General features: G+C 73.9%; 48 protein-coding genes. 23 read left to right on the top strand and 25 right to left on the bottom strand.

Translation table 11 applies throughout. From position 1 onward, the window contains the following. The 4 genes from HNR61_RS50685 to HNR61_RS45790 all read left to right on the top strand — a co-directional run. Positions 1 to 105 (top strand): elongation factor 1-alpha C-terminal domain-related protein (locus tag HNR61_RS50685; RefSeq protein ID WP_376770314.1); only part of this gene is annotated, 105 nt, incomplete at its 5' end. A gap of 3 nt (positions 106 to 108) precedes the next feature. Continuing rightward, positions 109 to 1,074 carry a dTDP-glucose 4,6-dehydratase gene (rfbB, locus tag HNR61_RS45800; protein ID WP_182849428.1) on the top strand — a complete coding sequence of 322 codons (966 nt, stop codon included), beginning with the start codon at positions 109 to 111 and terminating at the stop codon, positions 1,072 to 1,074. An 8-nt stretch (positions 1,075 to 1,082) separates the two neighbouring features. Next, entirely contained in the window at positions 1,083 to 1,991 is a 909-nt protein-coding gene (locus tag HNR61_RS45795) for a glycosyltransferase family 2 protein (RefSeq protein WP_182849427.1), read from the top strand. A gap of 90 nt (positions 1,992 to 2,081) precedes the next feature. Continuing rightward, complete coding sequence (locus HNR61_RS45790; protein WP_182849426.1) at positions 2,082 to 2,882, top strand: hypothetical protein; 801 nt, start codon at positions 2,082 to 2,084, stop codon at positions 2,880 to 2,882. Here HNR61_RS45790 and HNR61_RS50385 read toward each other — a convergent pair whose 3' ends face one another. From HNR61_RS50385 to HNR61_RS45745, 9 genes are all read right to left on the bottom strand, one after another. Further along, positions 2,883 to 3,866: a glycosyl hydrolase gene (locus HNR61_RS50385; RefSeq protein ID WP_182849425.1), complete on the bottom strand. Its 984-nt coding sequence runs from the start codon at positions 3,864 to 3,866 to the stop codon at positions 2,883 to 2,885. It lies immediately after the preceding gene. Further along, entirely contained in the window at positions 3,863 to 5,194 is a 1,332-nt protein-coding gene (locus tag HNR61_RS45780) for an RCC1-like domain-containing protein (protein ID WP_182849424.1), read from the bottom strand. The genes HNR61_RS50385 and HNR61_RS45780 overlap by 4 nt, the downstream gene beginning before the upstream one ends. Before the next feature lie 12 nt (positions 5,195 to 5,206). Continuing rightward, positions 5,207 to 6,538, bottom strand: a complete 1,332-nt coding sequence (locus HNR61_RS45775; protein ID WP_182849423.1) for a ParB N-terminal domain-containing protein — start codon at positions 6,536 to 6,538, stop codon at positions 5,207 to 5,209. Then, positions 6,522 to 8,096: a lipopolysaccharide biosynthesis protein gene (locus HNR61_RS45770; protein WP_312898422.1), complete on the bottom strand. Its 1,575-nt coding sequence runs from the start codon at positions 8,094 to 8,096 to the stop codon at positions 6,522 to 6,524. Before HNR61_RS45770 ends, HNR61_RS45775 begins: the two co-directional genes overlap by 17 nt. Then, positions 8,093 to 10,063 carry a Wzz/FepE/Etk N-terminal domain-containing protein gene (locus HNR61_RS45765; protein ID WP_182849422.1) on the bottom strand — a complete coding sequence of 657 codons (1,971 nt, stop codon included), beginning with the start codon at positions 10,061 to 10,063 and terminating at the stop codon, positions 8,093 to 8,095. Before HNR61_RS45765 ends, HNR61_RS45770 begins: the two co-directional genes overlap by 4 nt. A 72-nt stretch (positions 10,064 to 10,135) precedes the next feature. Continuing rightward, positions 10,136 to 11,680 (bottom strand): GumC domain-containing protein, encoded by a 1,545-nt coding sequence (locus tag HNR61_RS45760; protein ID WP_182849421.1) that lies wholly within the window; start codon positions 11,678 to 11,680, stop codon positions 10,136 to 10,138. A gap of 2 nt (positions 11,681 to 11,682) precedes the next feature. Then, positions 11,683 to 12,555, bottom strand: coding sequence for a sulfotransferase domain-containing protein (locus HNR61_RS45755; protein ID WP_182849420.1), 873 nt, complete (start codon positions 12,553 to 12,555; stop codon positions 11,683 to 11,685). After that, complete coding sequence (locus HNR61_RS45750) at positions 12,552 to 13,739, bottom strand: phosphotransferase (protein ID WP_182849419.1); 1,188 nt, start codon at positions 13,737 to 13,739, stop codon at positions 12,552 to 12,554. The genes HNR61_RS45755 and HNR61_RS45750 overlap by 4 nt, the downstream gene beginning before the upstream one ends. After that, complete coding sequence (locus tag HNR61_RS45745) at positions 13,736 to 15,133, bottom strand: O-antigen ligase family protein (RefSeq protein WP_312898421.1); 1,398 nt, start codon at positions 15,131 to 15,133, stop codon at positions 13,736 to 13,738. Before HNR61_RS45745 ends, HNR61_RS45750 begins: the two co-directional genes overlap by 4 nt. Before the next feature lie 262 nt (positions 15,134 to 15,395). On the opposite strand from HNR61_RS45745, the gene HNR61_RS45740 reads away from it, so the two are divergent. Beyond that, the gene (locus HNR61_RS45740) at positions 15,396 to 18,233 is read left to right on the top strand and encodes a PKD domain-containing protein (RefSeq protein ID WP_312898420.1); all 2,838 of its coding nucleotides are present in this window, start codon (positions 15,396 to 15,398) and stop codon (positions 18,231 to 18,233) included. Between the two features lie 66 nt (positions 18,234 to 18,299). Here HNR61_RS45740 and HNR61_RS45735 read toward each other — a convergent pair whose 3' ends face one another. From HNR61_RS45735 to HNR61_RS45690, 10 genes are all read right to left on the bottom strand, one after another. Next, positions 18,300 to 19,505 (bottom strand): glycoside hydrolase family 26 protein, encoded by a 1,206-nt coding sequence (locus tag HNR61_RS45735; RefSeq protein ID WP_182849418.1) that lies wholly within the window; start codon positions 19,503 to 19,505, stop codon positions 18,300 to 18,302. A 93-nt stretch (positions 19,506 to 19,598) separates the two neighbouring features. Further along, positions 19,599 to 20,867 (bottom strand): hypothetical protein, encoded by a 1,269-nt coding sequence (locus tag HNR61_RS45730; protein WP_182849417.1) that lies wholly within the window; start codon positions 20,865 to 20,867, stop codon positions 19,599 to 19,601. 92 nt (positions 20,868 to 20,959) lie between these two features. Next, on the bottom strand, positions 20,960 to 21,748 hold the full coding sequence (locus HNR61_RS45725; RefSeq protein ID WP_182849416.1) for a hypothetical protein: 789 nt from the start codon (positions 21,746 to 21,748) through the stop codon (positions 20,960 to 20,962). Between the two features lie 49 nt (positions 21,749 to 21,797). After that, positions 21,798 to 22,574, bottom strand: coding sequence for a WecB/TagA/CpsF family glycosyltransferase (locus tag HNR61_RS45720; protein WP_182849415.1), 777 nt, complete (start codon positions 22,572 to 22,574; stop codon positions 21,798 to 21,800). A gap of 61 nt (positions 22,575 to 22,635) precedes the next feature. After that, positions 22,636 to 23,541 carry a sulfite exporter TauE/SafE family protein gene (locus HNR61_RS45715; protein WP_182849414.1) on the bottom strand — a complete coding sequence of 302 codons (906 nt, stop codon included), beginning with the start codon at positions 23,539 to 23,541 and terminating at the stop codon, positions 22,636 to 22,638. Positions 23,542 to 23,635: 94 nt separating this feature from the next. Continuing rightward, positions 23,636 to 23,824 carry a hypothetical protein gene (locus HNR61_RS45710; RefSeq protein ID WP_182849413.1) on the bottom strand — a complete coding sequence of 63 codons (189 nt, stop codon included), beginning with the start codon at positions 23,822 to 23,824 and terminating at the stop codon, positions 23,636 to 23,638. Positions 23,825 to 23,880: 56 nt separating this feature from the next. Next, positions 23,881 to 25,350, bottom strand: coding sequence for an adenylyl-sulfate kinase (cysC, locus tag HNR61_RS45705; protein WP_182849412.1), 1,470 nt, complete (start codon positions 25,348 to 25,350; stop codon positions 23,881 to 23,883). A 118-nt stretch (positions 25,351 to 25,468) separates the two neighbouring features. Then, positions 25,469 to 26,212, bottom strand: coding sequence for a class I SAM-dependent methyltransferase (locus HNR61_RS45700; RefSeq protein WP_182849411.1), 744 nt, complete (start codon positions 26,210 to 26,212; stop codon positions 25,469 to 25,471). A gap of 67 nt (positions 26,213 to 26,279) precedes the next feature. Continuing rightward, positions 26,280 to 27,839 carry an MFS transporter gene (locus HNR61_RS45695; protein WP_182849410.1) on the bottom strand — a complete coding sequence of 520 codons (1,560 nt, stop codon included), beginning with the start codon at positions 27,837 to 27,839 and terminating at the stop codon, positions 26,280 to 26,282. Then, entirely contained in the window at positions 27,836 to 28,417 is a 582-nt protein-coding gene (locus HNR61_RS45690; RefSeq protein WP_182849409.1) for a TetR/AcrR family transcriptional regulator, read from the bottom strand. The genes HNR61_RS45695 and HNR61_RS45690 overlap by 4 nt, the downstream gene beginning before the upstream one ends. Positions 28,418 to 28,634: 217 nt before the next feature. Between HNR61_RS45690 and mfd the strand changes: the two genes are divergently transcribed. The 7 genes from mfd (at position 28,635) to HNR61_RS45655 (ending at position 37,784) form a co-directional block, all read left to right on the top strand. Then, positions 28,635 to 32,129, top strand: coding sequence for a transcription-repair coupling factor (gene mfd, locus HNR61_RS45685; RefSeq protein WP_182849408.1), 3,495 nt, complete (start codon positions 28,635 to 28,637; stop codon positions 32,127 to 32,129). Between the two features lie 36 nt (positions 32,130 to 32,165). Then, positions 32,166 to 32,828 carry a SurA N-terminal domain-containing protein gene (locus HNR61_RS45680; RefSeq protein WP_182849407.1) on the top strand — a complete coding sequence of 221 codons (663 nt, stop codon included), beginning with the start codon at positions 32,166 to 32,168 and terminating at the stop codon, positions 32,826 to 32,828. A gap of 2 nt (positions 32,829 to 32,830) precedes the next feature. Then, the gene (locus tag HNR61_RS45675) at positions 32,831 to 33,793 is read left to right on the top strand and encodes a nucleoside triphosphate pyrophosphohydrolase (protein ID WP_182849406.1); all 963 of its coding nucleotides are present in this window, start codon (positions 32,831 to 32,833) and stop codon (positions 33,791 to 33,793) included. A 58-nt stretch (positions 33,794 to 33,851) separates the two neighbouring features. Beyond that, positions 33,852 to 36,164 (top strand): transglycosylase domain-containing protein, encoded by a 2,313-nt coding sequence (locus HNR61_RS45670; RefSeq protein ID WP_312898419.1) that lies wholly within the window; start codon positions 33,852 to 33,854, stop codon positions 36,162 to 36,164. A gap of 102 nt (positions 36,165 to 36,266) precedes the next feature. After that, complete coding sequence (locus HNR61_RS45665) at positions 36,267 to 37,211, top strand: NADP-dependent oxidoreductase (protein ID WP_182849405.1); 945 nt, start codon at positions 36,267 to 36,269, stop codon at positions 37,209 to 37,211. A 7-nt stretch (positions 37,212 to 37,218) separates the two neighbouring features. Beyond that, positions 37,219 to 37,560, top strand: coding sequence for a DsbA family protein (locus HNR61_RS45660; RefSeq protein WP_182849404.1), 342 nt, complete (start codon positions 37,219 to 37,221; stop codon positions 37,558 to 37,560). Then, on the top strand, positions 37,557 to 37,784 hold the full coding sequence (locus HNR61_RS45655; RefSeq protein ID WP_182849403.1) for a hypothetical protein: 228 nt from the start codon (positions 37,557 to 37,559) through the stop codon (positions 37,782 to 37,784). The genes HNR61_RS45660 and HNR61_RS45655 overlap by 4 nt, the downstream gene beginning before the upstream one ends. 45 nt (positions 37,785 to 37,829) lie before the next feature. On the opposite strand, the gene HNR61_RS45650 is transcribed toward HNR61_RS45655, so the two are convergent. After that, the gene (locus HNR61_RS45650; protein WP_182849402.1) at positions 37,830 to 38,192 is read right to left on the bottom strand and encodes a hypothetical protein; all 363 of its coding nucleotides are present in this window, start codon (positions 38,190 to 38,192) and stop codon (positions 37,830 to 37,832) included. 112 nt (positions 38,193 to 38,304) lie between these two features. On the opposite strand from HNR61_RS45650, the gene HNR61_RS45645 reads away from it, so the two are divergent. From HNR61_RS45645 to HNR61_RS45635, 3 genes are read left to right on the top strand one after another with little or no spacing between them, the layout of a single operon-like run. Then, a complete protein-coding gene (locus tag HNR61_RS45645) occupies positions 38,305 to 38,667 on the top strand; it encodes a tetratricopeptide repeat protein (RefSeq protein ID WP_312898418.1) in 363 nt (120 codons plus the stop codon). 57 nt (positions 38,668 to 38,724) lie between these two features. Further along, positions 38,725 to 39,357 (top strand): DUF6461 domain-containing protein, encoded by a 633-nt coding sequence (locus HNR61_RS45640; RefSeq protein WP_281400770.1) that lies wholly within the window; start codon positions 38,725 to 38,727, stop codon positions 39,355 to 39,357. 11 nt (positions 39,358 to 39,368) lie between these two features. Continuing rightward, positions 39,369 to 39,869 (top strand): SRPBCC family protein, encoded by a 501-nt coding sequence (locus tag HNR61_RS45635; RefSeq protein WP_182849400.1) that lies wholly within the window; start codon positions 39,369 to 39,371, stop codon positions 39,867 to 39,869. A gap of 86 nt (positions 39,870 to 39,955) precedes the next feature. Here HNR61_RS45635 and HNR61_RS45630 read toward each other — a convergent pair whose 3' ends face one another. Continuing rightward, positions 39,956 to 41,008: a DUF2867 domain-containing protein gene (locus HNR61_RS45630; RefSeq protein ID WP_182849399.1), complete on the bottom strand. Its 1,053-nt coding sequence runs from the start codon at positions 41,006 to 41,008 to the stop codon at positions 39,956 to 39,958. Between the two features lie 140 nt (positions 41,009 to 41,148). Between HNR61_RS45630 and HNR61_RS45625 the strand changes: the two genes are divergently transcribed. Further along, complete coding sequence (locus HNR61_RS45625) at positions 41,149 to 41,730, top strand: TetR/AcrR family transcriptional regulator (RefSeq protein ID WP_312898417.1); 582 nt, start codon at positions 41,149 to 41,151, stop codon at positions 41,728 to 41,730. A 4-nt stretch (positions 41,731 to 41,734) separates the two neighbouring features. Here HNR61_RS45625 and HNR61_RS50380 read toward each other — a convergent pair whose 3' ends face one another. Next, positions 41,735 to 42,889 carry a thioredoxin family protein gene (locus tag HNR61_RS50380; RefSeq protein WP_182849397.1) on the bottom strand — a complete coding sequence of 385 codons (1,155 nt, stop codon included), beginning with the start codon at positions 42,887 to 42,889 and terminating at the stop codon, positions 41,735 to 41,737. A gap of 264 nt (positions 42,890 to 43,153) precedes the next feature. Between HNR61_RS50380 and sigJ the strand changes: the two genes are divergently transcribed. Next, positions 43,154 to 44,029: an RNA polymerase sigma factor SigJ gene (gene sigJ / locus HNR61_RS45615; protein WP_067822371.1), complete on the top strand. Its 876-nt coding sequence runs from the start codon at positions 43,154 to 43,156 to the stop codon at positions 44,027 to 44,029. On the opposite strand, the gene HNR61_RS45610 is transcribed toward sigJ, so the two are convergent. Next, positions 44,019 to 45,230: an MFS transporter gene (locus tag HNR61_RS45610; RefSeq protein ID WP_182849396.1), complete on the bottom strand. Its 1,212-nt coding sequence runs from the start codon at positions 45,228 to 45,230 to the stop codon at positions 44,019 to 44,021. The two genes, sigJ and HNR61_RS45610, sit on opposite strands and share 11 nt — an antisense overlap. Positions 45,231 to 45,294: 64 nt before the next feature. Between HNR61_RS45610 and HNR61_RS45605 the strand changes: the two genes are divergently transcribed. Beyond that, positions 45,295 to 46,257, top strand: a complete 963-nt coding sequence (locus HNR61_RS45605) for an ArsR/SmtB family transcription factor (protein ID WP_182849395.1) — start codon at positions 45,295 to 45,297, stop codon at positions 46,255 to 46,257. A 5-nt stretch (positions 46,258 to 46,262) separates the two neighbouring features. Further along, the gene (locus HNR61_RS45600) at positions 46,263 to 47,036 is read left to right on the top strand and encodes an alpha/beta fold hydrolase (protein WP_182849394.1); all 774 of its coding nucleotides are present in this window, start codon (positions 46,263 to 46,265) and stop codon (positions 47,034 to 47,036) included. On the opposite strand, the gene HNR61_RS45595 is transcribed toward HNR61_RS45600, so the two are convergent. After that, complete coding sequence (locus HNR61_RS45595; RefSeq protein ID WP_220510593.1) at positions 47,033 to 47,962, bottom strand: LysR family transcriptional regulator; 930 nt, start codon at positions 47,960 to 47,962, stop codon at positions 47,033 to 47,035. The genes HNR61_RS45600 and HNR61_RS45595 overlap by 4 nt on opposite strands. A 97-nt stretch (positions 47,963 to 48,059) precedes the next feature. Here HNR61_RS45595 and HNR61_RS45590 point away from each other — a divergent pair, with 97 nt between their 5' ends. Continuing rightward, entirely contained in the window at positions 48,060 to 48,992 is a 933-nt protein-coding gene (locus HNR61_RS45590; protein WP_182849392.1) for a quinone oxidoreductase family protein, read from the top strand. A gap of 31 nt (positions 48,993 to 49,023) precedes the next feature. Here HNR61_RS45590 and HNR61_RS45585 read toward each other — a convergent pair whose 3' ends face one another. Continuing rightward, entirely contained in the window at positions 49,024 to 49,341 is a 318-nt protein-coding gene (locus tag HNR61_RS45585) for a hypothetical protein (RefSeq protein WP_182849391.1), read from the bottom strand. A gap of 168 nt (positions 49,342 to 49,509) precedes the next feature. Between HNR61_RS45585 and HNR61_RS45580 the strand changes: the two genes are divergently transcribed. The 3 genes from HNR61_RS45580 to HNR61_RS45570 all read left to right on the top strand — a co-directional run bounded on the left by HNR61_RS45580 (position 49,510) and on the right by HNR61_RS45570 (position 53,185). Then, a complete protein-coding gene (locus HNR61_RS45580) occupies positions 49,510 to 51,579 on the top strand; it encodes a hypothetical protein (RefSeq protein WP_182849390.1) in 2,070 nt (689 codons plus the stop codon). Between the two features lie 74 nt (positions 51,580 to 51,653). Continuing rightward, positions 51,654 to 52,592, top strand: a complete 939-nt coding sequence (locus tag HNR61_RS45575; RefSeq protein WP_182849389.1) for an alpha/beta hydrolase — start codon at positions 51,654 to 51,656, stop codon at positions 52,590 to 52,592. Positions 52,593 to 52,642: 50 nt separating this feature from the next. After that, positions 52,643 to 53,185, top strand: coding sequence for a DinB family protein (locus HNR61_RS45570; protein ID WP_182849388.1), 543 nt, complete (start codon positions 52,643 to 52,645; stop codon positions 53,183 to 53,185). The last annotated feature ends 263 nt before the right edge of the window (positions 53,186 to 53,448 follow it).

Below are 53,448 nucleotides of genomic sequence, written 5' to 3'. Positions count from 1 at the left end.
TTCGTCGACGACTACGGCCGCAACCGGCTGACCGGCGGGTTCATCCTCATCGACGAGGCCACCCACAACACCGTCGCCGCCGGAATGATCACCGGGGCGAAGTAGCCGGTGCGCCGCGTTCTGGTCACCGGAGGAGCCGGGTTCGCCGGGTCGCAGTACGTCCGCATGCTGGCCCCGCACGCGCGGGTCACCGTGCTGGACAAGCTCACCTACGCGGGCAACCCCGCGAACCTGGCCCCGGTCCGGGACCGGATCGACTTCGTCCGCGGCGACATCGCCGACCCGGGCCTGCTGGCCCGGGTCGTGCCCGGCCACGACCTGGTGGTCAACTTCGCGGCCGAGTCGCACGTGGACCGTTCGATCGACGACGCCTCGGCGTTCGCGCGCACCAACGTCCTCGGGGTCCAGGCCCTCATGCGGGCGTGCCTGGACGCCGGGACGCCGAAGGTCGTGCAGGTCTCCACCGACGAGGTCTACGGCAGCATCCCCGAGGGCTCCTGGGCCGAGGACGCGCCCCTGGCCCCCTCCTCCCCCTACTCGGCGTCCAAGGCGGGCGGCGACCTGATCGCGCTCGCCTACGCCCGGACGCACGGCCTGCCGGTCTGCGTGACCCGCAGCGGCAACAACTACGGTCCCCGCCAGTACCCCGAGAAGCTGATCCCGAGGTTCGTCACGCGCCTGCTGGACGGCCTGCCGGTCCCGCTGTACGGCGACGGCCGCAACGTCCGCGAGTGGATCCACGTCGCCGACCACTGCCGCGCCGTCGACCTGGTCGCCGAACGCGGCGAGCCCGGCGAGGTCTACCACGTCCCCGGCGACGCCGAGCTGACCAACCTCGACCTCACCCGCCGCCTGCTGGAGCTGCTGGACGCCGACCCGTCGCTGGTCGAGCACGTCCCCGACCGCAAGGGCCACGACCTGCGCTACTCCCTGAACGGCGACAGGCTCCGCGCCCTGGGCTACGCGCCGCGGGTACCGTTCGACGAGGGCCTGGCCGAGACGGTGACCTGGTACCGCACCCACCGCTCCTGGTGGGAACCCCTCAGGCCCGCCGAACCCAACGCAGCGAGGTAGGTCCCCTGATGCCCCCGTCCGTCGGAGTCGTGCTCCCCACCCACAACCGGCCCGAGATGCTGCGGCGCGCCCTGGAGTCGGTGCTGGCGCAGGAGTACGACGGCGAGGTGCGCGCGGTGGTGGTGTTCGACCGGGCCGAGCCCGACCCGTCGCTGGCCGAGGTCGGCGGCGGCGACCGCGTCCAGGTGATCGCCAACACGCGCGCCCCCGGCCTGGCGGGCGCCCGCAACAGCGGCGTCCTGGCGCTGGACACCGAGCTGGTGGCGTTCTGCGACGATGACGACGAGTGGCTGCCCGGCAAGCTGGCCGCGCAGGTGAGCGCGCTGGAGGCCGCCCCGGACGCGGTGCTGTCCAGCACCGGCATCGTCATCGACTTCCGCGGGCAGGCGCTGCCCCGCCTCGCCGGGACCGACCGCGTCACCTACGACGCCCTGATCCGCGACCGGATCATGAGCGTGCACTCCTCGACCTACCTGTTCCGGCGCGCCGCGCTGCTCGACATCGGCATGGTGGACGAGACGATCCCCGGCAGCCAGGGCGAGGACTGGGACGTGGCGCTGCGCGCGGCCCGCCGCCACCCCGTCGTCAACGTCGACACCCCCTACGTCCGCGTCCTGTGGGGCCTGACCTCCTACTACGCGCAGGCGTGGGAGACCAAGGTCGCGGCGCTGGAATGGTTCCTGGAGCACTATCCGGAGATCGCGGACGAGCCGGGCGCGGCGGGCCGGGTGTACGGGCAGATCGCGTTCGGGTGCGCCACGGTCGGCCGCCGCCGGGACGCGCTGCGCTGGTCGGCCCGCGCCCTGAAGGCCAACCCGAAGGAGCGCCGCGTCCCGTTCGCCCTGGCGGTGGCCTCCGGAGCGGTGTCGGGCAGACGTGTCCTGCTGGCCCTCCACACCCGCGGGCGCGGAATCTGAGTCCGGCCTTCCGGAAGTCCCGTCATCGATAGGATGCGAAGCACCTCCCGGTACTGATGGTTCGGTGCCAGTTTCGAAGGAGTTCCCCTCTTGGACGCCTCTCTCCGTCGTACGGCTCTGCCGGGCGCCTTCCTGCTCGCCTCCCTGGTGGTCGGCGGGACCGCGGCCCCGGCGCACGCCCAGACCGACTGGAACATGGTCGCCGAGTCGATCGGCGAGGCCGGGTACTACGTGGACTCGGGCGCCAAGTACTTCAAGAGCGACCAGCAGCTGGACCTGCTGCGCGGCGCGCAGGACAGGTCCACGCCGGTGTTCATCGCGGTCATGCCCGCCTCCACCAAGCCCGGCGACGCCATCGCGAAGCTGAAGTCGCTGATGGACCGCAAGGGCACCTACGTCGTGCTGGCGGGGGACAAGCTCCAGGCGTCCTCCACGGCGTTGCCGCAGCAGACCGTGCTGCGCGCCTACCGGTCGGCGACCGGCACGAACAAGGGCAGGCCCGACGGCGCCCTGGTGGCGTTCGTCAGGCAGCTGGACGAGAAGAAGGTCGGCGCGCAGGTCAGCGGGCGGCCCAAGGCGCCCAAGCCGAGCGCGGGCGCGTCCTCGGCGGCCGGCCCGGAGGCGGGCGGCCCGCTGCCCGGCTCGGTGCCCGACGTCGCCAAGCCCGCCGCGAAGGACGACGGTCCCGGCGTGCTGCCGATCGCGCTGGCCGGGGTCGCGGGCGTCGCGGTGGTCGGGGGCGTGGCGTTCTTCGTGCTGCGCAAGCGGCGCAGGCCCGCCGCGGAGGGGCCGCAGGCCGCCGCGGGCGCCCCGATGGGACCCGCCGCCGGTGGGCCGCCTCCGGGCGCGCCGCGGCCGCCGCAGGGGCCGCCGCAGCCGCCGCAGGGCTGATCAGGGGGCGCGGTAGGGGGCGCCGGCGACCATCTCCCGCCACGCCTCCAGCGCGCTGGGCGAGCTCCGGTAGTCCAGGTCGCAGCGGATGTGCGACGCGTCGGGGGCGTGCCGGTCGTCCCAGTACAGCAGGGCCGTGTAGCCGCGGTAGTCGGGAAGGCGGAACAGCGCGGCGGCCTCCCGGATCCATGCGGCCTTCCGTCCCGAGACGGCCTTGTCCTCCGCCGACGCCCACTCCAGCACCATCAGCGGCTTGCCGGGGTGCCGGAGCCCGAACCGCCGGTGCGGCTCGATCAGCTCCCGCAGGCTCAGCCACGGGGTGTCCCGGCTCAGGCAGGTGTACCAGTTGTAGGCGTCCACCCCGATCGCGTCCACGTAGTCGTCGCCGGGGTAGTACGCCTCGGCCTCCCGCCCGCCGTTCCGGCCGAACGCCAGATGCGTCACCGTCCACACGTAGCGGACGTTGGTGACCCCCTCCTTGCGGTGGACGCGCACGACGCGCCGCCACGCGGCCACGTAGTCGGCGGCCGAGCCCATCGGCCGCGACGGGCGGGCCTCCGGCTCGTGGTTGAACACGAGGTGGACGGTCCCGCCGAACGCCTTCAGCTCGCGCGCCTGCGCCAGCACGTCGTCGTGCAGCGGCTCGCCCCGCCGGGCGTCGGCGATGTCCCGCCAGCGGATCACGGCGCCGTCCTTGCGGCGTGCCTTCACCGACACGAACAGCGCCCGCTTCCCGGACCGGGCCCATTCCATGTCCGGGCCGAGCAGCGGCTCGTCCCAGCGGCGGAACACCCGCACCCCCGGCAGCCGCCGCCCGGCGTCGGCCTCCCGCTCCTCGATCTGCCGCCGGTTCTGCGCGTTCGCGCCGAGCAGCACGCGGGGCTCGGGGGCCGTGCGCCTCTCCTCGCCGCAGCCGGTCAGGAACGCGCCCGAGAGCGCGCCCGCCGACAGGACGGCGACCAGCCGTGTCCCGGGGGGCCTCACCAGCGCATCAGCAACGCCAGATGGCGCCGGCCCGCCCCCACGTCCAGGACCCGGCCCGCCTTGCGTCCCTCGGCCAGCACGATCGGGCCGGGGCGGTTGCGGGGCACCCGGTTGCCGGAGCCGAGCTGCCCCTTGCCCCCCGAGCCCCAGGTGAGCGGCGTTCCGTCCGCCAGCACCGCGACACCGAACGCCTCCCCGGCGAACACGCGGGCGACGCCGCGCAGCCGCGTCCCGTGCGTGCCGGCCACCAGGACGGGCCGCGGGGAGCCGGTGTAGGAGCCGTCGCCGAGCTGCCCGGCGGCGTTGTCGCCCCACGCGACCACGGTGCCGTCGCTGCGCAGCGCGTAGTTGTGACGTTCGCCGGCGGAGATCGCGACGACGTCGCGCAGCACCGGCAGCCCGCGCATCCCCGCCACCCGGACGGGGCTCACGCGGTCGGTGGTGGAGGCGTCGCCGAGCTGCCCGAGCTGGTTGCGGCCCCAGGCCGCCACGGTCCCGTCCCGCAGCAGCGCCAGCCCGTGCTGCCCGCCGATCGCGATCTGCGTGACACCGGTCAGGGCGGGCGCGTCGTCGGGGCCCCGCACGGGGCGCGGCAGCGGGCGGCTTCTGGTCGTGCCGTCGCCGATCATGCCGAAGTTGTTCGCGCCCCACGCCACGACCGACCCGTTCCTGAGCAGCGCCATCTCGGTGCTGCCGTCGGCGGCGATGGCGGTGACGTCGGTCAGCGGGCCCCTGCCGTCGGGGCGCAGCACCTTGGTCGGGGTCAGCGGGGGCTTGCGGCGGCCGTAGCCGCGCTGCCCGGCGTCGCCCGCCCCCCAGGTGACCACCGTGCCGTCCCTGAGCAGCGCCATGGAGAAGTCGGTGTCGGCGGCGACCGCGACCGCTCCGCGCAGCGGCCCGACCCGGCCGCCGGGGGCCCGCACCGGCTGTGGAACGGTCCGCGCCCGGGTCGTGCCGTCGCCGAGCTGGCCCTTGTCGTTGGCGCCCCAGGCGACGACCAGGCCGCCCTGGAGGACGGCCAGGGAGTGCCGGGCCCCGGAGGCCACGGCGTACACCCCGGTCAGGCGGGGACGCCCGGCGGGGCCGGCGGCGGGGGCCAGCGCCACGTTCATCGGGTGCTGGCGGGCGTCGCGGCCGAGCTGGCCGCCCTCGTTGAGGCCGGTCGTCCAGACCTCGCCGTGGACGCGCCCGACCACCCCCGCCGGGGGAGCCGACGCGGGACGGCGGGGCGATGACGGCGGGGGTTCCTGGACCCCGGCGCAACCCGTGGCGACGATGGCGGCCGCGGTCAGAGCGGCCGACACCCGGGTGAGATGGGAGACGTTCATTCAGGTGGGCTGTCAGACGGTGGCGCGCACGCAGGCGAACAGATGACGCCGGTAGTTGCCGGTGTAGGGCGGGTGGGCGTCGTCGTCCGGCCCGAGGTCCACGATCTCGTCGAACGTGGTGCGCTCACGCAGGAACGCGGCGATGCGCGCCGGGTTCCAGCCGCGCAGCGACTCGGCGAACCACCGCTCGTTCTCCTGGCCGGTGTCGAAGAACAGCACCCTGCCGGTGACCTTGTCCAGCAGCTCGATCAGCGCGTTCTCGTCGACCTTGGCGCGCCCCAGCACGAAGTGGTGCAGCAGGCTGAAGCACGACACCACGTCCCAGACGCGGTCGGCGGCGCCGAGCAGGTCCACCGCGTCGCCGGTGGTGATCGCGCCGTCCGGCAGGCCGTAGACGGCCTTGCCCAGCGGCACGGCGAGCGGGTCGCGTTCCATGCCGTGGCCGTCCAGCCCCGCCCTGCGCATCTCGGAGACGAACCAGCCGTAGCAGGAGGCGACGTCCAGGTAGGAGGCGGTGCCGGTCGCGCCGATGCCGCGTTCGGACAGGAACGCCAGCATCTTGTCGCGGCGGTCGGTGCAGCGGCGGACGGTCGGCCACTTGTGCAGCTCGGGGGCGTCGATCGGCTGGTACAGCTCGCGGGTGCCGTCGATCCAGCTCATCTTCAGCAGGTGGTCCTGCAAGGGCGTCGTCACCGGCAGCCACTTGACCAGCACCGGGTGGGAGCGGTCGCCGCGCATGACCGCCAGCGCGAGCCGGTGGTGGCCGTCGAGGACCTGGTAGTAGTCCGAGCCGCGCACCGGGGCGACCAGCACCGGGTCGCCGGGGGCGCTCTGGGACGCCACCCGCGCGGGCCCGCGCTTCGGGGCGGTCCGCCCCCGGTACCGGTCGATGAAGATCCGCGCGGCGCGCAGCACGCCCTCCTCGTCGGTCGCGCCGAAGAAGTCGGCCCCGGCCTTGACGCAGCGCATCCCCATCCGGCCGTAGTCGCTGGCCAGCAGCGTCTCGTCGGACGGGTCGGGGTCGTCGTCGGCGAGCCGCAGCAGCGCGACGTGCGGGCCGTCCACCAGCGTCGTGGAGGGCCACAGCAGGTCGCCGGTGCGCTCGGCGAACTCGCGGGCGGTCCAGCCTCCCTGCGCCCCGACCAGCAGCCGGTCCAGGGCGACCGTGGTCTGCCAGGGGCGGCGCAGCACCACCGTCGACACGGCCGTGCGGACCTCCGGCGGCAGCGGCACCGAACGGCCCGCGTCCACCAGCCGTCCGTACAGCGGCCCGTCGGGGGCGACGCCCGCCCTGCGCAGGAGCGTCCGCGAACGGCGGCGCACCTGGTCAAGCTTCGTTGGCATGCACTCTCCTCGGGGAGTCGTCGCGCGGAGCCGGGGAGGACGGGCCGCGCCTGCCGGGGAGCAGGGCCGTGAACGCGGTGAGCACGAGTCGGCCCCGAACAGCCCACAGTAGAGCAAAGTACACCAGGATTCCGGGGATCAGACCGGCGAACGACGCGATCGGTCCCGGACCCGCCAACAGCCGTGCCACCAGCGGGAACACGCCGAAGCAGAGCATCGTGACGGCGACCGCGACCGGCAGGCCCGCCCCCCGCGGGCCGATCCGCAGCAGCCGCCGGACCTGCACCATGCCGAGCAGGTTGCGGACCAGGATCCCGGCCGCCCGCGCCGCCGCCGCGCCGAGCGGGCCGAACGGGCCGATCAGCAGCACGCTGAGCACGACGGTCGTGCCGAGCGCGGCGGCGCTGTTGGCGAGGCTCAGACCGCTGCGCCCGGCCATCAGCAGCAGCACGTCCAGCGGCCCGGCGATGGTCGCCAGCAGCATCGACAGCGCCAGCACGACGGTCGTCCACTGCCCGGCCCCCGAGTAGGAGGACCCGAACAGCGACAGGTAGACCGGCGCGGCCGTGGCCACCGCCAGGTGGACGGGCCAGGTCAGCAGCACCGTCCAGGTGGTGGCGATGGCGAACGTGCGCTGCGCCCCCTCCCGGTCCTCCAGCGCCAGCAGCCGGCTGAGCTGGGGCTGCATGACGTTCTGCACGGCCTGGGTGCCGAGCTGCCCGACGACGACGAACCGGGTCGCGACGGTGTAGAGCGCGGCGTCGCGGGGCGAGCTGAGCGCCGCCATCAGGACGATGTCCACGCGTTGCAGCGCCTGCTGGCAGATCCCGCCGATCGCGCGGGGCCCGGTGTACCGCCAGAACTCCCCGGCCAGCTCGCGCGACGCGACCGGTGCCGTCGCGGGCGGCGCGGAGGCCCAGGTCCGGGCGGCGACCTTGCGGTACCACAGCGCCGCCACCAGCGCACCGGGCAGATAGGGCAGCGCCCACGCCAGCGCCAGCGCGGCCGGGTCACCGGAGAACACCGGCGCGGCCAGCACCCCGACGACCTGCGCGAACTGCCGGAACAGCTTGTCGACCAGCACGGTCGGCCGCATCGTGCCGTGCCCGCGCGTGGCGGCCAGCAGCGCGTCCTGGAGCGCGGCCAGCGGCAGGAACGCCGCCATCGTCCGCAGCATCGCGGCCGTGCTGCCGGTGTCGCCGGCGCCGAGCAGCCCGGCCAGCCACGGCGCGGTGACCGCCAGCGCCCCGGCGGCGACGACCGCCACCCCCACGACCGGGACGAGCGCGACCGGCACCGTCCGGCGGGCCGCGGCGTGCTCGCCGAGCGCCAGCCGCCGCGGAACGGCCCGCAGCAGCCCGGTGTCGGTGCCGAGCCCGGCGGTGACGGCCAGGATGAGGAACAGCGCGTTGGCGGCGAAGAAGGCGCCCGCCGTCGCCTGGTCGTAGGAGCGCGCGACGACGAAGACCAGGGCCAGCCCCAGCACCCCGGCCGAGACGGCCCCCACCAGGTTGAGCGCGCCGCCCCGGGCCATCCGGCCCAGATTGGGCCCGCTCACCGGCCGCGTTCGCCGTTGGCGCGGGAGGGGCGCTCCTCGTCGTCCTCCGACCAGATCGTCAACGCGGGGAACGTCTCGGTCTCCCGGCCGGCCTCGGCGTCCCGGGCCTCGTCGTCGGCGAGGGCGGCCAGGCCCGCCGAGTCCGGCAGCGTGGCGGTCGGGTCGTCGTGGACCTGCTCGGCGCGGTCGGCGCCGGAGGAACGCGAGGTCGTGTCGAGGGCGCGGGCGACCGGCTTGTCCTCGCTGTCGGCCGCGCGCCGCGCGGCGGCGCGGGTGATGGCGCTGCGGTCCATGGCGCCCCGGCGGACGTGGTCCTGGGAGGACGACGCGGCGGGTGACTGCGGGGTGGGTGACTGCGGGGTGGGCGACTGGGCGGGCGTCCGGGTGGCGGGCAGCCGCGGGGGAGCCGGCCGCGAGGCGGCCGGGCGCGGAGCCGGGGCGTGCTTCTCGCCCCGCCTGCCCTTCTGCTGCCCGCGCCGCTTCGGGGCGGTCTCGGCGGCCACGCCCAGCACGAGCGTGCCGGTGCGTTCGGCCTCGGCGTACGCCTGCTCCAGCTCGTCGCGGGTGGTGACGCCGAGGGTGGCCACCAGCAGCACCGCGTCGACCAGCGACAGCAGCGCCTGCGCGTCGGCGTCGCTGATCCCGTCGGCGTTGATCACCACGAAGCCCGAGCGGTTGCGCAGCTCCTTGACGGCCTCACGCATGCGCGGGCCGCTGAACCGGTGCGCGGCCTCGGCCGGGTCGCCGCCGCGCGGCAGCAGCCGGAGCTGCGACTCCACGTGGACCAGCAGCTCGGCCGGGTCCACGCCCTGGAGCAGGACCTCCGCCAGGCCCCGGCCCTGCCGCAGCCCGAACAGCGAGGCCGAGTCGGGTCCGTCGCCGGCGGCGTCCACCAGGACCGTCGGGGAGCCCGCCAGGGCGAGCGCGACCGCCAGGTTGGCGCTGACACCGGTCGCCGGACGGCCCGGCGTGGCGGAGGTGACCAGCAGCGCCACCGGCGCGGGCGGCGCGGCGGCGACGATCGAGGCGCGCAGCCGCCGGTAGGCGTCGCCCGCGCCGCTCGGGGACGCCCCGTTGGCGCCGCCCGACAGCGCCAGCACGCCCTCGCCGCCGGCGTGCCGCGGCAGGGCGCTGAGCACCGGGACGCCGAGCTGCTCCAGGTCGGCGGTCTCGTGGACGCGGCGGTCGGCGCGGTGCCGCACCAGCACCAGCAGGGCGGCCCCCAGCAGGCCCAGCACCAGGCCCGCCGCGCCGAAGACCGCGGGCCGCTTGGCGCTCGGTCCCGCCGGCATCTGCGCCGGGCTGATCACCTGGCCCGGGTTGACCGGCGTGGAGCGCACGTCGTTGGACTGCTCCTCGATCACCCCGAGCTGGTTGGTGTACGCCTGGACGCGGGTGGTCCAGTAGGCGCGCTGCGTGCCGGAGGTGGTCTGCACCTTGCGCGAGGCGTTCTGCAGGGCCAGCTCGACCCGCTGGGTGTTGTCCTGGAGCTTCCTCAGCTTGCCGTCCAGCACCGCCTGGGTGCGCTGCCGCCGGTACTCCAGGTAGGAGTCGGCGAACGCCTGCGCGCCGTCGCGGGCGCGCTTGCCGCTGTTGGCGGCGAACCCGATCGTGAGGACCTGGGTGTTGGGCGGCACGGTCACCGACACCTGGGCACGCAGCTCTCCCGGCGACTCGCTCGCCTTCAGCCGGTCCCGGACCATCTTGGCGACGGCGTCGGTCTTGACGAGCTGGGCCTCGGTCTCCAGGTTGAGCAGGTCGTCACCGCGCCCCTGCGGGGAGTAGGGGTTGCCCTCCAGGGGAGCGACCAGGGTCGTCGCCGTGGCCGTGTAGAGCGTGGAGGTCAGCAGCCCCGCCGTCAAACCCACGATCGTCGTGCAGAGCGCGATCAGGACGATCGTCGTGCGCTGCCGACGCAACGCGGCGACGAGCTGCCCCTGAGCTGCTCCGGTGTGGTCCGCCGCCACTTGGTCTCCCCGTGTCCGATTACCCCTCGACCGGCACCACGCCGTTGTGTTTGCCCTGACATTACCCTCAGGTCACTCGTGCCGCTGGCGCTCGCCGCGTCCGCGCCGCAGGAGGGACCCGCGCCGGGATCCGGGCGGGACCTGCGGCTCGGGAGCGATCAGCACGACCCCGGCGGGCGCGGCCCCGACCTTGACCAGGGCTCCGACGCCGGCGCCCAGATCGCGGTCGAGGGCGTGCTCGGCGTCCACGGCCAGCACGGTCAGGTCGCAGGCCATCGCGACCGCCAGGGTCTGCGCGCCGGTCAGCGCGGTGCCGACGGCGATCACCACGTCGGCCTCGCGGCACGCGGCGTCCAGCTCGGCGGTGAGGACGCGCTCGGCGTCCAGGTTGGACACCGCCTTCACCAGGTACCGGCCGTCGGGGGACGGCAGGTCGCCCGCGGGGACGCCCAGCCGCAGCAGCGTGACCGTCGCGCCGGACTCGACGCAGGCGAGCGCCAGCCGGTGCGCGGGCTGGGCGGCCACCGGGCCGGGCACACCGGTGAGGGCCACCGTGCGCGCCCCGCGCTGGTTGACGACGTTGCGCAGGCGTCGGCCGGCCTCCCGCCAGTCGTCGCGCCGCCCCCTCCGCAGGCCGCCGGGGCCGCCGACCTGCGCCAGCACCGGCACCGACAGGGCGGCGCGGATCGCGGCGGCGGTGCGCAGCCGGCGGGGGCGGCGCTGGCGGACCAGCCCGACCGCGACCCCGGCCAGCATCCCCAGGCCCGCGCCGGTGGTCACCGACACCTCGTGGCCGGGGTCGTCGGCCTCGCGCGGCACGGTCGCGCCGCGCACCACCTCGCCCGGCTGGATCGCGGTGCCGTCCAGCTGGCCGAGCTGCTTCTGCACCTCGGCGATGTCCCGCTGGACCTGCTGGCGGCGGGTGCGGACGGTCAGCCGGGTCAGCTCGGCCGGGTTGCCGGGCATCGCGGCCAGCTGGCGCTTCAGCAGGTCCAGCCGGCGCTGGAGCCCCTCGCGGTTGCGCTGCTGGATGCCGCCGAGGATCTCCTCGCGGAGCGTCAGGTACGCCTCGGCGACGATGTCGGCCCCGTCGCGGGCGGTGGTCGGGGTCGGACCCGTCACCATGATCGTCAGAACGCGGGTGTTCTCCGGCACCCGCATCGCGATCCGCTCCCGCAGCCGCTGGTGGCCGACCTCGAACCCGGGGAACGTCCCGAGCCGCGCCAGCACCTCGTCCGAGTACACGAACTGCGTCTCGGTGTCCATCGTGGAGTCGCGCGGCTTGCGCTGGGAGGCGGCGTTCTGGCCGGGAACGGACAGCGGCGAGCCCGAGCGCAGCCCCGGGTGCAGCGGCACCGGCGGCGCGAGGACCGCGACCGTGGCGGTGTAGGTGGGCGGGACCAGCGCGGCGGTGCGCACCAGCCCCAGCACCGCGCCGACGGCCAGCGCCGCCGCGATCACGGGCCACTGGCGCCGCAGGAAGTCCAGGTAGCGGGCCAGCGGCAGCGCGTCGTCCCCCGCGCGCTCCAGGACGCGGTCCTCGGCGCGCGTCGCCGTGCGCGCCGCGGGGCGGTCCGCCGTCGCGGACCGCCGCTCGCCGATCACCCCCGTGGCCATCGTCAGCGCCGCCAGGCGGGAACCTCACCGAGCAGCTCGGCGAGCCGGGTGTCGTAGGGCTCGAAGTGCTCGGTCAGCCGGGCCCGCACCGCTTCGGGCATCGGCGAACCGGGCCGCGCGTTGTGCCGTTCGAACCGGGCGGGCCGCCGGTGCGGCAGTCCCAGGAAGTCGAGGATGCGGTCGTAGTGCGGCTCGGGCTCGGCGAAGAAGTCCTCGGCGAACAGCACCAGCACCCGTTCCCGGCCGAACAGCGCGAACAGCCTCTCGACCTGGTCGGCGTACCGGCCCCGGTCCACGTAGGAGTGGTGCCGGTGGCCGTGGCTGAGGTACCGGTGGTCGGCGCGGATCCTGTCGACCTCGCCCGCCAGCCGGGACTCCTCCAGCTCCAGGGCCTTTTCGAAGGAGCTCTCGGTCTCGAACCCGCGCGCCAGCTCGTGCTTGTGCGCCGAGAACGCCCGTTCCACCGGGTCGCGCAGCAGCACCAGCAGCTTCACGCCGGGAAGGTCGCGGGCGATCCGCTCGGGGGCGAGCGGGTGGTGCATGTAGTAGCCGGCCGACTCGAACGCCAGCGGCCGGTCGGTCGTCCCCTCCGCGCGCCGCCGCGCCGCCGCGCGCGTCGGGAAGTGCCCCTGGTACCAGCGGGGGCCGCGGTGGTAGTTGACGTCGAAGTAGTGCACGCCCTTGTGGAAGTTGGGCTGGACGATCCCGGGATGCTCGGCCAGCGACCGGAACAGCGAGGTCGTGCCGCCGCGCTGGGTGCCGACCATGAGGAAGTCGGGCCGCACGCGCAGCTCGGTGGTGAGGCGGCCGACGGTCCGCACGGCGGTGCGGCCGGACTCCTTCACCCACTGGGGGGCGTCGCGCCTGGAGATCATGGGTTCCTTCCGGCCTCGGTGTGCAGCAGGTCGAGCAGGTCCGCGGCGGTGTCACGGAGGGGGCCGCCGATGGGCTCCTGGGCGGCCAGCAGGTACCGGGCGCACAGCTCCAGGAAGTACAGCTCGGCGGTGGCCGCGGCGGCGGGCGCGGTCAGGCCGAGCGGATCCAGCGCGGGCGCGGCCTCGCGGGGCGGGGCCTGGTAGGGGGAGCGGGCGGCGGTGCGGGCGGCCTGCTGGAGCCGGTAGTGCAGCAGGTCGAACCCGTGGGGGACGCCGTCGGCGAACCGCTCCCAGTCCCACAGCCGCACCACGCCCCGGTGCCAGGCCATGTTCCAGGGGGTCCAGTCGCCGTGCCAGGCCCCGAAGTCCAGGGCGACGTCGCCGTGCCGGTCCCCGACGCGGTCGACCACCTCGGCGAGGCGCTCGGCCTGGACGGGGTCGGCGAGGCGGCCGGGAACCTCGCGCAGCCGCTTCAGGTAGGCGCTGCCGGCGAGCGCCGAACGGTCCGGACCGGCGGAGACGGCCAGCGTCCGCATCGCCGACAGCGGCGCGTCGCCGCGGGGCCGCTCGCCGCGTGCCCCGGTGGGCAGCGCCGACAGCACCAGCAGGCCCAGCGGGCCCCAGCCGCCGTGGTGCAGCAGGCGCGGCACCGCCACGCCCGGCAGGGAACGCCCGGCCAGCGTCGCCAGCGCCGCCGCCTCGTCGGCGATCAGGCCCCGGGTGGTGGGGTTGTCGCCGACCTTCACGAACGCGACCGACCCTCCGTCCGGTGTCAGCACGTGCAGGATCGGCTTGCGGTTGGCGCGCAGGCTGCCCAGCCCGACCGCCACCACGACCTCGCGGCCCAGCAGGTCCGACAGGTGGTCCTCGACGGACTCCCCGCCGCCGGAGACCAGCAGGCGGTCGCGCAGGCCGCGTTCGGGCAGGCCGGTGCGGGCGGCCAGCGCGCCCAGGGTCCGGGTGGCGCGCTGCCGGGGGCCGAGGTCGTGGCTGTAGCGACGGAGCGCCGCCGCCGCGACGCCCGGCAGCCCGGCGGGCAGCAGCAGCCGGGGACGCTCGGCGTTGGGCAGGAACACCAGCTCGCGGCGGACCGCGCCGCCGGGGGCGCCGGGCGAGGCCGGGGCCACGCGGGCGCCGGGCCACAGCCGCTCGACGGTCTCGGTCCAGGCCCGGGCGGCGCTCATCGGACGGCCTCCGTCCGGGTCTCGCGCCACATCAGCGCCGTAGCGATCATCACGGTGAACAGGGGGATCTCCACCAGGTCGTAGGTCATCAGGAACAGCCCGAAGCTCAGCAGGACGACGCTGCCCGCGATGCCGTAGGGGGTCCGGGAACGCCAGTGCCGCCAGAAGCGCACGGCGAAGAATCCGCAGAACGTGATGGTACCGACCAGCCCGGTGGCGAAGATGAGCAGCCAGATGTGCCCCTGGGTGCCCAGCGGCGGCGCGCCGCAGGCCTTGCAGCCGGGCCGGTCGCCGCCCGCCACCGAGGTCAGGTTGCCCTGGACGTCGCGGGTGGAGCCGAAGCCGACCAGCGGCGATCCGGTCATGGCGCTGCGCACGGTCTGGTCGGCCAGCAGCTCGCGCCGGTTGTTGCTGTGCGGGTTGTCCAGCCGCGCCTGCACCATGCCGGGCAGCGGGGAGGCCAGCACCAGCAGCGACCCGGCCAGCAGCGCGCCGACGGTCCGGTTGATCGCCGTCAGGTTCCCGCCGGCCAGGATCTTGCCGATCACGAACAGGCCGGACAGCGCCAGGGCCAGCCACAGGCCCCGGTTCAGCGAGTACACCACCGGCCACAGCGAGGCCAGCAGGATCACGGCCCCGGCGGCGCGGCGGGCGCGGGTGCCGTGCAGCAGCCAGGAGATCACGAAGAACGGCAGGAAGAACGCGTACGCCGAGCCCCAGGTGTTGGCGTAGGCGAACGGGGCCTGCGGCCGCGCCTGCTCGAACCCGAGGATCGTCTCGATGGAGGCGACCTTGGGGTGGATCCAGTCGGCCATGAAGCCGTTCTTGGCCAGTCCCGCCGGGAGCACCATCTCCACCGGGGAGGTGAGCTCCAGGTTCGGGAGGAACGACCCGAGCAGGCCGCCGACGGTGGTGAAGACGAACATCAGCGCCAGCAGCCGGGAGATCCGGGAGGAGGGCAGCTCGCGTTCGGACAGGTTCCCGACGAACAGCAGCACCACCGTGGCCGCCAGGTACCAGGCCACGCGCCAGCCGAACACCAGCAGCCGCCCGGGCCCGCCCCCCTCGACGGCCCCGGGGGCGTTCGCCCACAGGACACCGGCCCCGAGCAGCACCCAGGCCAGGAACAGAAGCCACAGCCCGAAACCGCGCGGCACGATGATCTCGTTCCGCCGCCGGTACAGGTGGCGGGCCATCGGCACGGCCATCAGCAGGAAGACGAACGCGCCCATGCCCAGCACCCACCAGACGGGGAACCCGGCGAGGATGACCACCAGCGGCCATCCCGGGCCGGTGCGCTCGCGCCAGGCGGCCAGGCCGCGGGGTCCGCCGCGCCGACCGAAGTGCGGCACCGCCCCGGGCCGGGGGCGGGGGACCGCTCTGGTTTGGTTCACGCTTCCCCCACATGTGGCCGTCTGCCCGACCTCGCAGGTTAGCGCCATCGAGGGCGTTGCTTGGAAAGCGCAGTGTAAGTGAGGGATGAGACCAAAAAGTTAGAAGTAACCCCGATGTGCGGGCGCGTGCCGCAGATAATCTGACTCGTCGCGACCCGGCGTGCGTCGTCCGAGCTCTCCGAACCCCTCCTGTTCGTGGACCTTCGTACCGCTGTGCTGACGTCCCCACCCCGCCGGGGCCGGTTCAACGGAAGGAGAGCGCGTGCGTTCGACCAGACGCGGCCTGTGGGCCGCCGCCGTCGCCCTGGGCGCGGTGCTGGCCGGGGTCGTGGCCATCGACCCGACCTCGGTGACGGTCACGACCGTCGCGGCACGCCAGGCCGACGTCCTGCACGACCGTGTGGTGAGCGCCGACCCGGTCGACTTCACCCCGCACGTCCAGGACGGCGCCGTCAAGTCGCTCGTCCAGATCGGCGACGTCGTCTACGTCGGCGGCTCGTTCACCCAGGTCAAGGAGCCCGGCACGGGCAAGCCGGTGCTGACCCGCAACGGGATCTTCGCAGTGCGCGCCGCGACCGGCGAGATCCTGCCGGACTTCGACCCCAATGCCCAGGGCGGCGAGGTCAGCGTCGTGCTGCCGAGCGCCGACGGCAGGTCGCTGTACCTGGGCGGCGCGTTCAAGACCATCGGGGGCGTGAGCCGGTTCGTCCTCGGCAAGGTGGACGCCGCGACGGGCGCGCTGGACACCGCGTTCAAGCCGGCGTTCGACGCCCGGATCAAGGACCTGCGGCTGGCGGGCGGGCGGCTGTACGTCGGCGGCAACTTCGCCAGGGCGGGCGGCGTGGGACGGCCCGCGCTGGCGACGGTGGACCCGCGGACCGGGGCCCGTGACGACTTCGTGGACCTCGGGTTCGCCGGGACGCAGAACGGCGGGACCACCCTCGTCTACAAGATGGACGTCACCCCCGACGGGAGCCGCCTGATCGCCGTCGGCAACTTCACCTCGGTGGGCGGCCGGTCCCGGCCACAGATCGCCATGGTCGACCTGTCGGGCGACAAGGCGGCGCTGGCCGACTGGGAGACCCAGCGGTACGCCGCCACCTGCTCCTCCTCGTTCGACAGCTACATGCGCGACGTGGACTTCTCCCTGGACGGCCGGTTCTTCGTCGTCACCACCACCGGCGCGGCGGGCGGCACGGCCAAGCTGTGCGACACCCAGGCCCGCTGGGAGACCGGCGCGACCGGTACCGGCCTCCAGCCCACCTGGGTCAACCAGACCGGCGGCGACACCAGCTACGCCGTCGAGATCACCGAGACCGCCGTGTACGTGGGCGGGCACTTCCGCTGGTCCAACAACCCGTTCGGCACCGACACCGCCGGGCAGGGCGCGGTGTCCCGCGAGGGCATCGCCGCGCTCGACCCGGAGAACGGGCTGCCGTTCAGCTGGAACCCCGGCAAGCACCGCGGCGTCGGCGTGTTCGACATCCTGGCGACCCGGCAGGGCCTGTGGATCGGCAGCGACACCGACATCACCGCCGGTGAGACCCACATGAAGCTGGCGATGTTCCCGCTGGCGGGCGGTACCGCCGTGCCGGGGAAGAAGCTGGGCGAGCTGCCCGGCGAGGTCTGGTACGGCGGCAGCACCAGCCTGTTCGGCTCCAACTACCTGCGGCACCGCTCGTTCACCGGCGTGACGGCCGGAACGGTCACCGACGCCTCCACCGGCGGCCTCGACTGGCGGCAGGCGCGCGGCGCGTTCATGATCAGCGGTCGGCTGTACCACGGGATCAACGACGGCCGGTTCGTGTCCCGCCCCTTCGACGGGACGACGTTCGGCGCCTCCACCGAGATCAACACCGGCGACGAGATCACCAACATGAGCACCTGGCACAGCCAGGTGCGGTCGATCCAGGGCATGTTCTTCACCGCCGGGCGGATCTACTACACGCGCGGCACCGGTTCCCTGTACTACCGCTACTTCACGCCGCAGAACGGCATCGTCGGCGGGGAGGAGTGGACCGCGAGCACCGGCCTGGCGGGCACGAGCTGGTCCAGCGTCGGCGGGATGTTCCTGAACGGCGACGACCTCTACTTCGTCAACAACGGCAACGGCCGCCTGTTCAAGGTGCCCTTCGACGGCGGCAAGCCCACCGGCACCCCCGTCCAGGTGGACGCCGGGGACTGGCGGGGCCGCGCGGTGTTCCTGTACGCCGGTCCTCCGAACGAGGAGCCCAAGGCCGTCTTCACGCAGAACTGCGCGGCGCTGAAGTGCACCTTCGACGCCGCCGGCTCCAGCGACCCCGACGGCTCCATTACCTCCCACGCCTGGGACTTCGGCGACGGGAGGACGGGCACCGGCGAGACGGCCGAGCACACCTACGACCAGGCGGGCACCTTCGAGGTGAAGCTGACCGTCACCGACGACCGGGGCGCGAAGACGACCGCCACCCAGCGGGTCACGGTGGCCGAGGACCGCGCGCACATCGCGTTCCGGGGCGGCGACGGCCACAACGCCAACACGAAGCGGGCGACCGTCACCGTTCCGGCGGCCGTCCAGCCGGGCGACGCCCTGCTGCTCATCGCCAACATCAACAGCACCGCCGTCACCGTCACCCCGCCGCCGGGCTGGACCCAGGCGGGCACGCAGAGCGGCCTGGCCCGCTCGGTGGTGTGGCAGCGCGTCGCCCAGGCCGGGGACGCGGGCCGGACCGTGGCGGTCGAGGTGAGCGACTACGCCAAGATCGATCTGCGGCTGGCGGCCTACTCGGGCACCCGGACCACCGATCCGGTCGCGGCCGTCGCCGAGTCCTCGGACCCGAGCGCGGTCACCACCCACACCACGCCGACCGTGACGGCCCCGGCCGGCGCGTGGACGGTGTCGTACTGGGGCGACAAGTCCTCCACCACCACGGCGTGGACCGCCCCCGACACGGTCACGACCCGCGCCAACGTGATCGGCGCCGGCAGCGGTCGCGTCACGGCGCTGTACGCCGACAGCAACGGCGGCGTGCCGGCGGGGTCCCACGGAGGGCTGAAGGCCACCACGGACGTGGCGTCCCGCGCGCTGATGTGGACGATCGTCCTGGCGCCCAAGGAGTGACCGGGCAGGACGGGTGAGAGAGAACGGCCCCGCGCATTCGCGCGGGGCCGTTCTCTCGTATGCCCTCTAACGCTTGGGAACGGGCGGGTTGAAGTAGGGGCGCCGCCCGAGCTCGCGGTAGGCCGCCAGCGACTGCGGGCTGGCGTCCACGCGGGTGTCGCCGAACTTCGGCCCGTTGTGGTGCTCCCAGTACACCAGGGCCTTCAGCGCCGGGAACCTCTCGATCTGGCGGCCGATGCTGCGGAACAGCTCCGCCTTCTTGGCGGGGTCGCCGGTCATCTCCGTGCCGCCCCACTCGCTGAGCATCAGCGGCTTGTCGTCGGAGAGGTTCCGGCGGGACCAGCGGTAGAAGCCCGCGATGCCCAGATCGCGCTCGCGCGGCGCGGCCTCGTCCACCAGCTGGGCGAACGACCGCACCCGCGGCTCGGCGTAGGGGTCGAAGCCGATCCAGTCCACGACGTCGTCGCCGGGGTACAGCGTCTTGAACCAGGGCTTGACCACATAGCCGGAGTAGCCCATGTAGACCATGGTGAACACGGCGTTGTCCACGCCGTTGCGCCGGAACCGCTGCACCACGTGCCGGAACATGGCGCGGTAGTCGGCGGCGGTGTAGCCCGAGCCGGGGGCCTCGCGGACCTCCTCCTCGGGCTCGTGGTGGATCGCCAGCCAGAAGCGCTCGGGGAACCTCTCGCGGAAGTGCTTCGACAGCCGGTCGATGTGGTCGTCCACCGCGCCGTCGGCGACCTGCCGCCAGGTCGTTCCGGGAGCGTCGGGCTTCCAGTTGAGCAGCAGCAGGCGGCGGCGTCCCGGCTCGCGGGCCAGCGCGATGTCCCCGGCCGAGGGGAAGATCTTCCGGCCGCGGTAGTAGGTGTGGTAGACGCCGACCGGACGGCCGATCTTCCGCTCGAACGCGCGCAGCGCCGGCCCCTGCGGCCAGGTGTTGACGGCCGCGCCCCACCAGGCCCCGCACGAGGGGACCAGCAGGCGGTCCACGTGGCAGCGCCTGTCCGGGCGGGCGGAGGGCCGCGCCGGGGCCGGGACGACCCGGCCGAGACCGGCGGTGTCGGCCGGTGCCGGCGGCCGCTCGGTGGCCTTGGGCTGCTGCCGGACGGACCGGGCGACCGGGGTCGCGTTCCCCTCCCGGCCGTCCGCGGCGACGACGGCGAACGCGGTGGCGGCTCCGCAGGAGGCTCCGGCGACGACCGCGGTGAACGGCCCCAGGCGGCGGCGGAAACGGCCGCGCGGGGCCGGACCGGGCTCTCGCGAGATCATGGGAAATGACTATAGTTTCCCGCTTTTCTCACCTTCCACCCATGGACGGTATTGATATGGGTGGAAGGTGAGAGCCGCGCGGTGGCGGCCCGCCTACGGAAGCGGGAAGAAACCGAGCTTGGCGTGGTATTCCTTGCCCAGTTCGTCGGTGTCGCTACCGACGAAAAGGCCGTCCTTGGTGGCGACCAGCGTCTCGACCCCGTGCCCGCGGGTCCGGGTGGGGTTCCACGACAGGGCCTTGCCGGTGGTCGGGTGCAGCGCCGCGATGCCGGGCCGGGAGACCGCGCCGGGGCCGGCCGAGTCGTGGCCGAGCGGGTTGTTGTGCCAGCGCTGGTGGCCGCCGACGTACACGGCCGCGCCGGTCACCGAGGTGGACAGCAGGGTGTCGCCGCCGGTCCAGTTGACCCAGGTGGGCTGCTGCCCGCCGCCGGTGCGGTTGGTCTCCCAGCGGGCGGCGGTGTCGCACAGCGTGGTGTTGCCGTAGGGGCCGCCGGTGGTGACGACGACGAAGTAGGCGCCGTCGGGGGAGAAGTCCATCCCCCGCATGTAGGTGTGGAAGGCCTTGAGGTTGCACTCCGAGGCGTAACGCTCGGTCGCCCACGTGGTCGGCTTGGCGGTGGCCGCCCCGGTGTCGATCATCGCGATCTGCACGCGCCGCAGACCGTTCACCTTGGTGAAGGTGCCGTTGATGAGCAGCCGGGTCCCCTGCGGGTTGAGCGCCATCTTGTAGACCTTCAGCGACCCGGCGCGCGGCGCGCTGGGCGTGATCTTGAAGTTGGCGTCCAGGGCGCCGCTGGTGGCGTCCACCCGGGCCAGGACCGGCTTGGCCGTTCCGCGCACCTTGGTGAACATGCCGCCGATGTAGATCTTGTTCTGGTGGCGCTTCATGTCGTACACCACGCCGCCGCCGACGTTCGGCTTGAACGTCTTGACGACCTGCCCGGTCGGCAGGGCCAGCCGGACGAGCCCGCCGATGTGCGTGCCGCCGATCTGCCAGAAGCCGCCCGCGGCGTACACGGTGCCGGCGTCTCCGGGCTGCAGGGCGTAGACGGTGCTGTTGAGCTTGGGGGCGAAGGCGGTGTCGATCTTTCCGGTGGCCTTGTCGAAGGCGAAGATGTTGGACCGGGCGACGGTCGGCCGGCCCGACCCCGCCTCGCGGACCTTGGTGAAGTTGCCGCCGACGACGACCTTGCTTCCGACCACGGTGATGGCGCGCACGGTGCCGTCCAGCACGTGCGGGGTGTGGTTGGCGGGGTTGGCGGTGACGACCGCGGGCTGCTGGATGTCCGCTTCGGCCGGCGCGGCGAACGCGGCCCCGGTCAGCAGCAGGGCGGCAGAGGCCGCCCCCAGGCGACGACGCATGCTTTGCTCCGATTCGCGCTGTGATAACTGGGAATATCTATCACAAATACGGACTGTTGCTCCCGGTGTTGCGCGTTTCGGTCGATGAGGCGTCAGGCCGCCGAGCGCTCCGCCGCTCGTCGCCGCACGACCCGTTCGTCGCCGACGCGGCGGCCGTCCAGCAGGCGCAGGGCGCCGAAGTAGGCGTGCAGCAGGAGCATCAGGATGAACGCCTCATAGAAACGCACCCCATAACGAGACGCCTCACCCAGGACTCCGGTTGCCCCGACCTGATAAGTCACCATGTGCAACGCCAGCGGCATGGCGATCAGGAAGGCGATCCAGCAGGCCAGGAGCGCGCGGCGGGCGGGGGCGTCGGGGGCGAGGACGCGCCGGTCGAACAGGTCCAGTGCCGGCGGGGCCAGGATCAGGACCGCCAGGGTCTCGGCCATGTCGACGATGAGCGCGTTCCGCGAACCCGCCAGAGTGACGGCGAACAGAGCCCCGGCCATGCCGAGGGTGAGCGCGGGGCGGCGGGTGCGGGGCTGGACGACCGGGATCAGGACCGCCAGGGCGAACAGCGCCTCGTTCAGGGTCGTGAAACGGGTGGGCCAGGAGGTCGCGTTGTAGAACACCAGCGCCACGGCCAGGCACACCGCCGCCGCGGCCGCGGTGACCGGCCACTCCGCCCGCGACCCGTGCAGCCGGGGACGGACCGACTGGATCCACGCGACCAGGACCACGGCCGAGAAATACGCCTCGGTGTTGTGCGAGACCTGCTTGGCGAGTCCCTTGGGCAGGAACGAATCCAGGAACTGGAACAGCACCGAGGCCAGGACCAGCAGCAGAACGGCGTGGAAGACGACCGCCGGCCCGACCGTGAGGCGTGTTCCGTTGCGCATGCGCGGGATCATATGGCCATTAACCGGCATTTGTCGTCCACAAAGGGTTTCAGGGATTCCGCGCTTTCCGCCGGAGCCGCTGGGCGAGGACGCGCAGGACGTACTCGCCCAGTTCGACCGTGTAGCGCCGCCACAGCCGCCGGGGCTCGCGGGCCAGCCGGTACAGGAACCCGATCCGCAGCCTCAGCACCCACGGCGGGTAGTACTGGCGGCGTTCGGCCAGGTGCTCGAAGTACGCGCCGCACGTCACGATGACCGGAACGTCGAGCCGGTCGCCGTACTCGGCGACGAACCACTGCTGGAGCGGCGTTCCGAGCCCCACGTGCAGCACGTCGGGCTTGGCCTCGTTGATCTCGTTGACGATCCGCCGGGCGGTCCCGGGAGGGATGGTGCCGCTCGCGTCGGCCCAGTGCCCGTGCCGGACGCCCGCGACGGTCACCTCCGGGAACCACCGGCGCAGGTTGGCGGCGGCCTCCTCGGCGACGCCCGGCGCGTTGCCGAACAGGAACACCCGGTGCGGCGTCCCGAAGAACTCGTTGGTGAGGTCGTCGTTGGCCATCCGCGTCGGCACCGGCCGCCCGAAGATCCGCGTGGCGGCGACCACGCCCCACCCGTCGGCCAGCACCAGGTCGAACCGGTTGATCAGGTCCCGCAGGGCGGGGTCCTTGGCGGCCCGGAGGGCGTAGTCGGGGTTGGCGAAGGTGACGGTGAGCCGCCGCCGTTCGGCCATCGCCGTGCCGAGGAGGCCGCGCAGCGTCGGGACGTCCATCCGGCTGACACGGAGTCCGAGGACGTCGACGGTGTCGTGCTGCCACTGCGTGCCCATGAACCCCTCGCCGCGCCGACTTTCCGGAGATGTCCGGACGCCCGCGCAGCCTATCGCCGGGTCACCGCCCCGAGCGCACCGGTTCGCGGGCCTCGGCATGGGGGACGACGGTGCTCCGCCGCCGCAGCACGCGCCATGTCACGACCGACGCCGCCGCCAGGCCGACCAGCACCCACGCCAGCGCCTCCAGCGGCACGCCGAACATCTTCAGCGACGAGGCCACCAGCACGAACGCCAGCGCGGGCCGGATGAGCCCGCTGCGCGCCCGCGACGAGATCCGCGACCCCAGGTAGACCCCCGGGACGGACCCGACCAGCAGCGCGGCGGTGACCTCCATCCGGAAGTCCCCGAACAGCACGTGCCCGAGGGCCGCCGACATCACCAGCGGCACGGCCTGCAACAGGTCCGTCCCCACGAGCTGGTTGGCCTTCAGCGTCGGGTACAGCGCCAGCAGCGCCACGATGATCAGCGATCCGGACCCCACCGAGGTGATCCCCACGATGAGCCCGCCGACGGCCCCGACCAGCACGGTCGGCACCGGCCGCACGGTGACCTCGGAGCTCTCCCCGGGGCCGTCGCCGCGCCGCGCCAGGATCCCCTTGACCACCAGCCCCGCGGCGGCCATCAGCAGGGCGGCCCCCATCGCGATCTCGATGAAGTGCTGCACCTCCTGGCCGTCGCCGAGGGCCCGCGCGACCAGCACCCCGCTGAACGCCGCGGGCACCGACCCGACGCACAGCCACGCCACCAGCCGCATGTTGATGGTGCCCTGCCGGTAGTGGACGGCGCTGCCGACCGGCTTCATCACGGCGGCCGCGACCAGGTCGCTGGAGACCGCCGCGAGCGGGCTGACCCCGAAGAACGTCACCAGCATCGGCGTCATCAGGGCCCCGCCGCCCATCCCGGTCAGCCCGACGACGATCGCCACGAGGAACGATCCCAGGGCCATCGTCCAATCGAAGTCCATCGCTATGACCTACCTGACATGTAGGAAAACTAGACCTCAGATTAGAGGATGCGGGGGCCGGAGGAAACAGGCGGGGCGGGAGGGGGCCGCCGGGTCAGGTCGCGGTCGGGCGCGGGGGCATGGGGGCGGGGCCCGTGTCGGTGTGGAAGTGCTGCATCAGGAAGATGATCACAGCGGCGATCGCGAAGAAGGCCACGGCCAGGCCCACCAGGCGGAGGACGTCGCGGCCTCCGACCTCGGGCTCGTAGCTCTTGTTCCGCATCGTGTACTTCTCTTCCTCCATGGCGGAGGGCCCCCTTCGGCAGGTCGGACGTTCTCCCGCCTGGATATCAGGTCGGTCTACTCGGAACGGACCCAGCCGCCCTCCACCAGCAGGTCCAGGACCTTCCGCACGGCCTCGCCGGGGGGCAGCTGGGAGGTGTCCAGGACCAGGTCGGCGTCGGCGGGGGCCTCGTAGGGGTCGGAGACGCCCGTGAACTCCGGGATCAGGCCCGCGCGGGCCTTGGCGTACAGGCCCTTGCGGTCGCGGCGTTCGCACTCCTCCAGGGGGGTGGCGACGTGGACCAGGACGAAGTCGCCCGCCGCCTCGACCATGCGGCGGACCTCCGCGCGGGTCGCCGCGTAGGGGGCGATGGGCGCGCAGATCGCGGTGCCCCCGTGCCGGGTCACCTCGGCGGCCACGTAGCCGATCCGGCGGATGTTCAGGTCGCGGTCCGCGCGGGAGAACGTCAGGCCCGCCGACAGCAGGCGGCGGACCACGTCCCCGTCCAGCAGGGTGACCGTGCGGCCGCCGCGTTCCACCAGGGCGTCGGCCAGGCCGCGGGCGACCGTGGACTTGCCCGAGCCGGACAGGCCCGTGAAGAAGACCGTGAGGCCCCGCGACAGCTTCGGCGGGCGGGCCACGGCCAGCTCGGCGGCGACGGCGGGCGGGGTGAACCAGTCGGGGATCGGCTCGCCCCGGTCCAGCAGGTCGTTCAGCCGCTCCTCGGTGAGCTCGGCCTGGACGTGGTCGGGCTCGATGCGGGCCACCGGGCGCCACACCTCCACGTCGGCGTCGTAGGCCCAGGGCTCGGGGACCACCACGGGGACCGCGGTGCCCTCGGCCTCGGACTCGCCGAGCAGGTGGGTCGCCCCGTAGGCGGCGGCCACGTGGGCGCGCATCATCAGGTCGCGTCCGGGGTCCTGGCGGGCCGGGAGCGGGACCGGGATCACGCGGGTGTCCTCGGGCAGCTCGCGGCGCACCGCCAGCAGCGCGCGGACCAGGGACTCGTCGTGGTCGCCGCCCAGCAGGGGCAGCAGCAGGACGCCCGCGCCGAGCCGCTCGGCCACCTGGCGGAGCTGGCCGAGCTGGCGGCGGTGCAGGAACGTCCGGGTCGCGACCGCCAGCACCGGGCCCTCGACCGGCTCGACCTCGTCGGGGCGGCGGCGCAGCCGGTGGAACGGTCCGTGCGCCGGGGCGCGCAGCGGCTCCAGCGGCCCGGCCAGCCGCCAGTCCTGGGTGGTCGGGTCCTGCCAGGCCTCGGTGACGCCCAGCACGGCCAGCGGGACGCCCTCGGGGTCCTGGAGGACCAGGCGTTCGACGGTCGTGAGCTCCTTGGGAACGGTGAGCGTGACCGGGACCGGCCAGGGGGTGCCGTCGGCCAGCCGCCCGCCCGCGATGACCATCGCGGTGTCGAACGAGCCGAGGAACCCCGTCAGCGGCCGGTACACCCCGGCCAGCAGCAGTTCCAGATCGGCGAGCTCGACCCCGTCGGGGGTCCAGGTGGGCAGGTCGCGCAGCGTGTCGGGAAGGCCGGCTTCGGCGGTCACCGCGGTCTCCGATCCCGCCCGGTGTCGTCTCCGGGCTGGTCCAGGTCAGTTGGGCTTTCCGCAGAAAAATACCGAGCTTGACGGATGGTGCGCACCTTCGCGGTCCGGCGCCCGGGGGCTAGATGACCCGGGCGTACCGGTTCTCGGGCTTGCGGATCACGAACGCGACCTCGCTGTGCTCGGCGGTGAGGCCTCCCCGGGTGAGGCCCGCCACGCACCGGCACAGGCCGTCCAGGAGGCCGGAACCGGCCCCGGCCGCCGTCACCGAGTGCCGGGTGGCGTACTCCTCGGCGATCACGAGGCCGCGCATCATGCAGTACCACCGGATGCCCTGGCGGGAGGCGACCTTCTCGTAGACCGTCGCCGGTGGCAGCGGCTGGTCCGGCGCGGAGCCGTCCGGCCTGCCGTGCCCCAGCAGGCCGCGCACGGAGGCGGGCAGGGTCCGGTCCAGGAACCCGAACGCGGTGTCGCGGTCCCGCAGCCGCACCAGCAGCAGCCCGCCGGGTTTCAGCGAGGCCACGAGCCGGTCCAGGACCAGCTCGGCGTGGGCGATGCGTTCGATCACGTAGGGCGCGTAGACCACGTCGTAGGCGCGCGGCGGCATCGGGACGGTCCGCAGGTCGCCCAGATGCCAGGCGTGCAGATCCTCCCGCCGCCGCGTGTGCTCGCGCAGCCCGGGCAGATCGACGTCCACTCCCGTGACCTGGTGCCCGCGGTCGCCGTAGTCGAGCCCCCGTCCCCACCCGCAGCCCGCCTCCAGCACCTGGAGGCCGCCGAGGAGCGGTTTGTCGTGGGCGTACTGGCGGGCGCGTTCCGAGAACAGTTCGCCGTCGTTGACCGGCGAGGTGCGCAGATCGGTCACAACCTCACAGCGTAATCGCGTGACGACACAACGTCCCGGTTTTTGCCGTTCCCCGGAACGTCCCTGGTCAGTGCTCGACCTCGTTGAGGTCCAGATCCTTCGGTGTCAGCCGCCAGACCAGGAGCGCCGCGGCCAGCATCAGCAGGCCGCCGGCGACGCTGGTCCACTCCAGCGACCCGGTGAACGCCTCGCGCGCCTGCGCCGCCAGCCGGGCGCCCGCCCCGCCCATCTCGTGGGCCAGGTCCATCGCCCCGCCGATCGACTCCTGCGCGACGTGCGCGGCCCTGCCGGTGACGCCCTCGGCGGCGAGCTCCTCGGAGGTGAGGTGGGTGCGGTAGAACGCGGCGGCGACGCTGCCGAGGACCGCCACGCCCAGCGCGCCGCCGATCTCGTAGCTGGTCTCCTCGATCGCGGCGGCGCTGCCCGACTTCTCCGGTGGCGCGCCCGCCATGATCACGGCGGAGGCGATGGCGAGCGAGCCCAGGCCGACGCCGACCATGCCGAGGGCGATGGCGACGGCCCAGTAGTCCAGCGTGCCGGGCCAGGACCAGATCACCAGCAGGCCGAGGCCGCTGAGCGCGAGCCCGCCCGCCAGGACGGTGCGGGCGCCGATCCGGTGGGCGAGGGCGGGGGCCAGCGGGGAGGCGATGGCCGCGCCGACCGCCTCGGGCAGCGTGCGCAGCCCGGTCTCCAGCGGCCCGTACCCCTGCACGAGCTGCATCCACTGGGTCAGCAGCAGCATGGTCGCGGCCAGCGCGATGGACACCGCCAGGGCCGTCACCACGCCCGCCGTGAACGCGGGCCCCCGGAACAGCCGCAGCTCCAGCATGGGGTCGGGGCGCCGCAGGTTGCGGCGCGCGAACCAGCTCAGCGTGACCGCCGCGACCAGCGCCGGGACCCAGGTCTGGGGGTCGGTGGGCCCGTCCTTGCCGAAGTGCTTGATCGCGTAGACGAGGGCGACCATCCCGACGATCGACAGGACGGTGCCGGGCAGGTCCCAGCGGCCCGGCCTCGGGTTGCGGGTCTCGGGCAGCAGGAACAGGCCCGCGACGATCGCGAGCAGCATGACCGGCACGTTCACCAGGAACGCCGCGTGCCAGGAGAACGCCTCCAGCAGCGCCCCGCCCACGATCGGGCCGAGGGCCCCGCCGAACGCCGCCATCGTCGCCCAGATCCCCAGCGCGGTGGCGCGCTCCCGGGGGTCGGTGAACAGGTGCCGGATCATCGACAGCGTGGACGGCATGATCATCGCGCCGCCGACGCCCAGCGCGGCGCGGACCGCGATGACCTCGGCGGGGCTGTTCGCCCACAGCACCGCCAGCGAGGCCAGCCCGAAGACGGTGAAGCCGAGCAGCAGGACCAGGCGGCGGCCGAACCGGTCGGCCAGCGCGGAGGCGGTGACCAGCAGGCCGGACACCACCAGCGCGTAGATGTCGACCATCCACAGCAGCTGCACCGAGTCGGGCCGCAGGTCGGCCGACAGCTGGGGCAGGGCCACGTTGAGGACGGTCATGTCCATGACGACGAGCAGCAGGCTCGCCGACAGGACCGCGAGGCCCGCCCAGCGGCGGGGATGCGGCTGCGGTGTGTCGGGTGACGCGGCCGCCGGCGTCTTGGCGGTCGTCATGGGGATCCCCCGGTTTCCGGGCGCGCTCCGGCGCCGCTCAGGAACGTGCTGATCAGTAGTTCGTCGATGTCGCGGCGGGCCACGTCGCCGTGCCGCAGGCTCTCGCGCACGGCGATGGACAGCCCGTACACGACGTTGCTCACCCAGCGGGGCGGCAGGTCGGCGCGCAGCACCCCGGCGCGCTGGCAGGCGGTGTAGAACGCCACCTCGCGCGCTTCCAGCCGTTCCCCCCATTCGACCAGTTCAGGCAGATGGTTGAGGAAATGGTCGGTCAGGGCGAAGCCGTACTCGTCGGCGTCCACGACGAACGCCCGCAGCAGCGTCCGCAGCGCCCGGTCCAGCGCGGCGGGGTCGCCGGAGGCGGTGGCCGCGACGATCCCGGCCTCGTCCTGCGAGCGCTCCCAGCCCGCGCAGGCCCGCTGCCCGAGCCGGTGCACCAGGGCCTCGCGGGAGGCGTAGTGCCGGTGCAGGGTGGCGCGGCTGATCCCGATGGCCTTGGCGATCTCGGCCATGGAGGCCGTCGGCTCCTTGTTGAGGTGCCGGGTCGCCGCCGCGAGAATCTCGTCCTCGTTGCGCACTGCGCCATCTCCGTCCCGATTGAGACATCCATGTCGCATAATACACGCACACGTCTCATTCCACGGGTCCGGAGCCGCCCGCACGCGGGGGCGGTCGGGCGCGTAGGCTTGAAGCGACACCGGGGGCGGTCGCGGCTCCCGGGTTTTCGGGCTGTCCCGCAGCGGGGCAGGCGGGGTCGAGCGCAGCCCCTTCGGGGTGGATGAGTAGCGGGCGAAGATGACGCTTTCTGGACTTGTTGATCTGGCGTGCACCGGGACCGGCCTGGCCGGTGCCGTGAGGAACGCGCGCACCGACCACGACCTGGTCGCGCCGCCGTCGATGTGGCCGGTGATCGCCGCCGCGCTGTCGCGGGGCACCGGCGGCGGCGTCGTGCTGGCGGTCACCGCCACCGGCCGGGAGGCCGAGGACCTGGCGGCCGCGCTGACCAGCCTGCTCGACCCCGACCGCGTGGCGCACTTCCCGGCCTGGGAGACGCTGCCGCACGAGAAGCTGTCGCCGCGCTCCGACACCGTCGGCCAGCGCCTGGCCGTGCTGCGCCGCCTGGTCCACCCCGACGCCGACGGGGCCGGCGCCCGGCTGAACGTCGTGGTCACCCCGGTCCGCGCCGTGCTCCAGCCGATCGTGGCGGGCCTGGCCGACCTGGAGCCGGTCCGGCTGCGCGGCGGCGACGAGGCCGACCTCGACGACGCGGTCCGCGCCCTGGTCGAGGCCGGCTACCACCGCGTGGACCTGGTGGAGAAGCGCGGCGAGATCGCCGTGCGCGGCGGCATCCTCGACGTGTTCCCGCCCACCGAGGAGCACCCGCTGCGCGTGGAGTTCTGGGGCGACACCGTCGAGGAGATCCGCTACTTCAAGGCCGCCGACCAGCGTTCCCTGGAGGCCGCCCCGGACGGGCTGTGGGCGCCGCCGTGCCGCGAGCTGCCGCTGACCGGGCGGGTCCGCGACCGCGCCCGCGCCCTCGCCGCCGAGCACCCGGCGCTGGAGGACATCCTCACCCGGATCGCCGACGGCGACACCGTGGAGGGCATGGAGGCGTTCTCCCCGGTCCTGGCCGAACGCATGGAGCTGCTCACCGACCTGCTGCCCGAGGGCAGCGCGGTGCTGGTGTGCGAGCCCGAGCGCATCCGCACCCGCTCGGCCGAGCTGGTCCGCACCAGCCAGGAGTTCCTGGAGGCGAGCTGGGTCAACGCCGCCGCCGGCGGCGAGGCCCCGATCGACCTGGGCGCGGCGGCGTTCCGCAGCCTGGAGGAGGTCCGCGAGCACAACGCCGCGATCGGCCTGGCCCGCTGGACCGTCACCGCCCTCACCACCGAGGGCGACGACGTCCTCGACCTCGGCGTCCAGGCCGCCGAGGCGTACCGGGGCGACACCGCCCGCGTCGTCGGCGACCTCAAGCGCTGGCTGGACGAGGGCCGGCGCGTCGTGCTGGTCACCGCCGGGCACGGCCCCGCCGAACGCCTCGTGCAGCTGCTCGGCGAGGAGGGCCTCGGCGCCCGGCTCACCGACCTGCCCGAGCCGCCCGCGCCCGGCGTGGTCAACGTCGCCACCGGCCTGCTGGAGCACGGCTTCCACTGGCCGGAGATCAGGACGGTCGTCCTCACCGAGACCGACCTGTCCGGCCAGAAGTCCTCCACCAAGGACATGCGGCGGATGCCGTCGCGGCGGCGCGGTGGCATCGACCCGCTCCAGCTCCGCCCCGGCGACTACGTCGTCCACGAGCAGCACGGCGTCGGCCGCTACGTCGAGATGGTGTCCCGGACCGTCCAGGGCGCGACCCGCGAGTACCTGATCCTGGAGTACTCCAAGGGCGACCGCCTGTTCGTCCCGACCGACCAGCTGGAGGAGCTCACCCGCTACGTCGGCGGCGAGGCCCCGTCCCTGCACCGGCTCGGCGGCGCGGACTGGCAGAAGGCCAAGGCCCGGGCCCGCAAGGCGGTCAAGCAGATCGCCGGGGAGCTGATCCGGCTGTACTCGGCGCGGATGGCCAGCCCCGGGCACGCGTTCGGCCCCGACACCCCCTGGCAGCGCGAGCTGGAGGACGCCTTCCCCTACGTGGAGACGCCCGACCAGCTCGCCGCGATCGAGGAGGTGAAGGACGACATGGAGAAGCCGGTCCCGATGGACCGGCTGATCTGCGGCGACGTCGGCTACGGCAAGACCGAGATCGCGGTGCGGGCGGCGTTCAAGGCGGTGCAGGACGGCAAGCAGGTCGCGGTGCTGGTGCCGACCACCCTGCTGGTCCAGCAGCACCTGTCCACGTTCACCGAGCGGTTCGCGCAGTTCCCCGTCACGGTCAAGCCGATCAGCCGCTTCCAGACCGACCGGGAGATCGAGGCGACGCTGGACGGCCTGGCCGGCGGCACCGTCGACGTCGTGGTCGGCACGCACCGCATCCTGTCGTCCAAGACCCGCTTCAAGGACCTCGGCCTGGTCATCATCGACGAGGAGCAGCGCTTCGGCGTCGAGCACAAGGAGGAGCTGAAGCGCCTGCGCACCCAGGTGGACGTGCTGGCGATGTCGGCGACGCCGATCCCGCGCACCCTGGAGATGGGCCTGACCGGCATCCGCGAGATGTCCACGATCCTCACCCCGCCGGAGGAGCGCCACCCGGTCCTGACGTTCGTCGGCCCCTACGAGGAGAAGCAGATCGCCGCCGCGATCCGCCGCGAGCTGCTGCGCGAGGGCCAGGTCTTCTTCGTCCACAACCGGGTCCGCTCCATCGACAAGGTCGCCGCGACCCTGGCCCGGCTGGTCCCCGAGGCGCGCGTGGCGACCGCGCACGGCCAGATGAACGAGCACGAGCTCGAGAAGGTCATGGTCGACTTCTGGGAGAAGAACTTCGACGTCCTGGTCGCCACCACGATCGTCGAGTCCGGCCTGGACGTCCCCAACGCCAACACCCTGATCGTGGACCGCGCCGACATGTACGGCCTGTCGCAGCTCCACCAGCTTCGGGGCCGCGTCGGCCGGGGCCGCGAACGCGCCTACGCCTACTTCCTGTACCCGCCCGAGAGCCCGCTGACCGAGACCGCCCACGAGCGCCTGGCCACCCTCGCCCAGCACACCGAGGTCGGTGCGGGCATGTACGTGGCGATGAAGGACCTGGAGATCCGCGGCGCGGGCAACATCCTCGGCGCCGAGCAATCCGGACACGTCGCGGGCGTCGGGTTCGACCTGTACGTCCGCATGGTCGGCGAGGCGGTCCGCGACCTCAAGGAAGGCGGCCGGGGGGACGCCGGGACCCTGGAGACCAAGGTCGAGCTGCCGGTGGACGCGCACCTGCCGCACGAGTACGTGCCCGGCGAGCGCCTGCGCCTGGACGCCTACCGCCGCATCGCCGCGATCACCGACGAGGCGGAGATCGCGGCCGTGCACGAGGAGCTCAAGGACCGCTTCGGCCCGCTGCCGGTGCCGGTGCTCAACCTGCTGGAGGTGGCCCGGTTCCGGACCAGGGCGCGCCGGGCGGGCCTCACCGACGTGGCGTTGCAGGGCAACTTCGTCAAGTTCGCCCCGGCGGACCTGCCCGAGTCGCGGCAGGTGCGCCTCCAGCGCCTCTACCCCAAGAGCATCCTGAAGGCGACGACCAACACCCTGCTGGTGCCCATGCCGAAGACCGCTCCGCTCGGCGGTCGCCCGCTGCGGGACCAAGAGCTGCTCAAGTGGGCCACGGACCTGGTCGAAGCCCTGTTCCTCGAACCGGCCCGCACCTAGGATTCCCGCCAAAGATCAGCAGCAGAGGGAGTTCACTTGCGCGGCTCACTGAAGATCACTCTGGCGGCGGCGGCCGCCGCGACGGCGCTGAGCGGCTGCGGCGGCCCGGTCGAGGCGGGCGCGGCCGCGCTGGTCGGCGACGAGCGCATCAGCACCGCCACGCTGAACGCCGCCGTGCGCGACTGGCAGCGGGAGTTCCGCGCCGACCCGGTCGCCAACCAGATGCGCGAGCAGCCGCAGTCCGCCGAGCAGCAGATGGGCGGCGACGGCGGCCTGAGCGAGTCCGACATGCGCGGCGCGCTGGCCGTGCTGGTCAACTTCCGGGTCGCCGACGAGGTCGCGCGCCGGTCCGGGGTGACCGTCACCGACGGGCACGTGGACCAGGTCGTGACCGCGATGGACCGGCAGGGCGGCGCGCGCTCCACCACCCTCGCCAACGGCCTGCCCTCCCGCCACACCCGCGACCTGGCCCGCTTCCTGGCGACGCGGGCGCTGGTCGCGCAGAAGCTCGGCGGGGGCGCCGACCCGCAGAGCCCCGCCTCGGCGCAGGCGCGGCAGATGGCGGCGATGCTGTTCGTCAGCACCGCCGGGAAGATGAAGATCAAGGTGAACCCCCGGTTCGGCGGCTTCGACCCCCAGCGGGTCTCGATCGAGCCGGTGCGGTACCACCTGTCCGCCACCGAAACGGGTATCCGCTGACCATGAGCCTGACCCTGCTGGCCACCACCCACCGCGTCGCGCCCGGGCTGCTGTCGTTCCCGGCGTGGCAGGCGCTGCGCGCCGCCGCCCGCGTGTCCGCGCGCGGTGACCACCCCCTGCTGCCGTACCTGGCCGACGCCGGGGTGCACGCCGAGCAGGTCGCCGAACCCGACCCGCGCGCGCTGGTCGCCGAGGCGCGCGAGCGGGACGTGCTGTGGATCGCCGACCCCGACGGCGACGAGGACCTCATGCGCGCCATCGGACGGCTGGTGGTCGACGACCCCCTCGACGTCGAGGTCCTGCACGGCTCCTGGGACCTGCCCGGCGCGCGGCTGCTGGACCTGGTCTCGGTGATGGACACGCTGCGCCGCGAGTGCCCGTGGGACGCCAAGCAGACCCACGAGTCGCTGGTGAAGTACCTGCTGGAGGAGGCCTACGAGGTCAGCGACACCATCGAGCAGGGCGACCTCGGGGCGCTGCGCGAGGAGCTGGGCGACGTGCTGATGCAGGTGGCGTTCCACTCGGTGGTGGCGTCCGAACGCGACGACGACACCGCGTTCACCATCGACGACGTCGCCGCCGGGATCGTGGACAAGCTGGTGCGCCGCCACCCGCACGTGTTCGCCGACGTGACGGTCTCCGGAGCCGACGAGGTGAACGCGAACTGGGAGCAGATCAAGGCGGCCGAGCGGGAGGCCAGGAGCGGCGAGGACGCCTCGGTGTTCGACGGCGTCCCGATGGGGCAGCCCGCGCTGTCGCTCGCCGCGCAGCTCCAGCGCCGCGCCGACCGGCTGGACCCGCCCGCCGACCTGCTCGACCGGCCCGGCGACGATGTCGGTTCCCGGCTCTTCGCGCTGGTCAGGGAGGCGCAGGCGGCCGGGCTGGACCCGGAGGCCGAATTGCGGCGGGTGGCGCGGGGGTTCCGCGACCGGGTCCGGGACTGGGAGCGGGAGCGGACCGCCTGAGCGCGGCAAGATCCATGATGGGGTGGTCGGCGGCGAAAGGCCCGTTTACGCTGACCCCGTGGCGGCCGGGACTGAACGACACGACAGGGACGGCGCCTCCGCGCGTGGCGGACGGCGCACGGGACGCGGGTCGGCGCGCACGTTCGCCGCGAAGGTCCGCGTCGTCCGGAGGCTGGCCGGGCTGGGCGCGCTGGCGGGACTGCTGGTCGCCACGATGCTGGTGCCGATCGCCGGGTCGGTCGGGGTCGGCGCGCGCGACGCCGCCGCCTGGTTCCAGGAGGAGCCGGGCGAGCTGAACACCGGCGTCCCGCTGCGGTCGCGGATCCTGGCGGCCGACGGGTCGACGATCGCGACGTTCTTCTACGAGAACCGCGTCGACGTCCGGCTGGACCGGATCTCCCCGACCATGCGGCGGGCGGTGCTGGCGATCGAGGACAGCCGGTTCTACGAGCACGGCGCCCTGGACGCCAAGGGCACCGTCCGCGCCCTGGCCAGCAACCTGGGCTCCGGCGAGGTGCAGCAGGGCGGCTCGGGCATCACCCAGCAGTACGTCAAGAACCTGCTGCTCACCCATGCCGAGACCGAGGAGGAACGGCAGGCCGCCCGCGCCCTCACCCCCGCCCGAAAGATCCGCGAGCTGAAGTACGCGGCGGCGATGGAGCGCCGCTTCGCCAAGGACGAGATCCTGCGCCGCTACCTCAACATCGCCTACTACGGCGACGGCGCGTACGGCGTGGAGGCCGCGGCCCGCCACTACTTCGGCAAGTCCGCCGCCGCCCTGAACCTCACCGAGTCGGCGCTGCTGGCCGGGGTGATCCGCTACCCCTACGCCTACGACCCGATCCGGCACCCCGACGCCGCCCTCAAGCGCCGCGACGTCGTGCTGGACCGGATGGCCGGGCTCGGCTGGATCGGCGCCGCCGAGGCGCGGCAGGCGAAGGCGCGGCCGCTGGGCCTGCGCGTCAAGAGGACCCACAACGGGTGCGTCACCAGCAAGGCCCCGTTCTTCTGCGACTACGTCCAGCGCGAGATCCTCACCAACCCGGTGTTCGGCCCGACCGCCAAGGCCCGCGAGAAGCTCCTCAAGCAGGGCGGCCTGACGATCCGCACGACGCTGGACTGGAAGACCCAGCGCGCCGCGCAGCGCGCCGTCAACCGGTACGTCCCGCGCCTGAACTCCGCCCGCAAGGCCGCCGCCGAGGCCCTGGTCGAACCCGGCACCGGCCACATCAAGGGCATGGCCGTGGACCGGCTGCTCGGCCCCGACCGGGAGCGCGGCAAGACCTGGATCAACTTCGCCGCCGACGCCTCGCACGGCTCGTCGATCGGGATGCAGGCCGGGTCCACGTTCAAGGCGTTCACGCTGGCCGCCGCGCTGGAGGAGGGGATGCCGTTCGGGCAGCGGTTCATGGCGCCGCGCGCCTACCTGCCCACCGGTTACCGCGACTGCAAGGGCCGCCGCGTCGGCGACCCGAGCAAGGCGCTGAAGAACTCCGCCGACGGCGAGGGCGGCCGGACGTTCAGCCTGGTCACCGGCACCGAGCACTCGGTGAACACGTTCTTCCTCGCCCTGCAGAAGGACGTCGGCCTCTGCGACACGGTGAAGATGGCCGAACGCCTCGGGATGAAGCAGGCCAACGGCAAGCCGCTGGAGCAGTACCCGGCGTTCACGCTGGGGTTCGCGCAGGTGTCGCCGCTGCGGCTGGCCGCGGCGTACGCCGCGTTCGGGGCGCGCGGCCGGTACTGCAAGCCGGTCGCCATCACGCAGATCACCGACTCGGCCGGCCACCGCCTCAAGATCCCCTCGGCCGACTGCCGGCAGGCCCTCGACGAGGACGTCGCCGACGCCGTCAACCACGTCCTGCGCGGCGTGCTCACCAAGGGGACGGCGCGCGGCATGGGCATCGGCCGCCCCGCCGCCGGCAAGACCGGGACGGTCGACAACTTCTCCGCCGCCTGGTTCGCGGGCTACACGCCCGACCTGGCCTCGGCGGTGTGGGTCGGCGACCCGCGCGGCGGCTACCGCTACCCCATGACGAGCCTGTGCATGGACGGCCGCTGCTACGGCTCGGTGTTCGGCGCGACGCTGCCGGCCCCCATCTGGCAGGACACGATGGCGGAGGCGCTGGCGGGCCGTCCGGCGACGCCGTTCCGCCCGCCGTCGTTCCAGTTCTTCACCAAGGGGTCGGGCGAGGACCCGCCGAAGCGTCCGAAGCGTCCGAAGCGGCCCCGGGACCGCGAGGACCGCCGTGACGAGCGCCGTGACGACCGCCGCGGCGACCGGCCGGGCGACGGGCGCCCGGGGGACCGGCCCGGCCCGGACGGCCCCCGGCCGCCGCTCGACCCCGAGGACCCGGACAGCCCCCGCTGACAGGCGGCGCCGACGGGGGTGACCTGCGGGTTCGTGTGGAACCGGTCATGATCGGGTAGATCTCCCGGGGCAGGGGCTCAACGCCGTGAATCGGGGGATCACATGCGAGCCGTCACCGTGTCGGAGTACGGCGCCACTCCGTTGGTGTCGGAGGTGCCGGTGCCCGAGCCCGGCCCCGGGGAGATCCAGGTCAGGCTGATCGCGGCCGGGATGAACCCCCTCGACGCGCTGATCGCCGACGGGTTCCTCAAGGACGGCGTCGAGGCGCGGTTCCCGCTGGTCCTGGGCGTGGACGGCGCCGGGGTGGTGACCGGGGCCGGCGAGGGGGTGACCCGGTTCGGGGTCGGCGAGCAGGTGTACGGGGTGTTCTTCGGGGTGCCCCGGGGCCTTGGCACCTACGCCGAGTACACGGTGGCCGAGGCGGACGGCCCGGTCGCGCTGATGCCGCGCGGCATAGTCTACAGCCAGGCCGCCGCCCTGCCGACCGCGGCGACGGCCGCCCACGGCCTGGTCGAGGAGGCCCGGCTGGGCATCGGCGGCGCCGTGCTGGTGGTCGGCGCGACCGGCGGCGTCGGGCAGATGGCGGTGCAGTTCGCCCGCGACCGGGGCGCGAAGGTGATCGCGACGGCGCGGTCCGACATGGCCGACGAGATGCGGTACCTGGGCGCGGACGCGACCGTCGACCACTCGGCCGGAGACCTCAACCGGCAGGTGCTGGCCGTCCATCCCGGGGGCGTCGACGCCGTGCTCGACCTGGTCAGCGACCGCACCGCCGCCGAGGAGATCGCCCAGGCGCTCAAGCCCGGCGGCGTCTACCTCAGCACCGTCCACTCCCTCAGCCCCGACGCCATGGAGGCCCGGGGCCTGCGGGGCGTCAACTTCGAGTACCGGCCCTCCGCCGCGCTGCTGGAGCGGATCGCCGAGCTGGTCGACGACGGGAAGCTGGTGGTCCGCGTCACCGATCAGGTGTCGCTGGAGGACGCGCCCGAGGCCCTGGCGCGGCTGACGCACGGCGGGGCGCGCGGCAAGACCGTCGTCCGTCCCTGAGCCGCCGGTGTCCGGTCACGTCGCGGTCTCCCGCGAGGGCGACGGCAGGTTCGCCGACCGGCTGCACCCGGAGGCGCCCGCGCCGACCCGGTACGCGCGGGGCGTGGGGTTCGAACCGTGGGAGCGGGGCAACGAGCACAGCGAACGCGTCACCGCGCAACGGAGGGCGGGGGAACGGGCCGGGGTCGGAGGGACCCCGACGTTTTCCGTCAACGGGATGCGGTACGAGGGTTCCTACGACCTGGCCGGGCTGAGCGGCGCGGTCGGGCCGGCGCTGGAACGCGCGGCGGCGGGACCCGGCGCCGCGTTGCGGGACAGGTGCGAACCGAGGAGGGAGGAGGACGGATGAGCGAGTCGGAGAGCGTCCGGGGGAAGCGGGAGCGGATCACCGAGATCGAGGAGTCGGTGGCGGTGCTGCGCCGCGAGCTCGGCGAGCGGACCGACGACCCGATGGACTTCGGCGACGCCGGGCAGGACCTGGAGGCGCGGGAGCAGCAGCTGAGCATGATCGAGGCGCTGGAGGGCGAGCGGCGCAGGCTGCTGGACGAGCTGGGGGAGTCGGACCGCTCCTGAGCGGCGCGGGCCCCCGCCGCGACCGGCGGCGGGGGCCCGCGGCGTTCACGGCCGGGCGTCCCGCAGGTTGCGGGCGACGGTCCGCTGGGCGGTGAGGGCGGCGGTGACGAGGCCCCGCTCGTTGGCGTTCTCGGCCTCGGCGGCGGCGAGCGCCGCCGCTTGCAGGCGCTGGTCGGAGGCCGGCGGGCAGCGGCCGTGCAGGGCGTCGATCACGGCGCGGGTCCGCCGGTTGGCCTGGGCGGCGGCCCGGGGGTTCCGGGCGCGGTCGTGGCGGGTCGCCTCCTCGTTGTGCCGTTCGGCCACGGCGATGTCGCGGGCGCACCGCGCCCACGGGGGGTCGGCGGCGTGCGCGGGGACGGGGGCACAGAGGGCGGCGGTCGCGGAGATGGCGACGAGCAGTCGGGTCATGCCCCTTTCATCATCACGGGTGCCGGTTCGGTTACCCCCCGCGGCCGGGAATGGGGGTGCGGCACATGCGGTTGAAGGTTCAACGACAGCATCGATCGACGGGGAGGCGACCGTGACGGACATCTACGAGGAGTTCCAGCGGGGCCGGATGTTCTTCGACGCGAAGGACTACTCCTCGGCCGCGCGGATCCTGGCCCCGGTCGTGGCCGAGGACGCCGCCAACCGGGCCGCCCTCGAACTCCTGGCCCGCGCCTACTTCCACAGCGCCCAGCTCTCCCGCGCCGAGGACGCGTTCCGCCGCCTGGTGGAGCTCGACCCGGGCAACGGCTGGGCCTACGAGGCGCTGGCCCGCACCCTGGAGCGCCGCAGCGACGGCGCCGGGGCCGCGCGGTTCCGCAAGCTCGCGCAGGCGATGGGCGTCGGGCGCGCCGAGGAGATCGAGGTCTCCGTGACGGCCGCGAACCTGGTCGGCTGAGACCCCGCGCCGGCGGCCCCGTCCCTTCCGGACGGGGCCGCCGGCGTTCGTGGGGGAATGTCGGCCCGGCGTGGCGGCATCCCCTCTCATGATCAAGACCTTTGCGGACTTCGCGTGGACGGACCGCTGCCCCGGCGACCCCCACGAGAGCTACGCCGTGGCGATGGTCCGGGGCCTGCCCCCGGGCAGGTGCTGGAACGGCTCGGGGCAGGCCCCGTCGACCCGCCGCGCGTCACCGGGGCCGAGGCGGTGCACGAGTACGAGCTGGACGGGTGGGAGGGCTCCGGCGACCTCGTCGGTGTCTTCGCGGCCGGGGACTGGGCGGTGGCGTTCGAGCCCGGCTGCCACCGGCTCGCCGACCACGACACGCTCGTCCGGCTGTCGGCGGGCACCCGGCTGGTCGCCCACTCCTCCACCATCAACGGTCATGACCGCTTCACCTGGCGGGAGGACGGCGGGGAGCGCCTCTCGTTCCCGCTGTCCAGCTCCGACGGTCGAGAGCTTCCCACCACCGGCGAGATCGTGGACGCGATGCGCGCCGTGGGCTTCCGGTTCGAGGAGGGGGACGCGGAGCGGGAGGAGTCGATCGCCCTGGCGTTCGCGCCGGCCGAGCACCTCACCGGCGTCGAGCTGACCGAGGAGGTGTTCGAGGAGTCCGAACACCTTCTCGGCGGGGTCGCCGCCGTGTGACGATCCACGGCATGACGGATGATCCGGTGATCGAAGAGAGCGTCCTCGTCCACGCCCCTCCGGACGAGGTGTACGCGGCCGTGGCGGACCTGCGGCGGATGGGCGAGTGGAGTCCGGAGTGCTTCCGGATCTGGGTGCCGGGCGGCGTGGTGCGCCCCGGGGCCGCGTTCGTGGGGTTCAACCGGATCGGCCGCCGGTTCTGGTTCACGACCTGCCGCGTCACGACCGCGCGGCCGGGGGAGGAGTTCGCGTTCCGCGTCACGCTCCTCGGGATCCCGGCCGCGCGGTGGGGCTACCGCTTCGAGGCCGACGGCGACGGCGCCACCCGCCTCACCGAGTACTTCCTCGACCTGCGCCGGGGTTTCCGGGGCTCGCGGCTGTGGGCCGCGCTGGGCGACCGCTACGACCGGGTCCCGCCCGGCGGGCGCGAGCAGCACAACCGCGCCGGGATGCGCACCACGCTGGAGCGCGTCAAGAGGGCGATCGAGTCCTCTCCGCCCGGCACACGGTGACGGCGACGCCGCTCTCGGACGGCACCGGCGGGAACGTCCGCCGTCCCGCGCCGAACGCGACCGGGTGCGTCTGGAGGACGGGCGCGTCACTCATCGCGGGCCCGGATCTTCTCCTCCGCCTCGCGGAGCAGGCCGGGCGCCAACCGGCGGTGGACGGCCGCCAGGGGCGGCCACACGTAACGGCCCAGGGGGCGGTCGTAGCGCAGGAACGTCCCCAGCGACACCCGCCCGTCGGCCGCCTGCACGACAAGGCGGTCGGTCAGGAACCACGAGGCGGCCTCCAGCCGGATCCAGCCCTCGCCGCGTTCGGCGATCCGCCATCCGGCCACGGTGTCCGGCGACCGCCCCCGGCTGAGCCGGATCCCGAGCAGGCCGCTCCAGATCAGCCGTTCCGCGGGGGTGGGGACGTCGCCGAACATCGCCCGCGCCCACTGCTCGGGCGTCGCGTCCGCGTCGGTGGGCAGGGTGAAGTGGTCGACGTAGTCGCCGTCGGGCAGCGCGCCGAGGGCGCGGACGGACTCGGGCACGTCGCGCGTCCCCACGACACCGGTGACGGGGGCCGCGTCGCGGTCCCGCCACGCCTGTTCGCACTGCCGGACCAGTGCCGGGAAGACGACGAGGCGCCGGAACGGCGCGATGGCGGCCATGTAGAGGCGCCCGGGAAGGCCGGCGGGTTTCACGAGGACCGCCATGCGGAGCTCGTGCCCGCCCTCGACCGGCGCCCATCCCAGGTGGATGACCGCGTGGACGGTCGCGCTCGCCCGTTCGAGGGCGCACTCGTCGTCGAGCTCGTAGACCGGGGTGAACGGCGCCGACCCTGCCGGGGCCGCGCGCAGGTCGTCCGGCAGGCGGTCGCGCAGCGACCGCACGCGCGTTCCGACGCCCGTCTCCGGCCCGTCCCAGCCGAACAGGGCGCCGAGCCGCCGGCGCGCCGCGAACAGCAGGCGGACCGGCAGGGGGTCCTTGGCGGGGCCGCCGGACGGCCGCATCGTGGCGAGCGCGGCGGCGCGCGCGGCGGGGAAGTCGTCCGGCCCGGCGCCGGGCGTGCGGATCGCCCACACGTCCTCGACGCGGAAGCCGTCGGCGATCTCGTGGATCCGCCAGGGGCGGGCGGCGTGCGCGCCGTTCGGGAGCCTCACGGCCGCGCTCCGCCGGGGACCGGTACGGGACAACGGGTCATCTCAGCTTCCCCCACGTGGCTATACGGTAGCGTATAAGCCGAGGCTAGCTCTTTTATACGGTTGCGTATATCCGATGGAATGGTGAGGTGGGGCACATCGTGGGCGCTGCTCGCACGCCGCGGGAGAGATGGATCGAGGAGGGGCTGCGGGCGCTGGCCGACGGCGGTCCCGGAGCCGTCCGCGTCGAGGCGCTGGCCAAGCGGCTCGGCGTCACCAAGGGCGGGTTCTACGGGTACTTCGCCGACCGCGACGCGCTGCTGGAGGCGATGCTCGACACCTGGGAACGGGAGAGCACCGACGAGGTGATCGACCGCGTGGAGCGCGAGGGCGGCGACCCGAGGACCAGGGCCCGGCGCGCGGGCATGCTCACCTTCTCCGACGACCGGCTGCTGCCCATCGACCTGGCCGTCCGGGACTGGGCCCGGCGCGACGAGGCGGTCGCCGAGCGCCTGCGGCGGGTGGACGACCGGCGCATGGCGCTGCTGCGCGAGACGATCGGCACCTTCTGCTCCGACCCCGACGAGGTCGAGGCCCGCAGCCTGATCGCGTTCTGCGTGGCGATCGGCGAGCACTTCCTCGCCGCCGACCACCGGGGCCGCACCCGGGCCGAGGTCCTCACCCGCGCCGCCGACCTGATCCTCGACCGCCCCGCGCGCGGCGCCCGCGAAGGCGGCCGCTAGCCCGCTACAGCAGGGGGTCCACGAACGAGCTCAGGTCCCGGCGGGGGAGCGCGCCCGCCTGCGTGGCCACCGCCTCCCCGTTCCGCAGCATGATCAGCGTCGGGACGCCCTGCACGTCGAAGCGGTCGGCCACCTCGGGCACCAGATCGACGTCGACCTTCGCGACGGTGAGGCGGTCGGCGTAGTCGGCGGCGAAGCGGTCGATCACCGGGCCGAGCTGCTTGCACGGCCCGCACCATCCCGCCGTGAAGTACGCCAGGACCGGGCTGCGCTCCGCCAGCACCCGGTCGAACGCGGCCGTGTCGTCCACCACCCGGACCGCCGCCGAGTCCAGGTCCTCCAGGTCGGCGGCCGTCATCGTCTCCAGTTGCGCGCGCGGGTACCACAGCCCGTTCACGTCCAGGTCGGGCAGCGTCCGCAGCAGCTCCAGCCGCTCCGCCCCGGTCAGCGGATCGGTGCCGTCGCGCCGCTTCAGGTCCAGGATCTCCAGCTCCCGCATCCCCGCGCAGAACGCCAGCCGGTCCGGGGCGAGCGGAGTGTCGGTCCACAGCGTCAGCGACTCCAGCTCCGACAGCCCCGCCAGCGACGGAAGGGCGTCGGCCTCGATCCTCCCGGCCGTCAGGTTCAGGGTGAACAGCGTCCCGATCCGCCCGATCGCCTCCAGCGCCGTCGCGTTCACCTCCGGCCGGTGCAGCTCCAGCACCATCAGCGACGTCTCCGCCAGCGAGGCCAGCCACGCGCCCGTGCCGCCGTCGTCCTCCACCGCGAGGATCTCCAGCTCCGGCAGCCGCCCCAGCACCGCCAGGTCCTCGTCGCCGCCGCCGGGCCGCTCCAGCACGACCTGGAACAGCTCCCGCTGCCGGACCAGCCGCCGCAGCCCCTCGGCCGTCACGCCCATCGCCGCGAACCCCGCCAGCGCGTCCTCCGGCAGGTCGTCCAGGAACCACAGGTCCCCGGCCGGCTCCTCGTCCGACATCTCCAGCGACGCCGTGTGCCCGGCCGGAAGCGTCAGGATCCCCTGCGCGGACACCACCAGGGAGTCCTCGTCGCCGACCGACTGGATCTGGAGGTGGCCGACCGGGTCGGCGGGGAACCGCAGGGTCAGGTCGCCCCGCTCCCACAGCCGCCGGTGGTACTCGTTCTCCACGGCCTCGGTCACTGGTCGGCCCCCCGCGTTCCGGACATCCCGTCTGCCAACGGTCTGTCCGAACGGGGACGACCGCATACCGTTCCTGACGGAAAGATGGCCGTGCCTTGGGAAAAGCGCTCACCTGGGCCTGCCGCTCCGCGGGGTGGGGCGGGAACGCTAGATTCGCCCCGAACGCGGACCGCGCGACCGCGACCGGCCGCCGCCCGTCACATCGGACCGGTCCCCTCCGTCAGACAGGTGACGGAGCACGGCGCGAAAGGGAGAGGGTGGCCGGTGGACGACAAGGACCTTCTGGCGAAGCAGTTCGAGGAGCACCGTTCGCACCTGCGTTCGGTGGCCTACCGGATGCTCGGCTCGCTCAACGAGGCCGACGACGCGGTGCAGGAGGCGTGGTTCCGGCTGGCCCGCGCCGACGCCGCCGAGATCGACAACCTGGGCGGCTGGCTGACCACCACCGTCGGCCGCATCTGCCTGGACCTGCTGCGGTCCCGCAGGTCGCGGCGCGAGGAGTTCGGCGACGCCCACGTGCCCGACCCGGTCGTCAGCGACGGCGCCGACCCCGAGCGCGAGATCATGATGGCGGACTCGGTCGGGATCGCGCTGATGGTGGTCCTGGAGACCCTCGGCCCGGCCGAGCGGCTGGCGTTCGTGCTGCACGACATGTTCGCGGTGCCGTTCGAGGCGATCGCCCCGATCGTGGAGCGCACCCCCGCCGCCACCCGCCAGCTCGCCAGCCGCGCCCGCCGCCGCGTGCAGGACAGCGCCCCGGTCCCCGACCCCGACCTGGAACGCCAGCACGCGGTGGTCAGCGCGTTCCTGGCCGCCGCCCGCGACGGCGACTTCGACGCGCTGCTGGAGGTCCTGGACCCCGACGTGGTGTTCCGCATGGACGGCGGCGACGGCCGGCCCGCCGCGACCCTGCTCATCCGCGGCGCGCAGGCGGCGATCCGGCAGGCGCTGGTGTTCGCCCGGTTCGGCCTTCCGGTCAAGTCCCGCCCGGTCGTCGTCAACGGCGGCGCGGGCCTGCTGGCCGGGGACCCCGGCGAGCTGTTCTCCGTCATGGCGTTCACGATCGTCAACGGGCGGATCACCCGGCTGGACGCCGTGGCCGACCCCGACCGCCTGGCCGCCCTCGACCTCACGTTCTGACCGCCGCGCCCGCCCCGTCGTCCGCCGGAGACGGACGCCCCGTCCGGCCGGGCCGCAGCCCCGGCGCCAGCAGCAGCGTCACCACCAGCGACGCCGCCGCCATCACCACGATGCCCGTCTCCGGCGACGTGCGCTGCGCGACCGCGCCCGCGACCGTCGCCGCCACGCCCTGCATCGCCATCATCCCCGACGAGTGCAGCCCGAGCGCCTGCCCGTGCATCTCGTCGGGGGTCAGGTCCATCAGCAACTCCTGCGCCACCAGCGACGATCCGTACCCCACCGCCGCCACCAGCGTCGCCACCGCCACCACCGGCAACGGCGGGTCCACCGCGAACACCAGGTACGGCGCGGCCAGCAGCACCAGCAACGGCACCCCCAGGCGCCGCCGCACCCCCGCCGGCAGGAACCGCCCCACCAGCGTGTCACCGGCCAGCATCCCCACCGCCGCCAGCGCCATCAGCGTCCCCGCGTGCGCGGGGGAGTACGGCACGAACAGCGCCTCGGCCCCGACGATGAGACCGTTCGGCACCCACATCGCCAGGAACGCGTACCGGCGCGGCACCGAGGACCACAGCAGCCGGTTGACCCGCCACGTCTCCCGCACCGACGCCCGCCCCGTCGCGCGCGGCGCCCGCGACGACAGCCCGAACCACGCCGCCGCCGCGCCCAGCAGGTTCAGCGCGACCGCGCACAGCAGCGTCCCGCGCGCCGACAGCACCGCCACCAGCAGCCCGCCGAGCCCGAACCCGCCGATCTGCACCACCCCGGCCGCCATGTTCATCACCGACCGGCCCAGCAGATACCCCTCGCGCGGCAGCACCTCGCTGAGCAGCCCCAGCCGCACCCCGCCGCCCACCGACGCGACGAGCCCCAGGGACAGCACCACCGCCAGCAGCCCCCACACCGGCATCCCCGGCAGCGCCAGCGCCGCCGTCCCTACCGCGAACAGCAGCCCCGCCCATGTCATCGCGGCGCGCGGCGGCAGCCGGTCGGCCGCCGACATCAGCAGGGTCGCGCCCAGCAGCTGCGCGAACGTCGTCCCGAACATGCTCAGCGCCGACAGCAGTGGCGACCCCGTCAGCTCGAACACCAGCACCCCGAGCGCCAGCCCGGCCACCGTGTTCGCCGCCACCTGCGCCGAGAACGCCCCGAACAGCGCCCCGAACTCCGGTGTCCGGAACAACTCCCGATAAGTACGCATGCGGGGAATCATGCGCACCCCCGGTCCCGCCCCCGTTACTCTTTCGCGTGGAGGCGAAACAATCATGGGCTGGTGGAGAGTCGACGCCGACACCCTCGCCCGCGGCCGCTTCGTCGTCTCCCCGCTCGCCGAGACGACCGCCGCGCTCCAGACCCTGCACCGCGCCGCCCCCGCCCACCCCGGCGAACGCGCCTGGCTGAGCACCCACCTGCCCGCCTACCGCGCCCGCCTCGCCGCCGATCCCGTCGCCGCCGCGCTCGTCCGCGTCGGCCTCGGCGGCTCCTGGAACGCCGACTTCCTCACCCCGGTCCCCACCGGAGCGGCGTTTTCCGACGAGGCCGGCCGCGTGCGCGCCACCCCGCCCGCCGCCGCCCGCGCCGACCTGGAGGTCGCCGCCGGCGGCCCGCTGCCGCCCGTACTGGACGTCCCCGACCTGCCCGAACGCGCCGCCGCCCTGCTCACCTGGGTCTGGCGGACCGTCGTCGGCCCCGACTGGCCGCGGCGCCGCCGCCTGCTGGAGGCCGACCTGGTCGCCCGCACCGGCCAGCTCACCCGGCACGGCTGGGCCGCCGCCCTCGACGACATGCGCCCCGGCATGCGCTGGCTCGGCGACGGCCGCCTCCAGGTCAACGCCTACGACTACCCGCCCCGCGAGATCTCCGGCGAGCGCCTGTTCTTCGTCCCGGTCACCGCCCGCCGCGGCTGGGTCGCCTGGGAGGCGGACCGCAACGCCGTCGTCTACCCCTGCTCGGGCGTCCTCGCCGCCGACCGGCCGCCCGCCCCGCGCGCCCTGGCCGCCCTCCTCGGCGGCCCCCGCGCCGAGATCCTCGTCCTGCTCGACACCCCCAAGAGCACCAGCCAGCTGGTCGCCCTCACCGGCCAGGCCCTCGGCTCCACCGGCCGCCACCTGAGGATCCTGCGCGACGCCGGCCTGCTGGAACGCCGCCGCGCCGGCCGGTCGGTCCTCTACTACCGCACCCCCGCCGCCGACGCCCTCCTGGCGGCGGGAACGCCGCGGGTAAGCTGACCGGCATGACCGAGACCCTCCCCGTCCAGTACTTCGACGGCCGCGACGGCGCGCGCCTCGCCTACCGCGAGACGGGAGAGGGCAGGCCCCTCGTCCTCATCCACGGCTACTTCTCCACCGCCACGGTCAACTGGATCCGCTACGGCCACGCCCCCAAGATCGCCGCCGCCGGATTCCGCGTGATCATGCCGGACCTGCGCGGCCACGGCGACAGCGCCGCCCCCCACGACCCGGCCGCCTACCCGCCCGACGCCCTCGCCGACGACGGCTTCGCCCTGCTGGACCACCTGGGCCTGACGGACGGTGGCTACGACCTGGGCGGCTACTCCCTCGGCGCCCGCACCACCGTCCGCATGCTGGCCCGCGGCGCCCGCCCCGGCCGCGCGATCCTGTCGGGCATGGGCCTGAAGGGCATCGTCCGCACCGAGGGGCGCGGCGGCTACTTCCACCGCGTCCTGACCAACCTCGGCACCTTCGAACGCGGCACCCCCGAATGGCGCGCGGAGGCGTTCCTCAAGACCGTCGGCGGCGATCCGCAGGCCCTGCTGAACGTCCTCAACACGTTCGTCGACACCCCGCGCGAGACCCTCGACCACATCCTCACCCCGGCCCTCGTGGTCTGCGGCAGGGACGACCACGACAACGGCTCCGCCCGGGACCTCGCCGACGCCCTCCCCGAGGCCCGCTACGCCGAGATCCCCGGCAACCACATGAGCGCCGTGACCCGCGCCGAACTCGCCGACGCGATCGTCGACTACCTGACGGCCACGCCCGCCTAGCGCGCGTCCCGCGGGCCGTGGCCGGACGGGCCCCGGCGGCCGTCGGCGGCGGCCAGGGCGCGCGGCACGGTGGCCCTGAGCGCGGCGACCAGGTCGCGGACCAGCGTGGAGGCCGCCATCTCCCTGGTGACCGCGTAGCCGACGCGGCGCAGGGGAGCGTCCCCGGTGAGGTCCATCGCCGACACCCGCGCGGGCGCGCCGGCCACCGTGAGGCGCGGCACGATCGCGACCCCCAGCCCGTGGTCGACCATCGAGACCACCACGCCGTCGTCCCGCACCGTCATGCTCCCGGCGGGGATCCAGTCCTGTCCGGCCAGCCACCGCCTGGTGTCGGCCGAGCAGTTCTCATGCCAGTTGATCAGCGGCAGGGACCGGGGGTCGGGGTGCCCCGCCGGATAGGCCATCACGTACGGCTCGTCGAACAGCTCCCCGTACACGAGCCCCTCGACCTGCGCGGGCAGGCCCAGCACCCCGATCTCGGCGTGGCCGTCCAGCACCTCGCCCGCGATGCCCCTGCCGAGGTCGGCGACGATGCGGACGTCCACCGTGACCTTGGGGTGGCGGTGGCCGAACCGCACCAGCGCGGCGGGCAGCAGGTGGAAGGCCGCGCTCCGGAAGGCGGCCACCCGCAGGGTGCCGGTGGCCTGCCCCCCGTCCGCGTGGTGGGCCTCGGCCCGCATGACGTCCATCATCGCCAGGACGCGGCGCGCGTGCCCGACCACCGTCTCGCCCGCGGCGGTCGGCCGCGCCCCGTGCCGCCCGCGCCGGAACAGCACCGCGCCGATCTTGCGCTCGGCGCTCCGGAGCGCGTGCGAGACGGCGGGCTGGGTCAGGTCCAGCCGCACGGCGGCCCCGCTCAGGCTGCCCTCCCCGGCCACCGCGACCAGCACGCGCAGCTCGGCGGCGGTCAGATCATCCCTCTGCACGCCACCGAATTTATATAAACACCCTTCATGGAACGTCCCCGAGCCGGTGACGGGACCACCTGGCCGGGGCGCCACCGGGCTCCTAGCGTCAGGTTCCATGCACGTTGTCCACGTACCCCGCCACGGCGGCCCCGAAGTCCTGACCATGACCGAACTGCCCGACCCGGTCCCGGAGCCGGGCCAGACCCTGGTGGAGGTGGAGGCGGCGGGGATCAACTTCGCCGACCTGGCGCAGATCCGCGGCGCCTACAACCCCCGGCCGCTGCCGTTCGTGCCGGGGGCGGAGGTGGTGGGGCGGACCGCCGACGGCCGCCGGGTGATGGGCCTGACCCGGAACGCCTACGCCACCATGGCCGTCCTCGACCGGCCGACCGAGATCCCCGAGGACCTGCCCGCGGGCCGGGCGCTCGCCCTCCTGGTCCAGGGGCTCACCGCCTGGCACCTGCTGCGCACCGCGGCCCGCGTCGTCCCCGGCGAGAGCGTCGTGGTCAACGCGGCGGCGGGCGGCGTCGGCCATCTGGCCGTCCAGCTCGCCCGGCACTTCGGGGCCGGACGCGTGATCGGCACCGCCTCGACCCCGGACAAGCGCGCCCTGGTGCTGGAACTCGGCGCGGACGCGGCGGTGGACGGGACCGCGGACGGCTACGCCGAACGGGTCGTCGAGGCGAACCACGGCCGGAAGGCCGACATCCTGCTGGACGCCGTCGGCGGAGAGGTGCTGGAGGCGGGCCTGGACGCGCTCGCCCCGTTCGGGCGCCTGGTCACCTACGGCACGTCGGGCGGCGGCGCCGACACACCGGTGTCCCGGGAGCGGCTCAGCCTGACCAACACCGCCGTGATCGGCTACTGGCTCGGCGGCTCCCTGCACCTGCCGGGCATGCTCGACCCCCTCGCGGACCTCCTCGACCTGACCATGGCGGGTCGGCTGCGCCCCCAGGTGGGCGGCACCTACCCGCTCTCGCGGGCACGGGAGGCGCTGGAGGACCTGGCGGCCCGCCGGACGCGGGGCAAGCTCGTCCTGCGCCCCTGAGACACGTCCCGGGAGCGCGGGAGAGGCCGGGTCAGGGGGGCCAGCCGGCGAGCAGCACGCTGCTCAGGACACCGGCCGTGCTCCCCTCCAGGACGGTGCGCAGGCTCTGGCCGAGGGCCCGGACGCGCTGGTGGTCGGGCGGCCGTTCGCCGGCGGGGCGGAGGATCCCCTCGACGAGGGACTCGATCTCGGCCCGGCGCTCCTCCGGCAGGTCGAGTTCGGGGAGGGCCCGCCGGACCTCGCGGGCGAACTCCGCGAGCCGCGCGGCGTCCGACGCGGCGTCCGGTGGCGCGGCGGGCGGGCCGGTCGAAACGACATTGCCATTACCGATCACCAACTGGCCCGGCATGTCCCCATTTATGTCAATGCTGGTAAAAGAAGGTGTTTGTTCCGCCACCAATGATCCCTCCATCGAGCTTGGCGAACTCCATGCGCGAGCATTAGGGGAACTTTACGATAGCCGTTAGTCGCCAGGGCTTTCGGTGTTCGCTGGCATTGTCGGGTCGGGGATTCGTAAATGGGGAAGAACAGGCGGAAAGCGCAGCGGATCGACGTGCGCGTAGGGACGAACTCCGGGACGCTCATCATCGGCGACCGCAACGTCGCCAACGAGACCGGGGACACGGCGATCCGGAAACGGTCCGACGGCCCGCCCCGCGTGCGTCCGCGCGTCAGGCCCAAGGAACGGGCCGACCCCTCCTGCGCGGACATGCCCCTGGACCTCAAGGCGGACCTGGCGGGACTGGCGCGGTGGACCGAGGCCGGACGGCCCGTCCAGCTCGTGGGGCGCCGGGGTTCGGGACGGACGACGCTGCTCACCCATCTCACCGCCCGCTGCGTGGAGCGCGGCACCGACGTGGTGTTCCTCCACGCCGCCGGAGCGGACGTCGACGACGTCGTCCAGGACCTGTTCCGGGCCTGCTATGGCATGGGGCGCTACCGCCCGAGGCCGCCCGAGCTCCGGCGGCTGATGGCCTCGATCCAGGCGCTGGTCGTCATCGACGACTTCACCGGCACACCCGCCGACCTGGACCGGCTGCTCCGGCTCGTCCCCTCCGGCAGGCTGGTCGTCTCCTCCTCCCGGCGGCTGCCCTGGAAGGCGGGCCAGACCGTCGAGATCGGCGGCCTGGCGCCGCGCCCGGCGATGGAACTGGTGGAACGGTGCCTGCGACGCCCCCTCACCGGCGAGGAACGGGCCGCCGCCGAGCGCTTCCGCGAACTGGTGGACGGGCACCCGCTCGCCCTCACCCAGGCGGCCGCGGCCCTCGGGAACCGGGCCGGGGCCCTGTCCGACCAGCGGAGCCTGGTCGACGCCCTCGCGACCGGGCTCACCGGGACCGACCACGCCGTCCTGCGCGTCCTCCACGCGCTGGACGGCCTCGACGTCCCGTGGCCGATGGTCGAGAACCTCATCGGGAACCCGCTGGGCCGGGACACGGTCGACCGGCTGACCGCGGCGCGGCTGCTGGCCGAGGAGGGGACGCGCCTGCGGGCGCTCGCCCCCGGCGCCACCCTGGTCGTCGACTCCGCCGGCCGGTCCCCCGACACCGCGCGGCGGGCCTCGGCCCTGGCCGGATGGGTGAGGACGGCGACCGACCGGGAGGTCGGGGACGCGGCCGCGATCATCGTGCGCGTCCTGGAGCTCACCGCCGCGGAGGACGAGCACGGCGCCGCCCTCGCCCTGGCCCGCGCGGCGGCCCCGGCCCTGTGCCGCACGTTGCGGTGGGGATCGTGGCGGCGCGTGCTGGCCGTCGGCGCCGAGTCCGCCCGGGCGGCGGGCTCGACCGGGGACGCGGCCTACTTCGAACGCGAGGAGAGGACCCGGCGCAGGGCGCTGGCCCGCGGGTTCTGGATCGGGACCGCCGCCGGAAGCGGGTTCCTGCTCGGCCGGCGCCTCGCCGCGCACCAGGGCCCGGCGGGCGGCGTCAAGGGCTGCCTGGTGGCCCCCGGCGCGCTGACCGCGTTCACGGCCGCCGCCGTGGCGCTCCTCTTCGGGGCCGTCGGCTACGCGACCTCCCCCGAACCGGAAAGGAACCCGGCGAACAGCGGAGGGGCGGTGCCCACGCTCTCCGTCCCCACGTTCCCCACGCCCTCTCCCCGAGGCACCGCGCCCCCGGCCACCGGCCCGTCACCCCGGGCCCTCCCCAGGACACCGCCTCCGTCCCGCCCCGCCGCGAGCCCGCCCGCCAGGAAGCCCCCGGCCGCCTCGTCGCCCCCGCCGACCACGCGGACGCCGAGAACCCCGCCGACCACGGCGGCCAGAGTGCGCCCCCCAGAACCGACCAGCGCCGAAGGTTTCTGGAGCAAGGACGGGTACATGCTCGAATTCCCCGCGAACGCCGACAAGGCGACGTGGTCGAACATCGTCCTGTCCTTCGAGGAGGAGGGCGAGTGGAAATGGCGCTATGACTGCAACACCGCCGACCCCGTCCCGCTGACCGAACGCGACCCGGTCCCGATGACCTGCTGGCTGGACGGCGGCGAGAAACCGGGCCCGGGAACCGTCACCCGCACCGCGGAGAACAGCGTCCGGCTGATCGTCGAGGGGGACCCCGAGGTCTCCGGCTTCTACCACCGCTCCCGCTGACCGGCCGGACCGGGAGCGCACGACGCGGCGTTCGGCCAGAACCACTCCGCCCGCCGCTCGGTAGATTGCGCGGCATGGCCGTCCACCCCCTGATCCGAGCCTTCCTGACGCTGAACACCGAACCGAAGGGCCCCGACCCCCAGCCCGTCGCCGAGCGCCGCGCCGCCGACGCCCGCGGCCTCACCATGCGCACGGTCATGCGCCGCACCCGCCGCCCCCTCAAGGTCACCGAACACCGGATCCCCGTCACCGACGGCGAGATCACCGTCCGCGTCTCCACCCCGCTCGGCCCCGGACCCCACCCCGCGCACGTGTACTTCCACGGCGGCGCGTTCTGGCTCGGCAGCATGGACGAGTACGACCCGCTGTGCCGCTGGTACGCCGCCGAGGCCGGGTGCGCCGTCGTCAACGTCGACTACCGCCTGGCCCCCGAACACCCGTACCCCACACCGCCCGAGGACTGCTACGCCGCGTTCCGGTGGACGGTGACCAAGGCCACCGACCTCGGCGTCGACCCCGCCCGGATCTCCGTCGGCGGCACCTCGGCCGGAGGCTCCCTGGCCGCCGCCGTCACCCTGATGGCCCGCGACCGGGGCGGCCCCGCGCCCACGTTCCAGCTCCTGGAGATCCCCACGCTGGACGCGACGCTCAGCAGCCCGTCCATCGCCGAGTTCGCCACGGGCCACCTGCTGACCCGCGACTTCATGCGGGAGGCGGCGGACTTCTACGTCCCCGACGAGTCCCGCCGCCGCGAGCCCTACGCGTCCCCCCTCCTGGTGGAGGACCTCACCGGCCTGCCCCCGGCCCGCATCGCCGTCGCCGAATGCGACCCGCTGCGCGACGAGGGGGAGTCCTACGGCGCCCGCCTCCGCCAGGCGGGCGTTCCGGTGGAGGTCCGACGCTACGCGGGACACGTCCACGGCTCGCTCTACGTCACCAGGGCACTGCCGTCGGCCCGCCGCTTCCTCGCCGACAACGTCGCAGCCCTACGCGAAGCACACAAAACCGAATGAACGCCGGCGGGCATGCGACCCTGAAATCCGGCCACCTTCCCGGAGGCGCCATGAACCGGACAGCGGACGCCCTGCTCAAGGCCCATGACCTCGTCCATGCACGCCTCCTCGCCCGCCTGGAGGGCATGACCGACGCCGAGTACCTCTGGGAACCGGCCCCGATCATCTGGACACTGCGCCACGACGGGACGACCGGCCGCTGGCTGATCGACGGCGAGGGCGGCGGCGGCCCGGCACCGGACCCCGTCCCCATCCCGACGATCGCCTGGCGGATCGGGCACATCGGCCTGACGTTCCTGGACTTCGGCAACCGCCTGCTCGCCGACCACCTGATCACCCTGGACGACGCGACGTTCGCGGGCACGGCCACCGAAGCCGTCGACTTCCTGACCACCCACTACCGGTACTGGCGGGAAGGACTGGCGACACTGGACGACAGCCGCTGGTGGAAGCCCATCGGGCCAAAGTTCAACGCCTTCGCCGAGGACACGACCACCGACCTGGTCCTGCACGTCCTGGACGAGTTCACCCACCACGGCGCGGAGATCGGAGTACTGCGCGACCTGTACCCGCACTGGGGGAACCCGCGCTGACCACCCCGCCGCCACGACCGCACCCGGACCCGTTCCACCGCCGTGACCAGGGAAGACGCCAGACCCCAAAATTTCTTCGGCCGGTTGGTTTGACGCCTCCTGCGGGAGGGCATACATTCTCTCCCTGTCCCCAACGGGATGCAGGACGTCCACGAGGCGGCCGGCCCGGGGGAACCCACCAACGATCACGCCGACGAGGCGGTTTCGTCGCGTCCGCGTGCCCGTAGGTGGATCTCCGTTTCTGCGGAACCGCTCGATTTTGC

This window comes from Actinomadura kijaniata (assembly GCF_014138665.1).
GTDB classification, from domain to species: domain Bacteria; phylum Actinomycetota; class Actinomycetes; order Streptosporangiales; family Streptosporangiaceae; genus Spirillospora; species Spirillospora kijaniata.
Note: the sequence above shows the minus strand (reverse complement) of the source record. Positions and strands in the feature narration are given on the sequence as shown.

Bases quoted from the DNA above. Each gene is read 5' to 3' on its own strand.
- HNR61_RS45795 (WP_182849427.1), top strand. From the start codon at position 1,083: ATGCCCCCGTCCGTCGGAGTCGTGCTCCCCACCCACAACCGGCCCGAG.
- HNR61_RS45780 (WP_182849424.1), bottom strand. From the start codon at position 5,194: ATGAACGTCTCCCATCTCACCCGGGTGTCGGCCGCTCTGACCGCGGCC.
- HNR61_RS45775 (WP_182849423.1), bottom strand. From the start codon at position 6,538: ATGCCAACGAAGCTTGACCAGGTGCGCCGCCGTTCGCGGACGCTCCTG.
- HNR61_RS45760 (WP_182849421.1), bottom strand. From the start codon at position 11,680: ATGGCCACGGGGGTGATCGGCGAGCGGCGGTCCGCGACGGCGGACCGC.
- HNR61_RS45755 (WP_182849420.1), bottom strand. From the start codon at position 12,555: ATGATCTCCAGGCGCGACGCCCCCCAGTGGGTGAAGGAGTCCGGCCGC.
- HNR61_RS45750 (WP_182849419.1), bottom strand. From the start codon at position 13,739: ATGAGCGCCGCCCGGGCCTGGACCGAGACCGTCGAGCGGCTGTGGCCC.
- HNR61_RS45735 (WP_182849418.1), bottom strand. From the start codon at position 19,505: ATGATCTCGCGAGAGCCCGGTCCGGCCCCGCGCGGCCGTTTCCGCCGC.
- HNR61_RS45730 (WP_182849417.1), bottom strand. From the start codon at position 20,867: ATGCGTCGTCGCCTGGGGGCGGCCTCTGCCGCCCTGCTGCTGACCGGG.
- HNR61_RS45725 (WP_182849416.1), bottom strand. From the start codon at position 21,748: ATGCGCAACGGAACACGCCTCACGGTCGGGCCGGCGGTCGTCTTCCAC.
- HNR61_RS45720 (WP_182849415.1), bottom strand. From the start codon at position 22,574: ATGGGCACGCAGTGGCAGCACGACACCGTCGACGTCCTCGGACTCCGT.
- HNR61_RS45715 (WP_182849414.1), bottom strand. From the start codon at position 23,541: ATGGACTTCGATTGGACGATGGCCCTGGGATCGTTCCTCGTGGCGATC.
- HNR61_RS45710 (WP_182849413.1), bottom strand. From the start codon at position 23,824: ATGGAGGAAGAGAAGTACACGATGCGGAACAAGAGCTACGAGCCCGAG.
- HNR61_RS45695 (WP_182849410.1), bottom strand. From the start codon at position 27,839: ATGACGACCGCCAAGACGCCGGCGGCCGCGTCACCCGACACACCGCAG.
- mfd (WP_182849408.1), top strand. From the start codon at position 28,635: ATGACGCTTTCTGGACTTGTTGATCTGGCGTGCACCGGGACCGGCCTG.
- HNR61_RS45675 (WP_182849406.1), top strand. From the start codon at position 32,831: ATGAGCCTGACCCTGCTGGCCACCACCCACCGCGTCGCGCCCGGGCTG.
- HNR61_RS45665 (WP_182849405.1), top strand. From the start codon at position 36,267: ATGCGAGCCGTCACCGTGTCGGAGTACGGCGCCACTCCGTTGGTGTCG.
- HNR61_RS45655 (WP_182849403.1), top strand. From the start codon at position 37,557: ATGAGCGAGTCGGAGAGCGTCCGGGGGAAGCGGGAGCGGATCACCGAG.
- HNR61_RS45650 (WP_182849402.1), bottom strand. From the start codon at position 38,192: ATGACCCGACTGCTCGTCGCCATCTCCGCGACCGCCGCCCTCTGTGCC.
- HNR61_RS45640 (WP_281400770.1), top strand. From the start codon at position 38,725: ATGTCGGCCCGGCGTGGCGGCATCCCCTCTCATGATCAAGACCTTTGC.
- HNR61_RS45635 (WP_182849400.1), top strand. From the start codon at position 39,369: ATGACGGATGATCCGGTGATCGAAGAGAGCGTCCTCGTCCACGCCCCT.
- HNR61_RS45610 (WP_182849396.1), bottom strand. From the start codon at position 45,230: ATGCGTACTTATCGGGAGTTGTTCCGGACACCGGAGTTCGGGGCGCTG.
- HNR61_RS45605 (WP_182849395.1), top strand. From the start codon at position 45,295: ATGGGCTGGTGGAGAGTCGACGCCGACACCCTCGCCCGCGGCCGCTTC.
- HNR61_RS45600 (WP_182849394.1), top strand. From the start codon at position 46,263: ATGACCGAGACCCTCCCCGTCCAGTACTTCGACGGCCGCGACGGCGCG.
- HNR61_RS45590 (WP_182849392.1), top strand. From the start codon at position 48,060: ATGCACGTTGTCCACGTACCCCGCCACGGCGGCCCCGAAGTCCTGACC.
- HNR61_RS45585 (WP_182849391.1), bottom strand. From the start codon at position 49,341: ATGCCGGGCCAGTTGGTGATCGGTAATGGCAATGTCGTTTCGACCGGC.
- HNR61_RS45580 (WP_182849390.1), top strand. From the start codon at position 49,510: ATGGGGAAGAACAGGCGGAAAGCGCAGCGGATCGACGTGCGCGTAGGG.
- HNR61_RS45575 (WP_182849389.1), top strand. From the start codon at position 51,654: ATGGCCGTCCACCCCCTGATCCGAGCCTTCCTGACGCTGAACACCGAA.
- HNR61_RS45570 (WP_182849388.1), top strand. From the start codon at position 52,643: ATGAACCGGACAGCGGACGCCCTGCTCAAGGCCCATGACCTCGTCCAT.